The sequence below is a fragment of the Casimicrobium huifangae genome (assembly GCF_009746125.1).
GTDB lineage: Bacteria > Pseudomonadota > Gammaproteobacteria > Burkholderiales > Casimicrobiaceae > Casimicrobium > Casimicrobium huifangae.
In genome coordinates this window covers 286,525-342,475 of sequence record NZ_CP041352.1, presented here as the reverse complement: position 1 = coordinate 342,475, position 55,951 = coordinate 286,525, and the positions used below count along the sequence as shown (strand labels likewise).

The following is a 55,951-nucleotide window of genomic DNA, read 5'->3' as shown; positions in this document are numbered from 1 at the left end:
GCTTTGTCCGCCACCGCTGCGTCTAATCCGTTAACCAAGCCATCGGGACAGTTTGCCCGAACCGAACAAGGAGTTTTCTGATGAACAAGTTGATCGCTCTCGGCGCCGCAGTACTCGCGGCCGTTGCCGGCACGGCAGCCAACGCGGATGGTGGCAAGCATTTCTATCGCGGCCCGGTGGTGGTCGGTGGTGGCCACGTGCGCCCGGCCTACGTGGCTCCGGCGCACAACTATCGCCCCGGCTACGGCCACGGCTACTGGCGTCCCGGTTACTGGCACAGCGGCCGCTGGATCGCGCCGGTGTTTGTGGCGGCCGCCATCGGTGGCATCGCCTACGCAGCGACCACACCGGTTTACGCTGCACCAACCGTTACCTATGTCGCTCCGCCGGCACCGGTCGCTTATGGCTACGCCAGCCCGATGGCGGTGAACGTATCGCCGATGGCTGCCGATGGTTTTGATTACGCTGACGTCAACCGCGACGGTTTCATCACCTATCAGGAAGCCGCTGTGCACCCGCACTGGCAGCGCAATTTCGGCTTCATCGACCGCGACCACGACGGTTATCTGACGCGCGAAGAAGTCGCCGGCTGGCGCACGCACTAGACGTCTGACGGCCCGATGACGATCAAGTCAGCCTCGATCAGAACAGCGCAGGTCACTGCGCTGTTCGGCATTGCATTTGCGCTATCGGTGCCTCTGTCCAGTTCGGCGGTCGGCGCCCCTGGCGACCCGATGGCACGCAAAAGTGCAATGGCGCGTGCTGACCGTGATCGCGATGGTGCCCTGACCCGTGCGGAGGCCTGTGCCGGCAAAACGCCGCGCATCTGCAAGCGTTTCCATCTGATGGACCGCAACCACGATGGCGTGGTCACCCGCGCCGAGATTCGCGCGTATCAGCAGGCAAAGCGGGTCACGCGGCCACCGGTCGCGGTGGCCCCCAGTCGCTAGCGCCTACTTGCCCGCGCGCCGGCGGCGTACTGCGTCGGCCAGCTCTGAAAGCAATGGCCCTGTCTGCTCGAAACTGATGCAGGCGTCGGTGACTGACACGCCCCACGCCAGCGGCTGCCCGGCCACGATGTCCTGCCGCCCCTCGTGCAGATGGCTTTCAATCATTACCCCGACCACACGCTGATCGCCTGCCGCGATCTGCTTCGCCACGTCGCTGCCCACTTCGATCTGCCGGCGGTGCTGCTTGCTGCTGTTGGCGTGCGAGAGGTCAATCATCACTTGCGGCCGCAATTTGGCGGCAGTCAGTGCGTCGCAAGCAGCCTGCACTGAAGCCGCGTCGTAGTTCGGCTGCTTGCCGCCGCGCAGGATGACATGGCAATCGCGATTGCCGCGTGTCTCGAACACGGCCGCCTGCCCCATCTTGGTCATGCCCATGAAGGCGTGGCTGGCCTGTGCCGCAAGCACTGCATCGACAGCAATCTTCACGCTGCCGTCGGTGCCGTTCTTGAAACCGACCGGACACGACAAGCCACTGGCAAGCTGACGATGGCTCTGGCTCTCGGTGGTGCGGGCACCAATTGCGCCCCAGGTGACCAGGTCGCTGATGAACTGCGGGCTCAGCAGATCCAGGAACTCGGTGCCGACCGGTAGCCCCGCAGCGAGCACATCAAGCAACAGGCGGCGGGCCATCTCCAGCCCCTCGTTGATGGCGAAGCTGCCGTCGAGGTGCGGGTCGTTGATGTAACCCTTCCAGCCCACCGTAGTGCGCGGCTTCTCGAAGTAAACGCGCATCACGATCAGCAGATCGGCAGCATGGGCGTCGGCTTCGGCTTTCAGCAGGCGGGCGTATTCCATCGCTTGATCGTGGTCGTGGATCGAGCAGGGGCCGACGATCGCTAGCAGCCGGTCGTCATGGCCATGCAGGATGCGCGAGATTGCCGCGCGGCTCGTTTCGACCAGTTGTTCTGCCGCTTCTGGCACCGGCAATTTCTCGTCCAGCAGCGCGGGCGTGAGCAGCGGGCGCACGCGCGCGATGCGGGTGTCGTCGATACGGGTGGTGTCGTGAGTGGTGTGGTCGTGGGCAGAAGTCATGGCTAAGCTGCACGGCGTATCGGTGGCCGCATTGTGTTTGCGCGCTAGTGGTTGGTCAGCGCGCTGCAGGTGATGGTTTGTTGCAGCACATGCGAATCATCGGTGCCAAGTTCGATCACGTCGTTGCCACAGTTGGCGGCTTCGAGGCAGACATACTGCTTCCAGCCGTCGCCCGGCAGATCGGCGAAGGTCTTGATCCATTCGCTGCCGGGGTTCCACACCACCAGCGTTTTGCTGCCGCCAGTGGTGAGGGTGATCTTGCGCTGCGCCGCCGGGTCGATCAGCTCGAAGCGGTTGCCGGCGTTCATGTAGATGCGGTCGCTGCGACCGGGGTCGCGCGGGCCGTGCAATTGCCAGTCGCCGCTTTGCCGGTGCTCGTTGAAGTCGTCGAACTTGTCGGCGTAGGTTAGACCGTCGAGCCCGGTCACGCGGATACGCTCGGCATCGCCAACACGGAAGTAGGTGTGCAGCGCCTGCGTGAAGCGCACCGTCTGCTGGCTCAGGTTGACTGTGGTCAGCGCCTGCTCCAGCGCGCGGCCGATGCGCATGGTCAGCATCAGGTTCATCGGCACTTCGCCGAACTCCGGCGGCGCCATCGCCAGCACGATCTCACCATCCGGATTTTGCTGTGCGTGCGTCACCTGCCACTGCGCAGTGCGCGCGAAGCCGTGCATCGGCGCATCGTCGGGCTGCCCCTGCTTGGCGAAGTACGGCCAGCAGACCGGGATGCCGCCGCGAATCGGGTCTGGCGGGCGTTTGGTGATGGGCGACAGCCAGAGCACGTCGTCAAACCCCTGCGGCGTCCACGACAGCACGTGGCCGCCGAACAGGCTGATGGCGGCGCGCGAGAACGGCGTGCTCACCAGCAGCGCGGGCAGGCCCTGAAATTCGCCGAAGCGGAGGCCGGGAATGGTAGCGGTCATGAGGGTTCAGCTTTTTATGTAAAGCCGCATCCGGACACGGCTCAAGCGTTGATTTATTGGCAAGTCAACTTTTGCAGATTTGGAACGTCAAGCCCAATGCTGACGCCATTTCCACCAAAAGTTGCCTGCCAATTCTCCTGAATTTCAGGAGATTCCGCCATCAACAATAAACGCTTGCCCGGAACAGCCGCGCGAATCGTCGCTGGCGAGGAACAATGTCATCGCGGCGACGTCCTCGGCGTCAAGCCGAAATTTGAGCGCCTGAGCGTCCAGAAACTCCTGCTCGAGTTGTGGCGTGACTACCTGCGCCATTTGCTTCGGGGTGCGGATGGCGCCGGGCACCACGCAGTTGACGCGGATGTTCCGCCCGCCAAGCTCCTGCGCCAGCGTGCGGGTGAGGCCGTGGATCGCGGCCTTGCTGGTGGTGTAGCTGACGAAGCCCGGGCGCCGGCGCATCCAGCTGACGCTGCCCATCATGATGATGCTGCCGCCGCTTGCCGATGCGGTCATCGCCTGCGCGGCAGCCTGCGCGCCGAACACCTGCGGACGCAGGTTGATGGCGACGTTGTTGTCCCAGTATTCGGGCGTCAGCTCATCGAATTTGTGACGCACGTCATTGGCGGCGTTGCCGATGTAGACGTCAAGGCGGCCATCGTGCGTCTTTGCGGCGGTGGCGATGGTGCCTTGCAGGGCTGCCACGTCGCGAATGTCGCAATGCCAGTAGCGCAGTCGCTCCTTCGCGTTTAGCCGCGCGCGAAGCGCGTTGGCTGCGTCGTCGTCGATGTCGAGAAAGCTGACCAGCGCCCCCTGGGCGACAAAGCCTTCCACCAGCGCGGCGCCAATGCCGGTGGCACCGCCGGTGACAAAGACATGCTTGCCACGCAGCGAGGGGTAGAGATTGGTCTGGCGCATGAGGGTTCTCCGCAGGGGGTTGCTTGACACGCACTAGCCGGCGTAGCGTGGTTCGATGATGCCCGGTGCGTCGCCGTCCGGCAAGCGCCACGCGAACAGGCCGCCGGCATACGGGTGCGCGGCAAGCTCGGCGTCGGTCATCCGGGTGCGGGCGGTGGTGATGTAGAGCGTGCGCAGATCGTCGCCAGCAAAGGTGCAGCAGGTGATGTTCGGGATCGGCAGTTCGATCACGGCGAGCAATTCGCCCGTCGGTGAAATTTTCTCAACACGTCCGCCTGCCATGATCGCCACATAGACATTTCCTTCGGCGTCCACGCAGGCGCCATCCGGGCGGCCGCTGGCAGGCTCGTAGCTGCGCAACTCGCGGCGGCTGGACGGGATGCCGGTGACGAGATCGTAGTCGAAGGCCCAGAGCACGTGGTTGGTGGTGTCGGCCAAGGTCATGCTGCGACCGTCGGGCGCGAAGGTGATGCCATTGGCGATGATGACGGGGTTGCACTGCGCACCGAAGCGGCCATCAGCATCCAGCCGGTAGACGATGCCGCCCGCCCGGTCGCGCGGCTCCCACATGGTGCCGGCCCAGAAGCGGCCAGCACTGTCGCAACGGCCATCGTTGAAGCGGGCCTTGGCCGGGTCGTAGTCAGGGCTGGCCAGCGGCGTGAAATCGCCGCCGAAGCGATCCAGCCGTGCATAACCCGAGCGCATGCCGCAGATGAAGCCACCGCGTTCGGCAAGCGCGAAGCAGCCCATCTCCTGCGCGAGCGGCATGGCGTCGTCACGCCCGGTCGCCGGGTCGTAGCGGTGCAGCTGTCGGCCGGGAATATCGACCCAGTAAATCAGCTTTTGCCGCTCGTCCCAGCGGATGCATTCGCCCAGCGTGGCGCGGGCGTCCAGCGCCAGCGTGGCCTGGTGGCGGCGGGGTTGAGCGGTTGCTTGAGTCATATAGATGATCTAGATGATATAGATGTTTAGGTGTTTTCTGTGCTATTCTCGCAATTCGCTTGTGGAGGAGCGTCCGCGTGAGTGATCCGGGAAAACGCATCGACCAATGGCGCAGCCAGCGCTGGCTGGCCGGCGACACCATGCGCGTGTTCTCGCATCGCGCGCGCCTGGCCCAGACCGGTTGGAACCGCAGCGACTTCATGGGTCGCCCAGTAATCGGCATCATCAACACCTGGAGCGACATTTCCACCTGCCACTCGCACCTGCGCGAGCGCGCGCAGAAGGTGCGTGAGGGCGTGCTGCGCGCCGGCGGCTGGCCGATCGAGCTGCCCGCGATGAGCCTGGGTGAAGTGTGGGTGAAGCCCACCACCATGCTTTACCGCAACTTTCTGGCGATGGAGACCGAGGAGCTGATCCGTTCGCATCCCATCGACGGCGTGGTGCTGATGGGTGGCTGCGACAAGACGACGCCGGCGCTGCTGATGGGCGCTTTCTCGTGCAACCTGCCAGCGATTTTCATCCCGGCAGGCGCATCGTCCAATGCGTCGTTCAAGGGCGAGAAGGTCGGCACTGGCACCCACACCATGAAATTCTGGAACGAGCGCCGCGCCGGGCGACTGCCGGACGACGACTGGCAGGAGCTGGAAAGCTGCATGACACGCAGCCCCGGCACCTGCAACACCGCTGGCACAGCCACCACGATGACGGCGGTGGCTGAGGTGCTCGGCTTCTCGCTGCCCGGCGCCCATTCGATCCCGGCGGTGGATTCGCATCACCCGCGCATGTGCTCAAAGGCGGGCGAACGTATCGTAGCCATGGTGCTTGAGGACCTTAAGCCGCGCGACATCTGTACCGAGGCCAGCTTTCACAATGCGGTGAAGACGGTGCTCGCGATTGGCGGCTCGACCAACGCCTGTGTGCATCTGCCGGCAATGGCGGGGCGCCTCGGCATCAAGCTGCCGCTTTCGGTGTGGGAGCAATACAACCGCGAGATTCCGGTGCTGGCGAACCTGATGCCGGCAGGTACGGCCCTGATGGAAGACTTCTTCTTCGCCGGCGGTTTGCCCGCCCTGCTGAAGCAGATCGCTCCGCATCTCGACACCAGCTGCCGCAACATCACCGGCGGCACGCTGGGCGACGTCATCAGCAACGCAGAAATATTCAATGCGGACATCATCCGTCCGCTGGACAATGCGGTATCGAAGGAAGCTATCGCCGTTGTAACGGGCAATCTGGCGCCGCGTGGCGCCGTCATGAAACCGTCCGCCGCATCGCCCCACCTGCTCAAGCACAGTGGGCCTGCCGTCGTGTTCGAGAACTTTGCCGACATGCAGGCGCGTATTGACTCGCCCGATCTCGACGTCAGCAAAGACTCGGTACTGGTACTGAAGAACGTCGGGCCGGTCGGCGCACCGGGCATGCCCGAGGCCGGCAACCTGCCGATCCCGAAGAAGCTGCTGGAACAGGGTGTGCGCGACATGGTGCGCCTTTCCGACGCCCGCATGAGCGGCACCCACTATGGCACCTGTGTGCTGCATGTCTGCCCGGAGTCCGCCGTGGGCGGACCGCTGGCCTTGGTGCGAAATGGCGATCTGATTGCACTCGACGTCGCAGCCCGCAGCATCACGCTGCAAGTGCCAGTGCAGGAGCTCGACCGCCGTCATGCCGAGTGGCAACTAGCGCAGCAGGCCGCCCCGGCTGCGCGACGCTACCGTCGAAGTTATGCCGCGCTTTACCAGCAACACGTGACGCAAGCCGACGAAGGGGCTGACTTCGACTTCCTGCAAGGCGCAGAATTGCTGCCCGAGCCCACCATTTTCTAACCATCATGGCACTGCACAACACCTTCAAACATGCCCTGCTCCAGCGCGAGCGCCTGATCGGCGGCTGGTTCATGTCAGCTTCGCCGGTTGTTGCCGAGCTGATGGCGAATGCCGGCTACGACTTTCTGGTCATCGACATTGAGCACTCCACCGCCAGCACGCATGACCTGCACGGCTTGCTGCAGGCCTGCGCCGCCTCGCAGACACCAGCAGTGGTGCGCATGGCGTCGCACGACAAGACGCAGATCAAGTTCGCGCTCGACATCGGTGCGCTATCGCTCTACTTCCCGATGGTGAACACGGTAGACGAAGCGGTGGCGCTGGCCCGCGCCTGCCGTTACCCGCCGTTCGGCGATCGCGGCTTTGCGCGCATGCACCGCGGCAGCCGCTACAACACAATCGGCGACTACTTCGAGCGCATCAATCAGGAAGTGTGCGTCATCGCGCAACTGGAAACGCCGCAGGCGATGGCCGCCGCGATGCAGATTGCTGGGGTGCCGGGCATCGACGGACTATTCGTCGGGCCGGGCGATCTAGCGGTCGCGCTGGGCCACGGCGGCAACGTGATGCATCCACAGGTGCGCGAGCTGATGACCGAAGTCGGTGGCTTCTGTCGCCGCGCCGGCGTGCCATTGGGCACGGTGATGCCGACGCCGGAGACGGTATCGTGGGCGTATTCGGTGGGCTACAACTTTGTCTCGCACGCGAGCGATCTCGGACTGCTGATGGGTGGCGCAAAGGCTGGCGTGCAGCGCATCCGCGAACTCTCCGTTGATGCCCGCATGACTGATCCGCCCACGCAAACGGCGCCGACCTCGGCGCCTGCGGCCTACTGAATCCAGCTTCAACATTTGCAATCGTCGGTGATTTGCTCATTTCCCCGTTATGGACTTCACGCAGTTTGATCGCCTCATTTCCCTGACGCCGGCGTCGGCCTCTCCCAACGAGGCTATCGCCACCACACTTGATGGCCGCAAGGTCACACTGTCGGTCGCGAGCTTTGGCGAGGGTGTCGTGCGGGTGCGCATGAATGCGTCCGCGAAGCCGGACTATGGTCTGCTGCTCGCGCATGCAGACGACACCGTCGCGACAACCGATGGCTCGTCGCTATCGATCGCCGCCGGTCGCGCTGCGCTGACGCTGTCGAGCGATGCCACTCACCCGGTCGGCCTTGCTCTCAACTGGCGCGGCAAGCCGCTGCTGACCAGCCTCACCGATGAGCACTTCCGCGGCATGGCGAAGCCACTGGAAGCCACGCGCATCGCTCCGTTCGGCATCGCCGTCGGCATGACGGTCGCAGCTTTTGCGCTGGCGTCAGACACACCGGTATACGGCCTTGGCGAAAAGGGCGGCGCGCTGAACAAGCGCGGGCAGCTGGTCAGCTCCCGTGTTGAGGACGCGCTGGGTGTCAACACCGATCTGTCGTACAAGAACACGCCGTTTGCCTGGGCCATTACCCCGCACGGTTGCTGGGGTGTGCTCACGCATACAACAGTGGACGTGATGCATGGCGTCGGTTATGCGCAGTGGTCGAATCGCAGTTACGCAGTGGTCAGCAACGAGTCGGAGCTGGACCTTTTCTTCATTGCAGCGGATACACCAGTTGGCGTGCTGGCCGCCTATCACCGGCTGACCGGCAAGCCGGAGAACGTGCCCCTGTGGTCGCTCGGCGCCTGGGTCAGCCGCGCCTACTACCGCGACGAAGCCGACATCATGGCCACCGCGAACGAGGTGCGCGAGCGCCGCTTTCCAGCGGACGTGATCACCTTCGATGGCCGCGCCTGGCAGGACACGCCGACCCGCTTTCACTTCAACTTCGACCCGTCGCGCTATCCCGATCCGAAGCGTGTGATTGACCAGCTCAAGGCGCTCGACTACAAGATTTGCTGCTGGGAGTATCCGCTCGTCTCGATCAATCACCCCGAGTACGGCAACTACTTGCAGCGAGGGTATTTCCTCAAGCGCAGCGACGGCAGCGAACTCGTGTTCGAGTGGGACACTGGCAAGAAAACCACGCCGTTTGGCCCGACGCTGACGCCGCTGCCGCCGTCCGGCCTGGTGGACTTCACCAACCCTGCGGCTTACGCCTGGTGGCGCGATTCGCACCGGGCGCTGTGGGCGGTCGGGGTTGACACCATCAAGAGTGACTTCGGCGAGCAGGTGCCTGCTGATGCGCTGGCGCACAATGGCGACACCGGTGCCCGCGTGCATAACGTCAACGCACACCTTTACAACCGTTGCGTCTACGAGGCGTCGCTGGAAGCTCATGGCGACGAGGCCTGCGTGTGGGGCCGCGCCGGGTGGATTGGTTCACAACGTCATCCGCTGCAATGGGGTGGTGATCCGCAGAGTGATTGGGAAGGGTTGGCCGCCAGCCTGCGTGCCGGCATGAACCACGGGCACTCGGGATCTCCCTTCCATGCCACCGACGTCGGCGGCTTCTACGGGGCCACGCAGCCGGAACCTGCACTCTACTTGCGCTGGGTACAGGCCGCCATCTTTGCATCGCATTTCCGCATTCACGGCATCGGACCGCGCGAACCGTGGGCGTTCGGCGCTGAGGTTGAGCGTATCGCGCGCGAGTTCTTCGAGATTCGCTACAAACTGTTGCCCTATCTGCGTGGTGCCTGCGATCTGGCAGTGAAGATCGGTTTGCCCGTGATGCGCTCGATGGCGCTGTCGCATCCGGACGATCGCGTGGCGCGCGCCTTCGAGACGCAGTTTTACTGCGGGCCGCATCTGCTGGTGATGCCGGTACTCAACCGCGACGGCGACGTCGAAGGCTACCTGCCGGAACACGACGGCGGCTGGTACGACCTGTGGAGCGGCATGCATGTCGATGGCGGTGAAGTGGTCAGCCTCAACTACGATCTGGAACGCATCCCGGTCTTCGTCAAGGCCGGTGTCGCCCTGCCAATCGGCCCGGTCGTGCAGTCGACACGACCGCTCGAAGGTCTGACGCCGGTCGTCGCGGTCGCGGAGTTCGGTCATGCTGCAAAAAGTGGCTACGCCGTCTGCGCCCGTGGCGACGCACTCAAACGCGATGGCCAGTATTGGCGTAGCTATGGCCAGCGTGTGGGCCACGTGCGGCGATTCGCCGAGTGACCGACTGAGGAGCTGCAATGGCTGGCGTCTCGATCAGGCAAGTCGTCAAACGCTTCGGTGATGTTGAGGTCATTCACGGCATTGATCTCGACATTCGTGATGGCGAGTTTGTCGTTTTTGTCGGCCCATCCGGCTGCGGCAAATCGACCTTGCTGCGCATGATTGCCGGGCTCGAGAGCACCAGCGGCGGCGATATCGCAATTGGTGAAACGCGCGTCAATGATCTGCCACCGCGGGCGCGCGACATCGCTATGGTTTTTCAGGACTACGCGCTCTATCCGCACAAATCGGTGTTTGAAAACATGGCGTTTGGCCTGCGCCTGCGCAAGACGCCAGAGGCGGAAATCCAGCGCCGCGTCAACGAGGCCGCCGCGATCCTGCGCATTGAGCACCTGCTCGAGCGCAAGCCGCGTCAGCTTTCGGGCGGCCAGCGGCAGCGGGTGGCGATGGGACGCTCCATCGTGCGCGATCCGAAGTGCTTTCTTTTCGACGAGCCACTGTCGAATCTCGACGCGCAGTTGCGCAACGAGATGCGAACCGAGATCAAGAAGTTGCATGCCCGGCTGGGCAAGACCATCATCTACGTGACTCACGATCAGGTTGAGGCGATGACGCTGGCGGATCGCATTGCGGTGCTTTCCGGCGGGCGTGTCATGCAGTACGCGACGCCTGACGAGATCTACCATCGACCTGCTGCCAGGTTCGTTGCCGGCTTTACCGGATCGCCTGCGATGAATTTTCTTCGTGGTCGGCTCTCACCCGATGCCGCCACCTTTGAGGCCGGTGCAGTGCGCATCGCTCTCCCGCCAGCACTGGCCAAAGCCGCCGGCAGTCACGCAGGACAATCCGTCGATCTGGGGATTCGCCCGGAAGACCTCGCCATCGCCAGCGAGCGCGACGACTATCCCGTCGCCAGCGTCCCGGCCACCGTTGTGGTGCTGGAGCCATTGGGGGCCGAGACACTGGTCACCCTGCGGATCGGCGAGCACGAGCTGGTCTGCCGCGCCCGACCCGATGTCGGCGTGCAACCCAGCCAAACCGTTGATGCACGAATGCGCCTCGACAAGATGCACCTGTTCGATGCCGAAAGCGGCATCGCGCTTCGATAGCCATTTCCAACTTCGGCGACGTACTCGTTGCATGCCGAACCACAAAAGCAAAAGGAGGAACCATGACCATGAAACGACTCTGGAAAGCGGGCATGATTGCCGGGCTCGCGCTCGGACTAGTCGCCGCCGGCGCGGCTTCGGCACAGACGATGCGCGTGTTCTCGGGCGGCGCCAACCAGCGCCCCGATCTGATGCGCAAACTGTTCGACAACTATGAAAAGCAGAACCCCGGCGTCAAGATTGAAATTGAGACGGGTGGCGCAACGTCAGAGCTGCAGCGGCAATACCTCTCAACGGTATTGAACGCCAAGGATGCTGCCATCGACATCTACATGATCGACATCATCAACCCCATGCAGTACGCCAGAGCGGGTTGGCTGGAGCCACTCAACGGCTACCTTGGCAACGAAGCCAATACGATCATGAACACCTATCTGCCGGCCTACGGTGCTGCCAACGTCGTGGACGGCAAGATCGTTGCACTGCCAGCGTTTGCCGACGCACAGTTCCTGTACTACCGCAAGGATTTGTTCGACAAGTACGGTGTCAAGACGCCGGGGACCTGGGACGAACTCGCTGCAGGGCTCAAGAAGATCCTCGACGGCGAGAAAAACGGGGCCATGAACGGTGTCGCCACCACCGGCGCTGCGATCGAGGGTGCAGTCTGCACCTTCCTCAAGCCGTACTGGAGTCAGGGCAAGGAATTCAACGACGCCGCTGGCCGCATGACACTGGACAAGGCTGCTGCCCAGAAGGGGCTGGAAATGTGGCTGTCGCTGGTGGACCGTGGCGTGATGCAGAAGAACATCGGTGAGGTGCGGCCGGCCGATATGGTCAACGCGTTCAAGGCCGGCAATCTGGTGGCGATGGTCAACTGGGGCTTCGCATGGGACCAGCTGCAATCGCAGGCCGACTCGACCGTCAAGGGCAAGGTCGGCGTACTGCCGCTGCCGGCAATGGCGGGCGGCAAGTCGGCCACCTGCATCGGCGGCTGGCAATGGGCGGTGAGCGCGTTCTCGAAAAACAAGGCAGCATCGGCGAAGCTGGTGCGCTACATGAGCTCGCCCGAGTCAGCAAAGTTCCTCGCTATCGAGGGTTCACTGCTGCCGGTGTTCGCGCAGACTTACACCGACGCCGATGTGTTGAAGAAATTGCCGCACTACCGTGACTCGTTGCCGGTGGTGCAGGCGGCAAAGGGCCGTCCGATGTCTGATCGTTACGGCGAAGTATCCGACGCCGTGCGTACGTCGACCAACGCCGTGCTGGCCCGCACCGTGAAGCCGGCCGACGCAGTTAACGACATCGAAGGCAAGCTGCGGCGCGTGATGCGCTAGTGGCGTCGCTGGTATCAGCAGGGCGGGCATAGTGACCTCGTGGTTTGACCGGCTGCGTGACCCGAGCGAGAAAACGCTCGGCGTTATCCTGCTGGCGCCGGCGTTCGCGCTGCTCGCCCTGATCGTTGTCTATCCGATCGGCAAACTTTTCTACAACAGCTTTTTCGACATGCGCCTGTCCGGCGGACAGGGTTCGAAATGGGTCGGCTGGCAAAACTATGCCGACATGATCAAGGATGGCGCCTTCTGGGAGGCCACCTGGAATACGGTGCTGATCACCGTGGTGACGGTACCGGGCGCACTGCTGGTTGGCCTGGGCCTCGCGTTGCTTGCCAACCTGCCGTTCAAACGGCAATGGCCGGTGCGGCTGGCGCTGCTGTTGCCGTGGGCGCTGCCGCTTGCATTCGCAGGGCTCATCTGGGCGTGGTTCTTCCACACCGAATACGGATTCATCAATGATGTCTGGATGCGCTTTGGCGGTGAGCCGCGCATGTGGCTGCTGTCGCCCGTGTCGGCGTTTACGGCCATCTGCATCGCCATCATCTGGAAGTCATCCTCGTTCATGGCGCTGATCCTGCTTGCTGGTCTGCAGATGATCCCGAAGTCGCTCTATGAGGCGGCAGAAGTGGATGGCGCCAGCCGCTGGCAGCAGTTCTGGCAAATCACGATCCCGATGCTGATGCCGTCCATCGTCGTGGCATTGATCTTTCGCACCATCACGGCATTGCAGACCTTTGACATCCCCTACACCATGACCAAGGGCGGGCCGGGCAACGCGACCGAAACACTTGCGATGTACATCCACAAAACCACCATCGACTACCTTGACGTTGGCTTTGGTTCCACGCTCGCGGTGGGCATGTTCGTGCTGTCGCTGATCCTGACTGCCGTTTATTTGCGGCACATCAGCCGTCAGGAGAGTGCCTGATGGGTGATCGTCGCAGTTTGTTCAGTGCCGGTGGGCTGCGCTTTGTTGCGGCGGCGATTGTTGTCATCAACGGCTTTTTTCCGGCGATCTGGATCCTGTTCACATCCCTCAAGAGCGAGACGGAGCTGTTCCGGAAGCCGATCACTTACTTTCCGCATGAGCCGACGCTGAAAAATTACATCGCCGCCGCAGTGGATCAACCGCTGTTTCAGGTGTTCATGAAAAACAGCATTGTTGTGGCACTGCTGGCAACCGTCGTTTCACTCGTCGTGGCCGCGTTTGCGGCATACGCCATCGCACGCTTGAACTTGAAGCGCAGGCAACTGATCCTGACCGCGATCATCGCCTCGTCGATGTTCCCCCTGATCACGCTGCTGGTACCGATCTTCGAGACCATGCGGGCGCTGGGCTGGCTGAACAGTTACCTCGCGCTGGTGTTTCCGTATGTCGTGCTGAATCTGCCAGTGTGCACGCTGGTGCTGGTGAGCTTCTTCCAGAGCATCCCGCGCGACCTGGAGAACGCCGCGATGATTGACGGCTGTACGCGATTCGGCACGCTGTGGCGCGTGGTGCTACCGCTATCAGCACCCGGCGTATTTACGGCGGGCATTCTCGCCTTCGTCAACGCATGGGACGAGTTCCTGCTGGCGCTATCACTCAATTCGACTGCTACGATGCGTACATTGCCGGTTGGCATCACCCTGTATCAGGGTGAGTTCACCTTCCCGTGGCCAATCATTTCAGCAGCGCTGATTGTGGCGATTGTGCCGGTGGCAATTGTCATCGCCATCTTTCAGGAGCGGGTGGTAGGCGGCCTGACCGCAGGCGGACTGAAGGGCTGAGCCTTCCGGCGAAGCACCTACGCGCTTAGGCGCAGAAAGGCAGCCTGCTGCGTCCAGTCGCTCGTCGGTTTGCGCCGGAAGCCGGACTTGGCATACAGGTGCCAGCGTCCGATGACAAACGCGACCAAAGCGTTTGCCGCTTCGCCAGCAGGCAACGAGCCTGGCGGCGGCACCAGTTGCAGCGACTGCTTGAGTGACGCTTCGATACGATCGGTCAGCTGATTGATACGGGCCTGCAGGCGGCCATCTTCGTTGACCAGGGCGTCCCCAATCAGCACCCGCACCATGCCCGGATTCTTCTCGGCGAAGCCGAGCAGCATGTCGATGGTCTGGCTGGCCTGCGCCCGTCCGTCACGTTCGCTCTGGGCGATCTGGTTGACCAGCGTGAACACGGACTCTTCGACAAACTCGATGAGCGCCTCGAACATCTGTGCCTTGCTGGCAAAGTGACGATAAAGTGCCGCCTCCGAAACACCCACTTTCGCGGCCAGCGCTGCGGTAGTGATCTTCTCGCCCTGCGGTTGTTCGAGCATGCCTGCCAACGTCTGCAGGATTTGTGTTTTTCGCTCGCCCGGCTTCAATGCCATCGTCGTTTCCCCTTTTGTTCTGCCCGTTCCCGCCACGACACAACACTCTACATGACGCTGCATCCCCTGCGCAACGTCATGGCTTCCTCAAAAACTACTCGGCCCGAATCATCGTGCCTACCCCTTCCGAGGTGAGAATCTCCAGCAGCAGTGCGTGCTCGACGCGACCGTCAATGATGTGCGAGGTTTTAACGCCATGCTGCACGGCATCCAGCGCGCCCTGAATCTTTGGCTTCATGCCGCCGCTGATGGTGCCGTCGTCGAACAAAGCGTTGATTTCGCGATACGTAAGCCCGGTCAGCAGTTTGCCGCCCTTGTCGAGCACACCTGGCGTATTGGTCATCAGTACGAGTTTTTCGGCCTTGAGTGTCTGCGCGAGCTCGCTGGCCACGAGATCGGCGTTGATGTTGTACGCCTGTCCGTCCTCGCCGACGCCGATCGGTGCCACGACCGGAATGAAATCCGCCGCGTCGAGATGATGAATCAGCGTCGGGTCGATGTTGTAGATGTCACCGACGAAGCCGATGTCGAGCATCTTGCCCTTCTCGGTCTCGCTTTCGACCATCATCTTCTTGGCGCGGATGAAACCACCATCCTGGCCGTTGAGGCCGACCGCCTTGCCGCCCGCCTGGTTGATGAGGCCAACGATTTCCTGATTTAGCTCGCCGAGCACGGCCTCGACGACGTACAGCGTCTCGTCGTCGGTCACCCGCATGCCCTGGATAAAGGTGCCCTTCTTGCCGGTCTTGTCGAGCATGTCGTTGATCTGCGGCCCGCCGCCGTGGACGACAACCGGGTTCATGCCGACCAGCTTGAGCATTACCACGTCGAACGCGAAGCTCTTCTTGAGCAACGGGTCGGTCATGGCATTGCCGCCGTACTTGATCACCAGCGTCTTGTCGTGGAACTGGCGGATATAGGGCAGCGCGTCGGCAAGAATCTGCGCGCGATCGGACGCGGAAGCGGCGGAGAGGGGCATGGGGGAGTGCAGCGAAGTGAGTAAGTGTCTGCTCAGATTCTAAGCAAAGGCCGGCGCTGGAATCGGAAATTTTCGCTTCCAGCGCCGGCCCTTTTGGCGCCGCTATCCTGCGCGCTACACCCGCTGCGGCCCGCGAACCAGTTTGCCCGGCATCGCCCCGGTCGGCTGCCCATTCTCGAAGATGGTTTCGCCCGCCTTGATCGTGGCCAGATAGCCATCGGCCTCCTGCACGATGCGGCGCCCGCCTGCCGGAAGGTCAGCGATGAAGTGCGGTGCGCGCAGCGCCAGACGGTCGTAATCAATCAGGTTGAGATCGGCGATGTAGCCGGGTTTGATCAATCCGCGGTCATTGAGCCCATAAATGACCGCCGTGCTGCTGGTCTGCCGCTGCACGATCAGTTCCAGTGGCAGTTTGTCGCCTCGCGTGCGATCACGTGTCCAGTGCGTCAGCATGAAGGTCGGCAACGAGGCGTCACAGATGTAGCCGCAGTGGGCACCGCCGTCACCCAGCGAGAGCATGGTGCGCGGGTGTTGCAGCAGTTGCTGCGTATGCGAAAGCTTTTCGTAGGAGTAGTTGAACACCGGGAAGTAGATGATGGCGCGGCCTTCGTCCTCCAGCATCCAGTCGTAGGCGACCTCGTTTGGCTGGCGCCCCTCGCGGGCCGCCACCGCCGCCGCACTACCGGCTGGATCCGGCTCGTAATCGGGGCGCGGGCCGAGGCGGAACATCTTGTGAAAGGCCAGCGCCTTCATCTTCGTGTAGTCATCAAGGCCGTACGGCTGCTCGGACAGCAGTTTGGCGCGAACTGCCGGATCCAGCAGCGCCCGGTAACGTTCTTCCGCCGACAACTTGCGCAGCGGCTGGTAGGACGGATGGGCGATGAATGGGTGGAAGGTCCCGCCCCAGGAGAACAGCAAGCCTACTGGCCGACCGCAGAACGCGCCATACAGGGGGGTGCCGTCGCGCGCCGCATCTTCAATCTGGCTGAGCAGGGTGCGCCACAGTTCCGGGTGGGTGTCGATCTGCTGCACGTTGAACGCGACCGGCTGCCCGGTCTCGGCGGCGAGCTTGCGCATCCAGACCGTTTCCTGATCCATGCCGACGTGGTTCGAGGTCATCTGGAACACGCCGCGATGCGTGTCGCCCAGTGCCCGGCCAATGCCAAACACTTCGTCGAGTCGGGCAAAGGTGCCCGGCACATACTTGCCGTCGGCGCCTTTGTGAATCAGTGTGCGCGACGTTGAAAAGCCAAGCGCACCAGCCAGCAGCGCCTCGCGTGTGATGCGACGCATCTCTTCGATTTCTTCCGGTGTCGCATCGTTGCTCTCCACGCCGTTTTCGCCCATCACGTAGGGCCGCAACGCGCCGTGCGGCACCTGGCAGCCGATGTCGAGTGCGCGCGGCATCCGCTCCAGCGCGTCCATGTACTCGGGGAAGGTCTCCCACTGCCACTTGATGCCTTCCGACAGCGCTGCGTTGGGAATGTCTTCCACGCCTTCCATCAACTGGATCAGCCATTCGCGCATTTGCGGCTTCACCGGTGCAAAGCCGACGCCGCAGTTGCCCATCACCGCCGTCGTCACGCCGTGCCAGGAAGAAGGCGAAAGATAGGGGTCCCAGGTGCACTGACCGTCATAGTGGGTATGCACATCCACCCAACCCGGCGTCAGCAGCGCACCATTGGCGTTGATCTCTCGCTTGCCGGCACCGGCCTTGCTGCCGTTGACCTGCACGATGCGGCCATTGTCCACGGCAACGTCACCATAGACAGCGGCGGCGCCGGAGCCATCGACGATCTTTGCGTCGCGAATCACCAGATCATGCATGCTTACTGCTCCAGCTTGATGCCGGTGCGCTTGATCACCGCGCCCCAGCGTTCGTAGTCATTGCGTACGATCTTTGAGAATTCGTCGCTACCTGTGCCAGTGGGCTCATTGCCCTGGCTGCGGATCAGGTTGCTGATCTCATCGCTTTTGACGATCTTCGCCAGCGCTGCCGAGATTTTCTTCACCACGTCGGGGTGCATGCCACCTGGGCCAAAGAAGCCCTGCCAGCCGACAATGTCGATGCCGGCAACGCCGTGTTCGGCGATGGTGGGCAGATCAGGCAGCACCGGTACGCGCTTGTCGGTCGCCGTTGCCATGCCTTTGGCAGTGCCGGCCTTGATAGCGGTCACCGCACTCGCGGTGCCATCAAAGTAAAGCTGCACTTCACCCGCCATCAGCGCCTTCTGGGCGTCGGCGACGCCCTTGTACGGCACGTGCACCATGTCGATGCCAGAGGCAACTCGCAACATCTCTGCATTCAGATGCGCCGTGGAGCCGGGGCTGTACGACGCCACGTTCAGCTTGCCGGGATTGGCCTTGCCGTAAGCAAGCATGCCCTTGAAATCATTGAAGGGCGCATCCTTGTTGGCAACCAGTACGGTGGCGGAACGCGCCACCTGCGATAGTGGCGTGAAGTCCTTGAAGGGATCGTAAGGCAGCTTCGCAAACAGATGCGGATTCTGCGTGTGGGTGATGACGATCGTGTAGAGCAGCGTATGGCCGTCCGGCGAGGCTTTCGCCACCTCCTGCGCGCCGATGATGGTCGAGGCGCCAGGTTTGTTGTCGACCACGACCGGCACGCCCACGTCCTCGGATAGTTTCTTGCCAACGAGACGGGCCATCATGTCGGTGCCGGCGCCGCCGGCCGGGAACGGCAGCACGATGCGGATGGTCTTGCCGGGAATCGGCCACTGTGGCGATTGCGCGGTAGCCGAACCAGCGGCGAACAACGCAATGGTCAATGCGACCGTCGCCGCACATACTGCCTTTGCAGCGTGAATGGGACGCATGGATATCCTCCTTGCGGACGATTATCCTTTCGTGGCTCCTGCGGTCAGACCACCCACCATGTATTTCCGGAACGCGTAGTAAATGGCGGCCGGCGGAAGTGCGTAGACGAGACCGGTCGCCATCAGCAGATTCCACGGCGAATCGTCGGCGCTGAGAAAGTGCCCGAGCGCAACCGCCAGCGTGACATCGGAATCCTTCGACAGCAACAGGAAGGCATAAAGATACTCATTCCACGCCAGCAGCAGCGCGTAGGTACCAATCGCCACCAGCGAGGGTTTCATCAGCGGCAGATACACAAGCCGCAGGATTTGCAGTGGCGTGGCACCGTCCATGATGGCGGCTTCATCCAGCTCGTAAGGCAGCTTGTCACTCGCCTGCTTGAGCACCCAGATCGCGTACGGCGACGCCAGCGTGACCATCGCGAGGATCAGCGACCACTGCGAGTTGAGCAGGCCATACTGACCCATCACCTTGTACATCGGCACCGCAAGAAACGCTGCGGGAATCAGATAGGTCGCCAGCGCGAAGTTCATCACCATACTGCCTCCGCGCGTCTTCAGACGCGAGATGGAAAAGGCGGCGAAAGTGGCGATACCCAACGTGAGCAGGCCAGCAGCAACGGCGATGAACAGCGAATTGCCGAACTGCTGCCAGAAGTGATTGAGGTAGTAGTGCTTCTGGCCGGCGATGATTTCGAAGTTCTGCACCGTGAACTGGCTCGGCAGCCAGGTGCCGGCAGTCACGTCGTCCTTCGGTGAAAACGACAGCACCGTGAGATGCCAGATCGGAATCACGGTCCACAGGAACACCGGCAGACCGATCAGCCAGAGCCCGGCCTCGTTCAGATATTTGCGCATGGTCTCCAGTCCTCAGTGCGCCAACTTGGCTTCGCCGGCGGCCAGACGTCGCACCATGAAAATCACCAGTGGCAGCACCAGCGGCATCGCCATCACGATGCTGGCCATCGCCAGATCAAGCTGATCGATACGCAGATAGCGAATGCCCAACGTCGCCAGCACATGCGTCTGGTCACCCGGCCCACCGCCGGTGAGCAGGTAAACGCTGTTGAAATCGCCCAGCGTCCACACCATCGACAGCATGGTCGAGGTGAGATATAGCGTCGCCAGCGCCGGCCAGGTGATGAAGCGGAACTGCTGCCAGCGGCTGGCGCCATCAACGCTCGCGGCCTCGTAGAGCTCGGTCGGAATCGCGAGGCGCCCGGTGATCAGAATCAGCGTCCAGAACGGCAGGCTCTTCCAGATGTGTACCAGCACCGAACTGGCAAACGCCAATGCAGGCTCGGTCAACCAGCCCGGACCGTCAATGCCGAACAACCGGAATATGGTGTTGTTGATCAAACCCCACTCGGGGTTGAGCATGAAGCGGAACGACAGGATCGTCGGAATGCTCGGGATCGCCCACGGCAGCAGGAACAGCAGGAGCAGCGCCTGAATCCAGCGCTTTTGCTGCACGAAGAAGCCCGACAGACCAAGCGCGATCAGAAACTTCAGATTGACGCCGACCAGCAGAAAGATCAGCGTATTGACGACGGTGCGCGGAAACACCGGGTCCTGGAACAGCCGCACGTAGCTATCCGGGTTGCGTGCCACCCAGAGGCCGTAGACAACGGGATAGATCACGAATACGGCGAACACCAGCACGTAGGGGACGAGCAGCAGCGCGCCCCACATTTGCCATGAGTTGAAGCGTTTGTGGCCGGTGGCGGCAGCTGTATTCAAGGCGGAGTCCTAGCAATATGGGCGGGCGACGGCAGCCGTTGGCTGTCGTCACCCGTCACAGGTCACCCATCGGGCGTTGGATGAACTACCCGGCAAGCTGCTTGATGCGGGCAATCATCTCGTCGGTCGCTTGCTCAGGCTTCACCTTGTCGTTAACCACACGCTGAATCGCCTTGGCCCAAACGTTTTCCGAGTTCACGATGGTGAACTTGTAGTTGTAGACGAACTGGAACGGCTGCGTGTATTCGTTGAATTGGCCATAGACCTTGGCGCGATGGAAATCGGTGCCATCAGTCCAGAACGGGCGTGTTGCGCCGCTCTTGGTTACCGGATACCAGCGGCCGAGCGAGCCTTCGACGAACGGCGTCAGGTTTTCATCCTGCATCAGGAAGGCAAGGAATTCCTTGCCGCGACGTTTGTTCTTGCCTTCGGCAAACACGACCGCCGTCTTCACCGCCACCAGATGCGTCATGGTGCTGCCGTCGGGCTTCTTCGGAAAGCCGATGGTGCGCACGTTTTCCTTGTAGTTTTTGTCGGCCTGGGCGCGTTGTTCAGCCGTCAGCGACTGGTTCTTCGCATCGTCCAGCCACTTGGCGGCGATCGAGATCGTCGCGTTGTGCGTGGCAATCGTCTGCTTGTTGTGGAAGGCGACGTTGTTGTCAGGATCAAGCCAGTTCACCGACGACGGCGGCGTGCAGCCCTTCTCGGCAATGCTCGAATAGTCGCGCACCGCGTTGATCATCGCCTGACGATTTTTCGGCTGGTCGAGCACGATCTTGCCGTTCTCATCAACGATCTGCGCGTTGTGGGCAGCAGCAAAGGTCAGGAACGAATAGAAGGTATCGGACGCCGCCACGCCCATCGGATGGCCAATGGCGAAGATGCGCTTGCCGGTTTTCTTGCGGTAAGCCGGCTGCACCTTGTCGCACCAGAAGCCCCAGAACTCATTCCAGGTATTGGGAATCTGGTTCTCCTTGAATCCGGCTTCCTCCAGCATGTCCTTCCAGTAGTTGAAGTGCATCGTCTGGCGCTGGATCGGCATGGCGTAATACGCCTTGCGCTTGGCCTTGTCGTTGTAGAGATAGGTCGTCGACGTGGTGGTCGGCAGGAATTTGTCCGACAGCGGCGCGATGATGTCGGTCACGTCTTCCAGCTTGCCTTCGTAGGCCCACTTGCCAGTGACGCGGAAGTCATACGTCGTGCAGAAGCCAACGTCCGGCGGCGTGCCGGAATCAACCGCACCGACCGATTTGGTGTTGCAGTCCTCGGTGCCATACAGCGAGAGATCGACCTTGACTCCAGGGTTCTTCGCTTCGTACTTCTTGATGACTTCGTAGAGCGCGTCATCCTCGGCCTTGTAGAAGCCTTTGGTGAACCATACGGTGACTTTTTCCTGGGCCAGCGCGGGCGCAGCGAGTGCGCAGGCAGTGGCGATGGCGAGCGCAGTACGCGCGACGCGGGTGGTGCGGGTCATGGGGTTTCCTCCTGTGTTTTGCAACATGTGCATACGGCAACGCTCCTCATTGCCATCGCCAATGATTATCCGCTGTAGTCTCCTGTTAGCGCTGTCATCCAGCGACAGATTGAAAATATTTTGGACAAGCGCCCAATCGTGGGGACGGCGTGGCAAAGGGCGGGCACTTCCCTTTCCGCCGCTGCGTGAGCAGTGCTCAGCGCGTTGATTGCGGTGTCAGCGCCGACCGGCCACCTGTATCGCAGCCTGGACATCAAAGAATCGCCTTGGTACCAATGACGCAATTACCGAAACACTACGTCTCGTTTTTACATATTTAATGGCTTTTCTTTGAAATGACCATTTGACGAGGGCTCAGAGAGCAATTTCGACAAAGTCGCAAATTTCGTAAATCAGGCTGCAGGCCTTACGTGTATTGGATTTCAACAAAAAGTAGCCGCAAATTTCTGTTTGCGAATTAGTCCTGCCGTGTCAAAATCGCAGAATTGAAGGGGAGTAGCTCCCGCACCACAGTCGTCAGTACGAGCGATCACCCCCGGTGGTCCTCCGGTTGTGGTGGATGGTCCGCGTCCGGGCCGTCTAGCAAGACCTTCGCTATTGAACTGCACGGCATGTGCGGCTGCTGGCGAAGGCACGGGTCACCTGACCATTCCATGTGCGTTCCCCGGCGGCGGTCCTTGCCCTGCGCCGAAAGACTGTTGTTATCAGCGCAATCGCGAACCACTACTACCCATGGACATCTTTTCCACCACCTTCCTGATGGCCTTGCTGACCATCATCGTCATTGACCTGGTGCTCGCTGGCGACAATGCGCTGGTCATCGGTCTCGCCGCCCGCAACGTGCCGGCGCATTTGCAGAAACGGGTGATTCTCTGGGGCACCGCAGGTGCGATCGCGATCCGCATCGCGTTCACGCTTGGCATCGTCTGGCTGCTGAAAATCCCCGGCCTGATGCTGGCAGGTGGCCTGCTCTTGCTGCCGGTTGCATACAAACTGATGAGTCCGCCCGACGATGCCGGTGATGACCACGTCACCGCGAGCACCAATTTTTGGGGCGCGCTGAAGACCATCGTCGTCGCAGATGCGTTGATGGGCGTCGACAACGTGCTGGGCGTTGCCGGTGCGGCGCAGGGCAGCTTCCTGCTCGTTGTCCTTGGCCTGCTGATCAGTGTGCCAATCATGATCTGGGGCTCGACGCTGGTGCTCAAGCTGGTTGACCGTCATCCGTGGATCATCACCGTCGGCGCTGGCGTGCTGATCTGGACCGCGACTCAGATGATCCTCGATGAAAAATTGCTGAGCGAGTATCTGCCGTCGCATTCCTGGTTTGATGAAGTGAGCGGCGCGATCCTGACGTTCGCCATTCTCGGCGCGTTCATCCTGCGCCACCGTCGCAACCGCGCGACGCAGACCAAAGCCGTCGCCTCGATCAGCGGCGCCGCCTGACGGACGCATCCCTCAATTGCCGCTGAAGACGGCCTGCTACGTCAGGCCGGGCGGCGCACAATCTGGAACGAATATGGAAACCATTGGTACATGGTGGATGTGGACGGGCTTTGCCGTCTTTGTCGTGATTGCGATTGCGGTTGACCTGCTGGTCATGCAAAAGCAGGGGGCGCATCGGGTCAGCACCCGCGAGGCCGTCGGCTGGAGCCTGCTCTGGTTCGCGCTGGCCTTCGTTTTCGTCGCCCTGCTGTGGTGGTACCTCGACGGTACGCAGGGTCGAAGCGTTGCCAACGAGACGTCGATGCAGTTCATCACTGGCTACCTCGTCGAGAAGAGCCTGTCGGTGGACAACATCTTCGTCTTCCTGATGCTGTTCACTTACTTCGCGGTTCCTGCCGAGTTCCAGAAGCGCGCGCTGATCATCGGCATCATTGGCGCCATCGTGCTGCGCGCAATCCTGATCCTGGTGGGGGCGTGGCTGCTGGCCAAGTTTCACTGGGTGCTCTATCTGTTCGGCGCCTTCCTGGTCTTCACCGGCGCCAAAATGTGGCTCGCAGCCGGCAAGGAGCCGGACATAAACCAGAACCCGGTGCTCAAGTGGCTGCGCGGACACATGAAAATTGCACCGAACTTTGACGGCGAGAAGCTCACCACCATGGTCAATGGCGTCAAGCACTACACGCCGCTGTTTGTGGTGCTGGTGATGATCGGCACCACCGACGTGATCTTTGCGGTGGACTCCATCCCCGCCATCTTTGCCATTACCGATGACCCGTTCATCGTGCTCACCGCGAACATCTTCGCCATTCTCGGCCTGCGCGCGCTGTACTTCCTGCTGGCCGACCTCGCCGGCCGCTTCCACCTGCTGGCCTACGGTCTGGCGCTGGTGCTGGTGTTCATCGGCGGCAAGATGCTGCTGCTGGATGTCTACAAGATTCCCGTTGGCATTGCACTCGCGGTGACCGCTGCGATCATTGCATCATCGATGCTGGCGTCGCTGTGGACTTCCCGCAACGCCTCCCGTACTAAGGAGGGCTGAGCCATGCGCATCAGGCGCTGGTTGCGACAGATTGAGCCGCGGATACTGGCCGAGCTGGACCGGCCATCACTGGCCTGGGCGAAGCCGTGGCTCGACCGTCATGAGCTATTTGCCTTTACGCGACGGCCGCTTGCCCGTGGCCTCGCCATCGGCCTGCTCTGCGGACTCATTCCGGGGCCGCTGCAGGTGGCCGCAACCATCGTGCTGTGTTCGATGCTGCGGGCCAATGTGGTGATGGGGGTGGCGACGACGTTCTACACCAACCCGTTTACCATCGTGCCGCTCTACGCGCTGGCCTTCCAGATCGGCAGCGCCGTGCTACCCGGCGAACAGGTGATGCCCGTGTTCAACCACGCTGCCGCAGGCGCCAGCGGCTGGTTGCCGGCCTTGAGTGAGTGGGTAAGCGCACTCGGATGGCCCGTGGTGATTGGTCTGCCGGTGATGGGATTCTGGTTCGCACTGAATGGCTACCTGCTGTTTACGTGGTGGTGGTTGCGTCCGGCGGTGGCACGCATGCGGCGGATTCGCAGTCGTTTACCTCGCCCCGTTTGAAATGCGGCAAGCAATTGACGCCCCAATGCAAATGTCATAGTTTTGCGATGTTTCGTGGCCAAAAGCCCGCCGAAACATCACAAATACCAATGAACAAGGCATAAGGAGCAGTATTGATGAAACGCATTTGGCAACTGTGCGCCCTGACGGCGCTCGCCGCTGGTATCGCATCCGCTCACGCAGCACCGCGCGATCGCTCTCTCGACAATGTGCAGGGCGGGGACGTTGCGTCCGTGCAAACCTCCGTGCAATCGGCCAAGGCCTATCACCGCGCCGCCGATGATGTGACGGTCAGCGTGCAGTTCACCAACACTGGCTCTGCAGCAGTCACGCTGCCGCAATGGTTGCTCGATGGCGATGAAGTCGATCGCTCCTTCCTGAAAGTCACCCGCAATGGCGCCGCGGTGCCCTATACGGCCGCGCTGGTCAAACGCGCCCACCCGACGGCCGATGAGCTGGTGGTGCTGATGCCGGGGCAGTCGATCACTGCTTCCTACGAATTGTCGAGCACATTCGATCTCAGCTCCGGCGGTTCGTTTGAGGTGAGCTTTGGCACGGTCGCGCAGAATGCTGCAACCAGCAACGTGCAACCGTCGGAGAGCATCAGTATTGGCGTCGAGGCAAATCCGTTCCGCGACATCATTACTGATATCGACTACAGCAAGGCCGCAGGCGCCGGCGGCATCAGCTACACCGGCAAGTGCACCGCCAGCCAGAAGTCGTCGCTGGTCACCGCGCTCGGCAATGCGCTGGTCTATTCCGATGGCGCCAAAAACTACCTGACCAACACCACGCCGTCGGGAACGCCGCGTTACAGCACGTGGTTCGGCACCTATTCGTCGGCGAACTGGAATACGGTGAAGTCGCACTACACCAACATTTCAAGTGTCTACAACACACAGCCGATTGTGTTTGACTGCAGCTGCAAGAAGACCAACACCTACGCCTACGTCTATCCGTCGCAACCGTACAAGATTTATCTCTGCGGCGCGTTCTGGAACGCCCCGGCTACCGGCACCGATTCCAAGGCGGGAACGCTCGTTCACGAGACCTCGCACTTTACGGTGGTGGCTGGCACCCAGGACTACGCCTACGGTCAGAGTGCGGCAAAGAGCCTCGCAATCAGCAATCCGTCACAGGCGATCATGAACGCCGACAGTCACGAGTACTTCGCCGAGAACACACCGGCGCAGCAGTAAGCGGCTGATGCGGTGGTCGGTCGTGTCAGCCCCTTGCGGCAGATTGTCGCCGACTGGTGCGCACGTCCGCCGCAGCGCTGTTCGTCACGCGCTGGCGACAGCCGCGTTGCTGGTATCGGGTGTCTTGCCCGGTATCGGTGGCGCGGCGACGGTGTCGATGCCTGAGTCTCTCTCCTGCAGCGCATCGATGCCCGCCCGCTTGCGACCGGGGCAGGCCGCCATGCTGACGTTGACGTTGCGCAATGGTGGCCGGCAAACTGCATATCTGCTTCGCCGCAATACGCCGTTCGAAGGTTGGCTGGCTGATAGCGTCACCGTTGAGCGTGACGAAAAGCCCGTGTCATATATCGGTGCAATGGCAAAACGCATGCCGCCGTCGCTGTCGGAGTACCTGTTGCTGCCCGCCGGCAAGACTTACCGCTTCCGCGCCCCGTTGCAGGGCGGTTACGACGTCACCGATGCCGGAAGTTACCGGGTGCAATGGCGCGGAGATGTGCTGGATGTCGTCTTCGGTGCTCGTCCGCAAAGCGGACGCGAGCTGAATCCGGCGACGCTGAACTGCAATCCGGTGACGTTCATTCGGGCCCGTTAGGGCCTTTACCTGCGCTTCGGCGCTCTTGATCACGCCTTGCGCTTGCGAGCGCGTGGATGCGCCTGGTCGTACACCTTGGCGAGATGCTGAAAGTCCAGATGCGTGTAGACCTGAGTCGACGCAATGCTGGCGTGCCCCATCAATTCCTGCACGGCGCGCAGATCCTGCGAGCTCTGCAGCACGTGCGATGCAAACGAGTGGCGCAGGCGATGGGGATAAACGTGACTGGAAATGCCCTGCTGCAATGCGCGCAGCTTGAGTGCGCGCCGCACCACTGGCGGACTGATGCGTTCACCACGGGCACCAACAAACAGGGCAGGCAATCCCACCCCGGTCACCAGCGATGACCTGAGATCGAGCCATTTCCGGATCGCGGTGCACGCCGGTGCCCCCAACGGTACGACGCGTTCCTTTCGCCCCTTGCCAAACACGCGCATCTCACCGCGATCGAGATCGGCATCGCGAACGTCCAGCCCCACCAGTTCGCCGATGCGGATGCCGCACCCATAGAGCACTTCAAACATCGCCTGATCGCGCGCGGCGATCGCGGGTGAATGCGGCTCCGCTGCCGAGGCTGGCGCGTCAACCAGCCGCATCGCTTCGCTCTCGGTCAACGCGTTTGGCAGCCGCTTTGGCGCTCGTGGCGCCTTGATGCCGCTGAATACTGCCGGGTCGGCTTCGCCAACTTTCGCGAGGTGGCGAAACCAGGTGCGCCATGCGGAAAGCGTGACCGCCAGCGTGCGCGGCGCCAGGCCGCCGGCATGCAGACGGGCCAGCGCCCGCTGCATATCGTGTCGAGTAGCCTGCTGCAGAGGTTTGTCACCCAGTTGCTCGAGCAGGGCAACGCAAGCTCGTTCGTAGCGGGCAAGGGTTTGCTCGGAGCCGCGCGCGCGCAGGCTGGCAATGAATGAGGCAAGCGCGGCCTGATGATCCATCGCCAGGTGCTGCCGGTGGTCGCCTGTCAGCTCAGGCAGTTCAGGCGAGCTGCGGCTCGAACCCGCGCTGCGCAAAGCGGGAAAGCGCAGCGCTGGTCAATTGCGCGAGCCGAGTGACGACGTCGGTGGCCATGTCCGGCGTAAAGCGTCCGCCATCCTCGCTGGCCAGCATCAACACCCCCGTCACTCCGCCGTCAACCAGAGGCACATAAGCGAATGATCGGGTGTCGCCACTGCCCGCACCCAGCCAGGCACGCGACTCGTGCGCTGCATTTGGCCCCACATATGGACGGTCGAGACCGCCGATGTAGCTGCGCAGCTCGTCGCTGCACGCGAGCATTTCCTCAAGTCCGTGCTCACCGAGCGACGAACCCCACCAGCGCACGGCGCAAAACGGAATGGCAAAGTCGGAGCGCAAGCTCTCCTGCACGACAGCCAGCGTCAGTGCAGCATCAGGCGCACGTAGCAGCGCCAGTGTGAGGCGGTGCAGCTTTTCAATCAGTCCATCATTGTGCTGACCGTAGCCGATCAACTCCAGCAATTGCTTCTCAAGCTGGCTGTTGCGGTCACGCAGTGAAATGAGCTGGCGCTCCACCATCGAGATGGCGTGCCCACCCTGCGGATGCGGTACCCGCATTGCCGAAAACACGTCGGCGTGATCCATGAAGAAATCCGGATTCGCTTTCAGCCATGCTGCGACGTCATCACCGCTCACCATCTCTGCATCACTCATTGTGCGTCCTCCAGCATTTCTGCGGCCATGGTGCCGTCGGCGACACGCGTCACCGGACCAGTCATCGTGATGCCGTAGTTGTGGTCAATATTGATCGTGATACGTCCGCCTGGCATGTGTACGGTCACATCGGGATCGACCAGTCCAAGACGGTGCGCAACCGCAGCAGCCGCACTGGAGCTGGACCCGGATGCCAGCGTATACCCGGCGCCGCGTTCCCATATCTCGATGCCGATATTGGCGCGATCACGCACCGTCAGAAACTGCACATTGGTGCGCTCGGGAAAGTTGGCATGCCTTTCGACCAACGGCCCAAGTCGATGTACATCCGCCGTGGTCGTGCCCGGGCGTTCGACGACGCAATGCGGATTACCGACGGTTGCACTGGTGAACTGCAGCGTCTCGCCATCGACCGCCAACTGCTCACGGATCACTTCGCGCGGCACGCCCGCGACCGGTATCTTCGTCGAATCAAAACTGACCCTGCCCATCTGCACGGTCACGCTACGGCCTTGATCATGAACGGTCGCTTCAACAATGCCGCCGGGCGTATGAACGCGAAACGGCTCCGGTTTCACCAATCCACGATCAAACAGGTAACGGCAGAAGATGCGCAATCCATTCCCGCTTTTCTGTGCTTCGCTGCCATCCGGATTGAAGATGCGCAGCGCAAACGGAGCGCCATCGCGGGCCGGCAGCGGCCCCCACAAAATGCCGTCGGAGCCAACGCCATAGTTGCGATGACAGATGCGCACGATCTGCGGCACGGTGAACTGCGTCGGCCAGTCGCGCGGATCGATGACCAGATAGTCGTTGCCGAGGGCGTGATACTTGAAGAATTGCATCGCCGGATTGTCTCACCCAGTGACGACAGTGATCCCGGCCCCCAGATGGGTGGGCTGCGCAGCGACTATACGCTGGTAGAAGTCGGTCATCGTAGTCCGAGGTATCAACCGGGCCAGACCGTTGCTGAATATCGTCTCTATGATCGTACTGCCCCAGTTGGCGACACAAGGCGCAAGAGCATGGGTAGGCGCTCGCGACAGTGCCTCCTGAAGAAAACTTCCCATCATGGTGTCGACCTCTTCCCGCTTTGCCGGTCCGAGCTCCGAAATCGTATTGCGCTCGTGAAAACGGTAGCGATAGAGGACTTTGCCTATGTACTCGGGCTCGGTATGCCATAGAGCGCGCAGCACGAAGTCCCAGTCATGGTGATAGCGCAAGTCCTGAAAGCCGCCAACGCGATCAAAGAGTGCCCGGGAAAAGAACAGGTTACCCGTCGACACTGCCGGATTGGCGGCAATGAACGACAGTCCGACCGTCTCGCTGTCAGCAATATTCGACTGGCTGCAGCGAAGGGCGAACACCCGGGGGTCATCGAATTCGTCTATTCGCGAGCCTGCAGCATCGATGCAGTCGACCGCAGAGAATGCAAGCTCGGCGCCAGTTTCGGCAACGCACCGAAGCATCGCAGATAGTCGGCCCGGGCCTAGCAGGTCGTCACTGTTCAGCGGTTGAATGAAGTCTCCGCGAGCGAGCTGAACTGCCTGGTTGAGGGTTGCCGCAGCGCCGCGATTCTCGCGCGCAAGAAAGTGGCACCTGATCGTCGCGCCTTCCATGGCTTGTCGAGCGGCGCTTGCCGACTGATCCGTTGATCCATCATCAATCACGATCAGTTCCAGCGGCGGTATATCCTGCGCAAGCACGGATCGGATGGCGTCGCCGACATAGCGTTCGTGGTTGTAGACGGGCAGCACGACGCTGACCGTCGCGCCGGCGTGACCCGACACGGGATTCGATGGTGTACGGCGCGGAGAGGGTTGTTGGCGCCGGGAATGCGCCAGCGATTGCGCGGTCAACATGCGCGACAACGCCAGGCCGAGGTTATGCTGCATGCTGCCAATCTGCCAATTTGTCTCGTCGAGCGCCGTCATGATCAGGCGCGCCGCCTCCGCGTCATCACCACGTTCCATGCGAATGACACCCAGCATATGCAGGGCGTCGGCATGATTTGGCACAACCTTCAGGGCGTCCCGGTATAGCACCTCGGCACCTGCCAGATCACGGGCTTTCTGCGCTTCCAGCGCACGCAACAGAAGCGCTTCACCGCTACCGGCTGGGCTTGAATGGCCCACCGGATTGCGGGTCCCGCTAGCCGCGATTACTCCGCAACAGTCCTTGTAGCGCCTGCCGCTGCCACATGGGCAGGGTGAGTTGCGTGATACGGTGGTCATTGTCCGCCCTCGAGACGCTGCAATAGATTCGCCACCGCTTCGGCCACGCTGGCGTTGCTGTATCTCGTCAACACGGAGACGCCCGATTCGCGACGGATCGATCCGATCAAATCGCGGTCATCAAGCAGCCTTGAGATCGCTGCAACCCATGCGTCGGGGTCGTTGACACAAAGCAGGCCGGTGATCCCGTCTTCCACGCAGCTTCTGTAAAGCGCCACATCGCTATAAATACCGGGTACACCCAGTGCAGCATACTCGCGAAACTTGAGGTTGGTCTTGCAGTTTTCGAACAGGCTGTCCCCAAGCGGTGCCAGACCAACATCCCACTGTCGAGACGCAGCGAAGTTGACAAAGTCGTCATATCCGGCAATCGCAGGGAAGGTACGGACATTGGCTGCCGTGGCCACCTCGTCAGGCCACCAACCTACGAACTCGAATATCACCCGATTCCCGAATCGAGCTTCGGCCGCGCGGACAATCCCGGCAATCAGTGTCGCCAGGTGATAGCGGGGCGTTGTCGGATAGCCAACACGCAGTGTGGATGCATCCCCTTCTTTGTCGGCGGTCGTCGCGCGCTGCCTGGCTGCCTCGAAAAGGTCGGTGTCCACCCCCGCATTGATCTGGCTCACCGCAGTAGACGAAAACTGTTCGCGCAAGTAGGTGGCCAGCGGCGGCGACTGTACCCACACGACCTGCGCATTCAACAGAAATGTTGACAGGGTGTCGCGCACGCCCGCTCGCCGGAAATACGCGGCGTTGTATGGATCCTGCCTGCTATCAATCTCGAACAAGTTGTCATCCAGGAAGTACGCGTATCCGACGCCATGAGTACGCAGGTATTGGGGGAGCCAGCCGCAACGGGGCAATGCCAGCCGAGAGATGACCAGCGGGGAAAAGGGGCGATTCGACGCGAGTGTCTCTGGCGTCACCACGACTGGTTCGAATCCAGCTCGTACCAGCATTCGCCGCACAATTTCCGTCGTGGCGATCAGGCCGTCCGCCAGCAGCATCACGCGGCGCGCGCCCCGGAAGGCAGTACTGTCCAGCTCCACCGGGTCGCTCAACGTGCGAACAACGAGGAGAAGCTCGCTGGTGTCGGAACATAGCGTGTCAGCGCCTGCCGCAGGCTGGCAGTGACGTCCGCGCCAAGCCAGCGTCCGGCCGGAGTTTCCGCCTGCAGGTCGAGCGCCTTGCGAGCGTCATCCGCGATACGACCTGCGAGTGCCTGGTCAGCAAGTATGTCCTGCGCATGGCGAGCTCGCGCGAGTGCAATAGCGGCGGACAGCAGCGGATGCGGCGGAACATTCTGCTGCTGCATTGCTTCGATCAACCCCGAAAAGTGATTACCGCCACTTTCCTGCATCGCCGCGAACGCCTGCAGCAAGCCGTTGGCCGCAGTCACCGGATCGGGTACCGATGCATATGGCGAGTCGCGCCGGATCACGGCAAATGCTATTGCCATGGCTGCGCCTTGAAGTTCCTGCAGTTGCTTGCCAGCGGCGAAAGTTCTCACCAGTCCCGCTATCGCCGACCACACGAAGGCCGATGCCTCAATGTTGCCCAGCCGGCTGCCGGCAACAATCCAGCGTGTGGCTGCTTCGCAGCGACGGTACCAGCGTGCCGCAGACGCGACATCGCCTTCGCGTTCCGCAACCTGCCCCTCGACAAAGCAGAGTTGCGGCAGGTAAAGACGGGCGCCAGCCACGAATGTCTCAAAGGAGCCGTCGGCGGTTGCCAGGAACGCGTCGACAGCAGCTTCGGTCGACGATCCCGTTCGATGCTCCAGCAGCAGGTCACGGTGGGCTGCGTGCCGCCACTTACGCGCTTCCGCTACTTGCCCACGCAGCACCAGTTCCTTGTACAGACGATAGGCCGCTCCGGCGCGCAGACTGATTCGCTGTGAGTCGATGTCTTTGTCGGTACTTTGCAGCACCTGCAACCGGTTGACGATATCGGCGAGATAACCAAAATAAACCGGCAGCGCCGCGTCGGCGCCGCCGAGGAACCTGACCGGTTCGGCACTGCACCAGCACACCAGACGCTCGTTGTACCGCCGGGTTTCAACGCAGGCGAAACCGCTCTGCCGCATCAGGGCACCGAGCTGCTTTTCCGAGAAAAGCACGCCATGGAAGCCCGGCGCCAAAGCAGCCGTCACTGTGTGATCCGAGTTTTCGGGTGCGACAAATTCAGCCGCCGGAGTCGTCAGCACCAACACGCCACGCGGCGTCAGGCGCGCGGCCAGCTCATGTACAAACGCCACCGGATTGTCGACGTGTTCGATCACCTCGCTGGCATAAATCAGGTCAAACTGGCGACCACGCGCTTCCGGGACATCAGCAAGCAGGGCGTTATGGATGTGCGATCCGAGCAGCTTGCGCCCCACGGCTGAGTAGATCGCCGGATCGCAGCCGATGGCGTCTGCATTCATGCACCGGTGCCACCAGTCGACGGTGAAACCGAAGCCGCAGCCCACCTCCAGAAATGACCGATCGCGAGCATCGGCCAGCAACGCAACCGGCCACAGCATCTCCCACAGGCCACCACTGCTCTCCACATAGCTGCGCACGAACAATGCCTCGTCCGTGTCGTAGAGATGTTCGAAGGCAATCATTTGCCCACGTAGCGAGAGGCTACCGCAATTGCTGCAGCGGTCGAAAATGCAGTCGGTACCAGCGTCCGCCTGGTGCGCCGTCTTTACGTGGGCGTGCAGGGTGCCAGCGGCACCGCAGCCGTGGCAGGTGCCAGCACTGGTTGGCACGTTCTGCAGGCTCCAGGTCAACATTGGCGTGCCGTTCAGGCCCTCACACTACCATCACCCAGCACCACATACTTCTGCGTAGTGAGCCCCTCGAGCCCGACGGGCCCGCGCGCGTGCAGCTTGTCGGTCGAGATGCCGATCTCGGCGCCGAGGCCGTATTCAAAGCCATCGGCGAATTGCGTGCTGGCATTGACCATGACGCTCGCCGAATCCACCTCGCGCAGGAAGCGCTGGGCGTGGCTCCAATGCTCGGTGACGATGCTGTCGGTGTGGTGCGAGCCATATTGCTCGATGTGCGAGATGGCCGCATCGAGATCGGCCACGACCTTGATCGAGACGATTGGCGCGAGATATTCAGTTGACCAGTCTTCCTCGCTGGCTGCCTTTACATCGAACGCGGCAAGCGCGCTGCGGGTACGTTCACAGCCGCGCATCTCCACGCCCTTGTCGGCAAAAACCTTGGCAATGCGCGGCAGCACGTCATGAATGCGCGCCTCGTGCACCAGCAGTGACTCCATCGCGCCACAGACACCGTAGCGACGGGTTTTCGCGTTGTCCGCGATGCGCACCGACTTGTCGAGGTCGGCATGCTCGTCCACATACACATGGCAATTGCCGTCGAGGTGCTTGATCACCGGCACCTTGGCGTCGGCCGCGATGCGTTCAATCAGGCCTTTGCCACCGCGCGGAATGATGACGTCGATGTATTCCGGGCGGGTGATCATTTCCCCCACCGCCGCACGGTCGGTGGTTTCGATCACTTGCACCGCCGTCTCCGGCAATTTGGCGGCCTTGAGGCCGGCGTCGATGCAGCCGGCGATCGCCTGATTGGATCGCGCAGCCTCGCTACCGCCACGCAGGATGACCGCGTTGCCGCTTTTCAGGCAAAGTCCAGCGGCATCGGCCGTCACGTTCGGGCGCGATTCGTAGATGATGCCGATGACGCCGAGCGGCACCCGCATCTTGCCGACCTGAATGCCCGATGGCCGCGTACGCATTCCGTCGATGGCGCCCACCGGGTCGGGCAATTGCGCGATCTGGCGCAGGCCCTCGGCCATGGCAGCAACGGACTTCGGGGTCAGCGTCAATCGGTCGATCAGCGCCGGGGTGAGATCGGCCTTCTTGGCGTCACGCACGTCGGCAGCGTTTTCTTCCAGGATGTGGGCTTCGCGCTTCTCGATGGTGGCGGCGATCTCCAGCAGGGCGGCGTTTTTGCTGGCGGTGCTGGCGCGGGCGATCACCCGCGCGGCCGAGCGGGCGGAGCGCCCGACCAAGTGCATGTATTCGGCGACATCAAGAAGCTTGTTCATGACGTCATTCTACCGGCCATGACGAAGGCATGAATCGTCATTGGCTTTTTCAGAAAGCGCTTATTTGATGCGGGCTTGACACCTATTAATGGCTAAAGTCAACTTTCTGCAATTTCGGCGGCCATGCCGCATTCGGACGCCAATCTTCCGAAAAGCTATTGCTTGATTGTACGCTCCGGTTTCGCCGGCAGATAGCTTGCGTCGAAGATGTCTTCCGCCTTCGGTTTGTTGCTGAACTTGAAGCCCTCGCCGATCTGCTCGATTGAACGCGCCAGGCGCTTCATGTCGACGCCGCCGATGCCGTTGGCGCGCACTTCGGGTGTCAGCACGTTCTGGTCAATCGCCATCTTGAAGCGCACGAATTCCTGGCCGTCGTTCAGGATCGAGTTCCGCTTCATCAGCGAGGCAATCGCGCCCTTCGGGTCGGCAATCGCGTCCTGCCAGCCCTTGAGGGTGGCCCTGACAAAGCCCTGCACGATCTTCGGGTTCTTCGCCGCGTATTCGCTGTCAACGATGATGCCGTTGCCGTAAAGCTCCAGTCCGAGGTTGCGCATCAACATCACGTGGATATCGTCCTGAGCGATACCGCGACCGCGCAGATTCATGTACGACGAGAACGAGAAGCCGGTGATGGCGTCCACCTTGCCTTCAACAAGCATCGGCTCACGCACCGGGAAGCCGACGTTTTCGATCTTCACTTTGCTGGCGTCGATGCCGTTCTTCTTCACGAAGGCCGGCCACTGCGCGTAGGCACCGTCGGCGGCGGGCGCGCCGAGCGTCTTCCCTTCCAGGTCTTTCGGTTTGCTGATGCCAGCCTTCTTCAATGACACGATCGCGAACGGCGGCGCGTCGTAAATCATCGCCACAACCTTGAGTTTCTTGCTCTCGGGCTTGTCACGAAAGCGCACCAGCGTGTTGATGTCGCCAAACACGAACTGATACGCGCCCGATGCAGCACGATTGATGGCCTCGGTGGAACCGTTGCCAGTGTCGATAGTCACGTCCAGCCCTTCGGCCTTGTAGTAGCCCTTGTCGAGCGCCACAAAATAGGGCGCCGCCGGCCCCTCGAAGCGCCAATCGAGGGCGAACTTGATCGGTGTCTGGGCAAACGCAGTGGGCGCGAGCGTGGCGAATGACGACAGCGCACCGAGGGTGAGCGTTGCGAACAGGGCGCGACGTTTCATGAAATCTCCGTCTTGTCAGGTCTTGTTGATCGATGGCTCCGGTACGCAAATTGCGTGCCGTGGCCAAACAGACATTGCGGAGTGTGTGATGGTGAACGCGGGCGATCCGCTGGTAGTGCTCGACCACGTGAGCATGACGTATGGCCACGGCCAGCAGGCAGTGAAAGCGGTTGACGATTTGACGCTGACCATTCACAAGGGCGAATTCATCGCGGTGGTGGGGCCTTCGGGTTGCGGCAAGAGCTCGATGATGAAGCTGATCAGCGGGCTCAAGCCAACGTCCGAAGGCCGGCTCACCATCGAGGGCAAAGCGGTGACCGGGCCGATCAACAAGGTCGGCATGGCATTTCAGGCGGCCAATCTGCTGCCGTGGCGCACGGCGGTAGACAACGTGCTGCTGCCACTGGAAATCGTCGAGCCCCACCGCTCGCGCATCGGTCGCGAGAAAGCGGCCTATCGCGACAAGGCGCGCGCGCTGCTCGCGTCCGTCGGTCTCGGCGGTTTCACCGAAAAATTTCCCTGGCAACTTTCCGGTGGCATGCAGCAACGCACCAGCATCTGCCGCGCACTGATCCACGAGCCGGAAATCCTGATGCTTGACGAACCATTCGGCGCGCTTGACGCCTTCACTCGCGAGGAACTGTGGTGCATGATGCGTGACATCCACCAGTCACGCGGCGTCACCGCGATGCTGGTCACCCATGACCTGCGCGAGGCCGTGTTCCTCGCCGACACCGTGTACGTGATGAGCGACCGGCCGGGCAAGATTGTGAAGGTGCAGACGATTGATCTACCACGTCCGCGTGATCTCGAGATCACTTACGAGAAGCCGTTTCAGGACCTGGTGCATGAGCTGCGCTCACACATCGGCAAGCACTAGGAGTCAGCGATGAAACACTGGAAAGAAAACCTCCTCGCCCCGCTCGCCTTCACCGCTGCGCTGATTTTGCTGTGGGAGCTCGCCTGCGTGCTGTTCAGCCTGCCAGCGACGGTGTTGCCCACGCCCTCCGCAGTCGCGAAGGCGCTGGTGCAGTACTGGCCTGCGATCCGGGACAACAGCCTGCAGACACTGATGACTACGCTGCTCGGGTTTGGGCTCGCGATCGTGTTCGGTCTCGTGCTCGGCGTCGCGATCGGCTGGTCAAAACTGATCTACGGCGCGCTTTACCCGGTGATGATTGCCTTCAACGCGGTGCCGAAGGTGGCGGTGGTGCCCATCCTCATCATCTGGTTCGGCATCGGCACCATTCCGGCCATCTTCACGGCGTTCCTGATCTCGTTCTTCCCGATCGTGGTCAACGTCGCCACGGGGCTGGCGACCACCGAGCCGGAGCTGCAAGATGTACTGCGCGCCCTCGGCGCCAGCAAGCTCGATGTCGTGCGCAAAGTCGGCATTCCGCGCTCGATGCCGTATTTTTTCGGCTCGCTGAAAGTTGCCATCACCCTCGCCTTCGTCGGCTCGGTGGTGTCAGAAACCATCGGCGCCAACTCGGGGCTTGGCAAGATGATGCTCGACGCGCAGGCGGGCTTCAATGTGGAGCTGGTGTTCGCCGGTGTGGCGGCGCTCGCCGTGCTTGGCATTGCGCTCTATGCGATCACTGCACTTGTTGAGCGGCGCTTCACGGGTTGGGCCTTCCGTGCCGAAGGCATCGGATGACCCGCTGCTGACAACGCCGGGCCTCAGTCAGGCAGCCCGCACTGCGTTCTCGCAAACGCAAGCGCCTTTTTCGGGCTGTTGCGTGGTGCCGACAGCGTGATGCCTTGGCCGATTGCCGCGCCCGTGATGCCGAGCATCTGGCGCACGATCAGCAAGCCATCCACGGTTGCGGCAGCCGTGCCGTTACCGTCGAGGTCGTAACAGTTTGGCTTCGGTTCCTCGCCGGCATACCCGACCAATGCCACCTGCACGGTGGCCGGTGAGACCGTCGTCACTGGGGTTGATGTCAGCGGGCAATTCAGCGACGCCGTGCGTACACCGGAGCCCACCGGCCGGAACTGCACCAGCAACTGCCGCGTTTGACCGCCCGCGACGGTCACCGCGTCCGACACTACGGCAAATTGCGCCGCGTTGGCACCGGTGATGGAACAGTTCGCGGCGGTGTTGACATTGACGGCGGTCGCGCCGTTTGCGGTCGGCGCACTCAGCAACACCGGCAGCGCGGGGCCGAAACCCACGGCGGGATTGGCACCGAAGCGCAATGTCGAGGGGGCCGTTGCCAGCCGAACCGGCGGCGGCGCGGACTCCAGCGTGAGGCTCGCGGCTGTCACCGTGCCGGTATCAAAGGAGGTCCAGTCCCCAATCCGCAATTGCCAGGTGCCATTTACCTGTGCGGTCGGCAAGGCAGCAAACGCGGCGACAAGGTTGGTCAAGGCTGGCGGGTCGGTCACGCCAGCGCCTCCCACCGGAGTGGTGGCATAGGTGCCTGCAGGGATTGGATCCGCGCTACTGGTCAATGCCGCCGCGACGCTCCATAGGTTCTCGAGCGTGACCGCCGGGTCCACGAATTCGTAAGTGCCGTTAAGGTCATTGCTCTTGCCAAATGCGGTTGCGGTTGTCACGCCTACCCGCCCGAACAGCGGGAACGAGACCATGCCGCCCGGTGAAATCAGTCGCGCTTCCACATCTCCCACAAAAGTATGCGTCAGCGTCATGCTGACCCGAATATCGGTCAACGGAGCAGTGACGCCGCTGACCGCGAAACTGATGGTCAGCGGCGTCGTGGGCGCCGATGGTGTGCTGCTGGGGCCATCTGGAATTAGCCCGGTGCCAGTCCCGGGAAACGTAGTTGCGGCCAGCGAAGTCGCTGCCACCGTGACGCACGCAAGCGTGACGAACGCCCGCGTCAGCAGCCCCTGAATCCGCTCGCTGATACCGTGTGCCATGACGTAAACCTCCTGTCGAATTGGCTGCCGATGCGGCTTGATACGGAATTCGTGCCGGATGTCGGACATGAGGCCCAGGTTGGAGAAGGTGACGGCGGGACGACGTGGTCACCATGACAGGACGCTGGCTTAGACTGATCCCTGACAGACGACGGCGCAGCCACCGCGTCAGCCGACCCCACACTTCCGCCTACCGGCGACAGGAACCCGTATGCAACCGATATTGCCCCTCCGCCGCAAAACACTTCGTGGCGCACTCGCCCTGCTGGGGCTGGGCGCCGCAACATTGCTGGCGGCGTGCGCCATCGCGCCGACACCCACGCCAGCGCCCCGCAGTGCGGAAATCCGCGTCATCACCTCAGGCGCTTTCACCGAAGCCTACAAACAACTCGTGCCGCTGTTCGAGAGAGAAAGCGGGCACAAGGTCATCTCGTCGTTTGGCGCCTCGATGGGCAACGCGCCCGACGCCATCCCGACGCGGCTGGCGCGCGGCGAGCAGTTCGACGTCATCATCCTCGCCGGTCCGGCGCTCGACGGCTTCATCAAGGAAGGCAAGGCCGTGGCCGGCAGCCGCGTGGATCTGGTGCGCTCGACCATCGGTTTCGCAGTCAAGGGCGGCGCACCAAAGCCCGACATCAGCACGGTGCCGAAACTCAAGCAGGCGCTGCTCGACGCCAAATCCATCGCCTACTCAGCGAGTGCCAGCGGCACCTACTTCTCGACGCAACTGGTGCAGAAGCTGGGTATCGCCGAGCAGGTGCTGCCGAAGAGCAAGCGCATCCTGAGCGAACGGGTAGGCACCGTGGTCGCGCGTGGCGACGCCGAGCTGGGGCTGCAGCAGGTGAGCGAACTGGTACCGATCCCCGGTATCGATTACATCGGCCCGCTGCCCGACGAAGTGCAGCAGGCAACGTTCTTTTCCGCCGGCATTGTGACCGGCGCGAAGGAGCCGGAGGCGGCTCGTGCACTCATCAAGTTCTTCACCTCAGCCAAGGCCGCGCCAGTCATCGCCAAAACCGGGCTGGAGCCGGTAGGCAGCAAATAAAAAAGCCGCCCGGCGGTTGCCGCGGCGGCCCTGAATGAGCTGCTGGTTCGGTAAACGTGCCATTCGCCGCATTCATGCAGCGAATGGCATGGATTGACCTAGAACGTGTGGCGGATGCCGGCTTCGAAGCCGGTCGAATTGCCACCTGCCGTGACGGGTTTCAGGCCGTCGCCCACTGCGAAGTTTTTGCCAACGCCCTTGTTGTCCACTTGTGACGCATCGACGTAAAGCGTGGTGCGCTTGGACAGGCTGTAAAGCACGCCGCCCATGATCTGCCGGGCGCCGTCGCCGCCTTTCACGCGGGCGTCGGTGTAGCCAGCACGCACCTCAAATGCACCCAGCGGCACCGCAACACCGACGTGGAACGCCGAGTTTTCCACGGTGGCCTTTTTGTTCACGCCGTAGAGCGCATTGAGACGCGCCACGCCGAAGTCATAGCTGGCACCTGCGGTGGTTTGCGTCTGGTTACCGGCCAGATAGTTGGTACGCGCGGTGCCAACGGCGACATGCAACGGCCCCTGTTTGTAGCCGATGCGGCCCGATGCGTAGCGACCATCCGAGTTGGTCGAATTTTCGCCAAACGCATAGGTGACGTGCGCGTACACACCACCAAGCCCGCCCGGCGTGAAGTAGCTGATGCCATTCGATGCGCGAACGTGCGTCTGGCTCGAGAAGATCGGGTAGAACATGGCGCCAGCGTTGCCGGTGCCGTTGGTGCCGTACAGATTGAAGTCGGACAGGTTCAAGAACGCCGGCGTGAGATCGCGACCGAGACGAACTTCACCAAAATTGCCCGACAGGCTCACGGTGGCACGACGGCCAAAGAGCCCGGTGGCGGAGCCGGTTGACTGGTTGTTGGTGTTGGTCGAGCCGATACTGCCGCTGTCGCCGCTGAATGCGCCTTCGAGCCAGAAGCTGGCGGACAGGCCGTCACCGAGCGACTCGGTGCCACGCATGCCCCAACGGGTCGAGCTGAGCCCGTCGGTGCCCATGCGGGTCAGCGATGCCGCGCCCGACGCGCTGTAGCGTTGCAAGCCGGTATCGATCAAGCCGAACAGCGACACGTTCGACGTCTGTGCCCCAGCGGTAGTCGCAAGCAGCGCTGCTGCCACCGCCGAAAGCGCATAACAATGTCTGTGAAGTTTCATCACATATTTCCCCTTGGTTGGACTCTGGATATCCGGCGCAGTGGTGCGCCGAAACGGTTAACCGCCGTTGCTGGCGATGCAGCAGACGGCGGTAGCCGGGATCATTCCGGCTCGATCTTGGCGTCCTTGACGACCTTGCCCCACTTCGGCATTTCTGCCTTGATCAGCGCCGCGAACTGCTCCGGCGTGCCGCCTGCAATTTCGTTGCCCTGATCGAGCATCTTCTGGCGCAGATCCTTGTCCTGCAAGGCCTTGTTGCCTGCGGCATTGAGCATCTTCACGATGTCGGCCGGCAGCCCTTTGGGGCCCACAATGCCCTGCCAGTTGAGCACTTCAAAGGTGGGGAAGCCGGACTCGGCCATCGTCGGCACGTTCGGCAGAATCGGCGAGCGTGTCTTGCTGGTGACGGCGATGGCGCGGGTCTTGCCCGATTGCACACCGGGCACGGCAACGTACATCTGCTCGAACATCATCTGCACCTGGCCACCGAGCAAGTCGGTTGCAGCAGCAGAGCCGCTCTTGTACGGCGCGTGGATCATGTCGATACCGGCCACGTGCTCAAACAGCGCGCCGCTCAGGTGATGGGTGCCACCGATACCGCCCGAGCCGTAGGAGAGCTTGCCCGGCGAGGCCTTGGCCGCCTTCACGATGTCCGCCACCGTCTTGAACGGCGAATCAGCGCGAACGGTCAGGATCAGCGGCCCCTTCTCGATCAGCATGATCGGTACGATATCGTTGAGCGGGTCGAAGTTGATTTTCTTGAACAGCGCGTGGTTGACGGCCAGCGGCGCGAAGTTGCCCATGCCGATGGTGTAGCCGTCCGGTTTGGCTCGGGCAATGGCCTCGGTGCCGATGTTGCCGCCGGCGCCGACCTTGTTGTCGATGATGATCGGTTGCCCGAGGATCTGGCTCATCAGCTTGCCAACCTGGCGGGCCCGGCTGTCGGCGCTGCCGCCAGCACCATAGGGGCTGATCCAGGTGATCGGCTTGCTCGGATATTTGTCCTGCGCGAACAGCGCGCCCGGCAACAGTGCAGCGCCTGCAGTTGCCTGCAGGAAAGTACGTCGTTTCATCAGCTAAACCTCCTTCACGGACGCGTATCCGTATTCACCGGCGGCGATTATTGGTGCGTTGGCTGTCGTTTTGCTTGACCACGCACTGCTTGCGTGCATCCGTCGCACGGTTGCGACGATGCATCTTTCGCTCATGATCCTTATTCCAACTGGGCTCAATGGGCAAAAATGACGACAGTCGACTTCATGGCAAAACAGTCGATGAGCCCAGATCAAATGGGTGTTTCATACCAAAGTTGCTGCCGCCGATTGTTTGCCGGTGCCTCTTTCAATGCCAGCAATCGCCCATAAGTCCCCTCGATGAACGATCGCTCCGCCGTCCTGCAATTCATGTGGCCGTTTGTGCGGCCGTACTGGCGGCGCATCGCCGTGGCCATGCTTGGGCTGGCGGTCGCCGCTGCGGCCGTGCTGGCCATTGGCGAAGGCCTCAAGCGGGTCATCGATCAGGGCTTCGCCGCTGGCAGCAGCGCCGAGATCGACAAGATTCTGGTGGTGATGGTGGCCCTCGCGCTGGCGCAGGGCATCGGCATTTACGTGCGGTTCTCCAATATCGCCTGGGTCAACAACCGTGTCGTCAATGACATTCGGCAGCGTATCTATGCCCACCTGCTGACGCTGTCACCCGCGTTCTTCGAGCGCGAGCGGGTCGGCGATGTGTTGTCGCGCCTGACCAACGACACGCAGGTGCTCGAAGGCGTGGTCTCCAACGCGTTCTCGTGGGCGCTGCGCAATCTGGTGATGATGCTGGGCGCGCTGATCATGCTGGCGCTGACCTCACCCAAGTTGCTGGTCTACGTGCTGGTCGGCACCCCGCTGGTGATCGCGCCGGTCGTGCTGCTTGGCCGCCGGGTGCGTAACCTCGCCAAGCAGAGCCAGGATCGGCTCGCTGACGCGATGGCGCGCGGCGACGAGACGATTCACGCGGTGCGCACGGTGCAGGCATACGCCCGCGAGGGCTTCGAGCGGCAGCGCTTCTCCGAGCGCATCAACGCCGTTTTTTCCAACGCGGCGGCTCGCGAACGCACCAGCGCCATGCTCTCGGCCATCGTCGTGGTGCTGGCCTTCACTGGCGTGTCGGTGATCCTCTGGATCGGTGGTCACGACGTGCTCGCTGGCCGCATGACAGCCGGGCAGCTCTCTGCATTCATCTTCTATGCCGTGATGGTGGCGACGGCAGTGGGCGCCATCTCGGAGGTGTTCGGGCAACTCAAGCGCGCAGCAGGTGCCAGCGAACGCATCCGTGAACTGCTCGCCACGCCCACCGAAATTGCCGCGCCCGCAACTCCGCTGGCGTTGCCTGCACCGCGCGGCGAGGTCACTTTCGACAACGTGACATTCAGCTACCCGACGCGACCGCAAGTCGAGGCATTGAAAGACTTTTCGCTTGCGGTCAAGCCCGGCGAAGTTGTCGCGCTGGTCGGGCCGAGTGGCGCCGGCAAGAGCACGGTGTTTCAGCTGCTGCTGCGCTTTTATGATCCGAGGGCGGGCGTGGTGTCGGTGGACGGCGTTGACGTCAAGGCCGCTGATCTCAACGCGCTGCGCGAACGTTTTGCACTCGTCTCGCAGGAGCCGGTGATCTTCTCCGGCAGCGTCACCGACAATGTGCGCTACGGCAATCCGGATGCGAGCGACGCCGACGTGCGCGCTGCTTGCGACGCTGCCCACGTCACTGAGTTCGCTGGTGCGCTGCCGAATGGCTTCGACACCGAGCTCGGCGAGCGCGGCGTGCGGCTCTCCGGGGGCCAGCGCCAGCGCGTCGCCATCGCCCGCGCCATCCTGGCCAACCGCCCGATCCTGCTGCTCGACGAAGCCACCAGCGCACTCGACGCCGAGAGCGAAGCGCTGGTCACCGACGCCATCGAAAAGCTCGCCCGCCCAAGCGGCGGCGAGCGGGTGCGCACCACCCTCATCATCGCCCACCGCCTCTCCACAGTGCAGAACGCTGACCGGATCGTCGTCATCGACGAAGGCCGCGTGATGGCGCAGGGCACGCATGTCGAGCTGATGAATAACTCGCCGCTCTACAGCCGGCTGGCGTCGTTGCAGTTGCAGGGCTAAGATCGCGCACGCTGCGGTGGCTGCGGCGCGGCACAACCCATCGTCATACGCCGTTCCCCGAAACGTGGTAAGTTTCGTCCTAGTGACGCGACCGCGTTGCGCAAGAAGTGACCGTTGACTGCGCCAACCCGGCGCAGGGGGAGCAGCGAATCGATGTCGTTAGCGATCTTGGCACTTGATTCCGGTGGCCAGCCCAAGGGCTGGATGACGCCGGAAACCGCCGTCTGTCAGTACGCACGTGGCACCGTTGTCTGGTCTCTGGGACAAGTCATCTTCACTTTTCGTGGCGGCATCCAGCGTTGCAACGGTGAACGCAGCGTCATTGAGGTGGCGTCCATCATCGCCTGCGAAGGCGAACACAAGCACAGCACCTGGAGCCCGGTGTCGGCGCTGCCCGGCCGTGATAACCGCCTGCTGTTCTCACGTGACCGTCACATCTGCGCCTACTGCGGCGACGAATTCAGCGAAACCGAACTCACGCGCGACCACATCGTGCCGCGCTCACAGGGCGGGCGCGATACATGGGAGAACTGCGTCACCGCCTGCCGCGAATGCAATCTCGACAAGGCGGGCCGCACGCCGGAGCAGGCCGGCTTGCGGTTGCTCTACGTGCCATATCGCCCGGTCAAGAGCGAGAAGTTGATCCTCGCCAACCGTCACATCCTCGCCGACCAGATGGAATATTTGCAGGCATTGGCAAGAACGCACAAGAAGCTGATGCGCGCGGCGTAGCGGCGCCAGTTCAGCACCCGCTTTCCTTCTGCTCAAGCATTGATTGCCGGCGCTCAGTCGGACAAACGCCGCGTTTCACCGTTCTTGAACACGTGAAAGCGCTCCGGCGCTACGCCGTGGCGGGCAAGTGCCGTCGCCAGATCCTTTGGCGGCTGGTCGAGTGGCTCATCGGTCAGCACAAAGGTGCCCCAATGCACGCCGATTGCCTGCCGCGCGCCGACGTCCTTCATGATCTGCACTGACTCATCCGGGTTGACGTGCTGCGCTTTCATGAACCAGCGCGGCTCGTAGGCGCCAATTGGCACCGCCAGCCAGTCGAAGCCGCCCGCGAACCGTGCGCCAATATCGCGGAAATCCTGTGAGTAGCCGGTGTCACCGGTGTAGAGAAAGCGCCAGGGTGGCGCATCACTGCGCGGCTCGCCCGCGCCCGGTACCAGACGGTCCTCCACCGCAATGCCGCCCCACAGCATGCGGTTGGTATCGGTCAGCGTGCGCTTGCTCCAGTGCTGCACCGGCACCAGCGTGAAGTCAAGGCCGCGGACGCGGACGCGATCCCACCAGTCAAGCTCGCGCACCTGCGCCTCGGGCACCCCATGTTCAAGCAACCACGGCTTGAAGCCGAGCGGCACCAGGTACACCGCCGACGGAAAGCGCGCGCTGAACGCACGGATGGTGGCGGCGTCAAGATGGTCATAGTGGTTGTGCGAAACAAAGACCACGTCGATCACTGGCAACTCATCAATCGCGAGCATCAGTGGCACCTGCCGCTTCGGCCCGGCGAACTGCACGGGTGACGCCCGCTCAGAAAAGATGGGGTCGGTGATGATGTTGACGCCGCTGGTCTGCAGCAGCACCGTGGCATGGCCCAGCCAGGTCAGCGTACGCACACTGCGGTTCTCGCGCAGAAAGGCGGCGTCCGGCCGCACACTGGGCAGTACACTGCCCCAACCACCGGGCGGTGCCGTTGGTGGCACATTCGCCATGAAGCGCTCGTACTGCCATTTCCAGAAGTTCTGGTCGGTCGCGTGCGGATAGTTGTTGCGAAACCCAGTTGAGGTGTGATGTTGCTTGCTGCCATCAAAGTAGGGATTGCCGCCGTGCGACAGCAACGTGGCGCAGCCCACCGCGCCGGCAGCGACAGCCGCACCGAGCAGCCATTTGACGATTGCCTTCATCTGCCTAAGATACAGTCCATCACCACGGAATCAATGCAGGAACAACCCGATGCACTGGGCCGACATCATTGCCGAACAGCGTGTGAACGAGGCGGCGCGCAAGGGCGAATTGAGCGGGCTCGATGGCGAAGGTGTACCGCTCGACCTGAGTGAGGACCCGCTGGTACCGCCCGAACTGCGTGCCATTCACCGGGTGCTCAAAAACGCCGGCTACTCACCGCCGGAAATCGCCGCCATGAAGGCCATCGCTGATCTCGAAAAGGAGCTCGCCAGCTTGCCCGACAACGAACGCGTCGCCAAAGCAAAAGTGCTGTTGACGAAGATTGCGATGCTGCGCGAAGCGCGGGAAATCGCAAAGGGCGACTAGCCCAGCTTCGCCTTCACCTTGCCCGACACCGCGCTCATGTCGGCCTTGCCGGCGAGTTTGGGTTTGACGATGGCCATCACCTTGCCCATGGCTGCGTTGCCAGTGACGCCGGTAGCGGCGACTTCAGCGACGGCGGCGGCAAGCACGGCGTCCACTTCGGCGTCGCTCATCTGTGCCGGCAGATAGGGTGTGAGCACCGCGATTTCGGCGGTTTCCTTGTTGACCAGATCGTTGCGACCGCCGGCGCTGAACTGCGCGATGGCTTCCTTGCGCTGCTTGATCGCCTTCTCGACCAGCGCCACGATGTCACCATCGGTCAGCGTGATGCGCTCGTCGACCTCGCGCTGCTTCATCGCCGCCAGCAGCATGCGGATGGTGCCAAGCTTCTGGCTGTCGCCCGCCTTCATGGCGGCTTTCATGTCGTTGGTGATGGTTTCTTTCAGGGACATGATGAATCCTTGGTCAGGGTTCGTGGTTCGACAAGCTCACCACGAACGGAAGTGAGTGCTGAGCGTGACCTTTAGTCCTGAACGGAACCGAAGGGCCACCACGAACGGAAAATAGAAACGAAAACGGCCCCGAAGGGCCGCATCAAGACTCAGCGAACAAAGCTTCTTAGTAGAGCTTCGGAGGCAGTTGCATGCTGCGGATGCGCTTGAAATGGCGCTTGCAGGCAGCAGCGTGTTTACGCTTGCGCTCGGTCGTCGGCTTCTCGTAGAACTCGCGGGCGCGCAGTTCGGTCAGGAGGCCGGTTTTTTCGATGGAGCGCTTGAAGCGGCGCATTGCCACTTCAAAGGGTTCGTTTTCGCGGACTTTGATGATCATGCTGATAGTTGCCGGAGGCGGTGTTTTCGCTGAGTAGCCCGATAATATACCCCGAAATGGCTGAACTTTCAACACCGACGCCTGCTGGCCAAACCGGACTGGTGCTCGGCATCGAATCCTCCTGCGACGAAACCGGCGTGGCACTGTTTGACTGCGCGACCGGACGCGTCGTGGCCGAAGCGCTGCATTCGCAGATCGCGCTGCATGCGCCCTACGGCGGTGTGGTGCCTGAACTGGCCAGCCGCGACCACATCCGCTACGGGCTGCGCCTGACCGATCAGGCACTCCGGCAGGCTGGTGTGGCGGGGCAGGACGTGCAAGCAATCGCTTACACACAAGGCCCCGGACTGGCCGGCGCGTTGCTGGTGGGCGCGCAGCTGGCTGCCAGCCTTGCCTTTGCCTGGGGCAAGCCGGTGATCCCGGTGCACCACATGGAGGGGCATCTGCTGTCGCCGCTGCTGGCCGATCCGGCGCCGGCGTTTCCGTTCATTGCACTGCTGGTCTCCGGCGGGCACACGCAGTTGATGCGGGTCAATGGCGTCGGTCAGTACACGCTTCTCGGTGACACCATTGATGACGCTGCGGGCGAAGCCTTCGACAAATCGGCCAAACTGCTTGGCCTGGCCTATCCCGGTGGGCCGCTGCTGGCCAAACTGGCCGAAAGCGGCGACACTGCAGCGTTCGCCATCCCGCGCCCGCTGCTGCACTCGGGCGACCTCAATTTCAGCTTTGCCGGGCTCAAGACAGCCGTAGCCAACGAGGTGCGACGCCTGACCGGCACCGAATTGCCGGTCCGTGGTGCAGTGTCGGCGCCGCAACCGCTGCTGCCAGCCGACCATCTGCGGCGCGCGGATCTCGCCGCGAGCGTGCAGGCCGCGATCGTGGACTCTCTCGTGAGCAAGTCGCTGGCTGCGCTACGACAGACAGGACTCAAGCAGATCGTGGTGGCCGGTGGCGTGGGCGCCAACGCGCGGCTGCGTGAAGCGCTGACGGCCGGGGCCGCCCGAATTGGCGCAAGAGTTTTTTATCCGCCCGTCGCGCTCTGCACCGACAACGGCGCGATGATCGCGCACGTCGGCGCGCTGCGGCTCACCGAGGCGAAAGCCGACTACGCGATCAATGTGCGACCGCGCTGGCCGCTGATGGAACTGTCTCCGCCCCTTGCCCGTTGAGTGAGCCGATATGAACAAGCCCTTGCTGATCGCCGCCCTCGTTTTCGCCGCAACGCTGATCGCGGGCTGCACGCTGAAGAGCGATGCCCAGTACTCTGCCGACCAGAGCCGGCGGGCGAATGAGCGGGCGGCGGAGTCGATGAAGCTTTCGACCCAGCAAACGGCGCGCGGCACGGCGCTGACCACCGCGACGCTGACTGCGGCAATCGCTGGCAAGACGCTGGTCAACCGCTACGACAAGGCGCCACCGGGTCTGCAGGGGCCGTACGTCGTGCAGCGCCATTTCGCACCGGATGGCCAGTTCATTCTGGTTGAAGCGCCGACCCATTACGTACGACCGCCCAACATTGAGGATCGCTGGCGGGTGGACGGCGACCAGCTCTGCATCAAGGGGCCGCCGAATCCGCATCGCTGGGAGTGCTATCGCATGGCGCGTGCGGCTGACGGCGCTTTGCAGTGGTACGTCGACGATGCCACTTCGCCCGCCAACAAGTTGCTGACCATCGTCACCCGCGAGATCTTCGACGGACCGCCGAAGAAGTAGGCCGCAGCGGAGCTACGGCCGCCTCAGTCAGCGCTTCTTGAACGCCGCCTCTTCGCCCGAAGCAAGGCGGCGGATGTTCTCCTTGTGCCGCCAGAACAGCAGCGCCGCCATCACCAGCGTGGCGTAGAACACGGCGCCGTTACCGAAGAACACGTAGCCCAGCACCGGCGCGGCGGCGCTACCGATCAGCGCCGACAGCGACGACACCCGCGTCACCGCAAACACCAGCGCCCAGATGGCCGTCAGCCCAAGGCCGACGCGCCAGTCGAGCGCCCATAGCACGCCTGCTGCCGTCGCCACGCCTTTGCCACCCTTGAAGCCGAAGAACAGCGGGAACAAATGGCCAAGAAAGACGGTGACGGCGACCAGCGCAATGCCATTGACGGTGATGCCGAAATGCGCCGCGAACGCCTTCGCGAGCAGCACTGCCAGCACGCCTTTCAGCGTGTCGCCCACGAGCGTGAGCAGTGCCGCCTTCTTGCTGCCACTGCGCAGTACATTGGTGGCGCCGGGGTTGCCACTGCCGTAGCTGTGCGGATCGGGCAGGCCAAGCGCGCGGCTGACGATGACCGCGAACGACAGCGAGCCGATCAGATAAGCGAGCACCGCGGCCGCGATGTCTGCGGTTGTGAACATGCGCCAGCTCCCCGGTACCGTATCTAGAATGCTTGCCAGTGTAGCGCCGCGAAATGACAGGCGCCAGAAAGCTCTGACGTGGACATCATCTTCATTCGCGGCCTCAAATGCGAGACGGTTCTCGGCGTGTACGACTGGGAGCGCGTATCGCGGCGGCCGGTGGTCATTGACCTCGAAATCGGCGCGGCTTCGCACGAGGCCTTTGAACATGACAGCGCGAAGGGCCTGATGAACTACGACAGCATTTCGCGCCGGCTCAGCGAGACTTTGCCCGCGCTGACCTACCGTACGGTGGAACGGCTGGCCGAGCACGTCGCGCAGACCGTGCTCAGCGAATTTCACGCGCCCTGGGTGAAGGTGACAATTGGCAAGCCAGGCGCCGTACGCAATGCGGCGCTGGTTGGCGTCACCATCGAGCGCACCGCGAAATAGGCTCGCGGGCGCCCGCCTGATCGGGCTACTTGTTGTTTTTGGCCGCCATCTTTGCGGCGAGGTGACGGCGGGCGTAGAGTCCGATCGCGACCACGGTGATGGCCCCCAGCGCACCAGCCCACATGTGGGAATCGGTCAGCTTGTCGAAGAAATCCTTGTCGGCCGGGTCGGTGACAAACATTTCGCCCGCGAGGAAACCCAGCAGCGCCGCGCCGGCGGTGATGATGATCGGGAAGCGGTCCATCACCTTCATCAGCAGCGTGGAGCCAAAAACGATCAGCGGAATGCTCACCGCCAGGCCGATGATCAGCAGCGTGTTGTTGTCCTTGGCGGCGGCAGCCACCGCGATCACGTTGTCGAGGCTCATCACCAAGTCAGCGATCAGGATGGTGCGCACGGCGGCCATCATGCCTTCCTTGCCGCCATCGTGGCCATCGCCGGCATCGTCTTCATCGCCTTCCGCCATCAGTTGCACGCCGATGTAGACGAGCAGGAAGGCGCCGACGATCTTCAGGTAGGGCAGCTGCAGCAACTGCACTGCGATCAGCGTCAGGATGATCCGCATCACGATGGCAGCGGCGGACCCCCAGAACACGGCCTTCTGCCGCTGCCCGTCGGGCAGTTTGCGCGCGGCCATCGCGATCACCACGGCGTTGTCGCCGGAGAGCACGATGTTGGCCAGAATGATGGAGCCCAGCGCCGCCCACCAGGCGCCAGTGAAAAGTACGAGATCCAAAGCGCGTCCCCCTTGTTTGCTTGCGGAAATTCTAGAAATGGAGACTGTCAGTTCGCTGCTTTGGATGAAGCGGCTTTTTGCCAAAATGCCCATTTAATGTGGGCTCGGAGCGTGAAAAAAGCAAATATCGACTTCTAACCGAATCCAGCATTGAGCCCATATCGGACAAGGCTTTCGTGAAAAAGTCGTTGCGCCCGGGCCCTTACTTCTCGGTATCGGTGAGGCCCTTCACAAAGCTCTTCTGCATCAGGATGATTACCAGCACCGGCGGGATCAGCGCCAGGATGGTGGTGGACATCACGATGTGCCAGTCGGTAGGCTCGGCGCCGGTGCCAATCATCTTCTTGATCGCCACCACGATCACGTCCAGCGAGTTCGAGGTGGTGATGAGCAGCGGCCACAGATACTGGTTCCAGCCGTAGATGAAGAGGATCACGAACAGCGCCGCGATGTTGGTGCGCGACAGCGGAATCACCACATCCTTGAAAAAGCGTAGCGGGCCAGCACCATCAATTTTGGCGGCTTCGACCAGCTCGTCGGGGATGGTCAGGAAGAACTGCCGGAACAGCAGTGTTGCCGTTGCCGAGGCGATGATCGGCAGGGTGAGCCCGGCGTAGCTGTTGATCAGTTTGAGATCGGTCACCACCTGATAGGTCGGCAGGATGCGCACTTCCACCGGCAGCATCAGCGTGATGAAGATCATCCAGAAGAAGATCATGCGGCCGGGGAACTTGAAGAACACCACGGCATAGGCCGACAGCAGGCTCACGCTGATCTTGCCGAAGGTCACCACCAGCGCCACGATCAGCGAGTTGAGCAGCAGCGTCGCCGCCGGCGGCGACAGATAGGTGCCCGCCGAGCCCTTGCTCCAGGCCTCGCGATAGTTGTCCCAGCCATGCGTGCCGGGGAACAGCTGCATCGGCACCTGCGCGATGTCCTGCGGCAGCAGCGTTGAGGCAACGAAGGTGACGTAGAGCGGGAACGCCGTGATGAACACGCCAATCCAGAGCACGGCATGCGGCACCCAGTTGCTGCGACGGCCAACGGCGGCGGTGATCGGGCTGTCCAGCATCAGTAGTGCACCTTGCGCTCGACGTAGCGGAATTGCACGGCGGTGAGCACGATCACGATCGCCATCAGGATCACGCTTTGCGCCGATGATGAGCCGAGGTTCAGCGAATGCACGCCGTCGTAGTAAACCTTGTAGACCAGCACCTCGGTCGCCTTGGCAGGGCCGCCGTTGGTGACTGCGTCGATGATGCCGAAGGTATCGAAGAAGGCGTAGACGATGTTGACGACCAGCAGGAAGAATGTCGTCGGCGACAGCAGCGGGAAAGTGATCGTCCAGAACTTCTTCCATTCGCTGGCGCCGTCAATTGACGCGGCCTCCAGCAGCGCCTTCGGGATCGACTGCAACCCGGCGAGGAAGAACAGGAAGTTGTAGCTGATCTGCTTCCACGCCGCCGCCATGATCACCAGAATCATCGCGTCACTGCCGTCAAGCTTGGGGTTCCAGTCGATGCCGAGCTTCTTGAGCCCGTAGGCGACGACACCAATCGACGGCGAGAACATGAACAGCCACAACACGCCCGCCACCGCCGGCGCGATGGCGTAGGGCAGCACCAGCACCGTGCGGTAGAACGTCGCGCCGCGAATCACCCGCTCCGCCATCACCGCGAACAGCAGCGCCGGGAACAGCGCAGTCACCGCCACCGCTGACGAGAAAAGCACCGTGCGCCACAGCGTCTTCACATACTCGGCGTCGCCCAGCACTTCCTTGAAGTTGTCGAGGCCGACGAAGGTGACTGACTGGCCGAACGCGTCCTGCGACAGCACCGACATGTGGATCGCCTGTCCGGCGGGCCAGAAGAAAAAAATCAGCGTCACCGCCAGCTGCGGCGCCAGCAGCAGATAGGGCAGCAGCTTTTCGTTGAAGATGACGCGGCGTTGCATGAATCGAATCTAACAAAAAAGGGGCGTGTTGAGCGCCCCTTTTTCCGTTGTGCCGGCGGTCTTAGTTGGTCGCGGCAGTTTTCTCGAACGCACGCAGCGCAGCATTGCCGCGCTTGATGCTGTTGTCGATTGCCTCTTTGGCCGACTGTTTGCCCTGCAGCGCCTTCTCGACTTCCTCGTGGTAGTAGTCACGAATCTCGGTCCAGCGGCCAAAGCGATAGCCACCGGTGTGCTCACCCTGCTTGCCGTTGGCCAGCGTGCCAATGGCGACGGCTGTCTTCGGGTTTTGCGCGTAGTAGCCTTCGTCGGTCAGATATTTGAACGCGGCGTTGGTGGCTGGCAGGAAGCCAGTCGTCTTCGCCCAGTCAGTCATCACCGGCGTCGACTTCAGGTAGTCGAGGAACTTGGCAACGCCCTTGAACTCGGCGGCGCTGCGGTTTGGCGCATTGAACACCCAGAGCGAGGCGCCGCCCACGGTGGTCGCGTAGGGCGCGCCCTTGACCTCCGGCCAGTACGGCACCGGCGCCACGCCCCAGTCGAATTTGGCATCACGCACGTAGCCGCCGTAGGCGCCCGAGCTCTGCGTGATCATCGCGCATTCGCCGGACTGGAACGAGGCCGAGGCATCGTTGCTGCGGCCCTTGTAGTCGAAGCTCTTGTCCTTCTGCATGTCGACCAGCGTCTGCACCTGCTTGACGAACAGCGGATTGCTGAAGTTCAGCTCGGCGTTGAGACCACCGCGACCATTGGCCTGGGTGCCGATCGGCAGGTTGTGGCGGGCGCCCAGCTGCTCAAGCTGGATCCACGCCAGCCAGGTGGTGGTAAAGCCGCAGTTGGCCGCGTTGGTGCTGCGAATCTTCTTCGCCGCCGCAATCAGGTCAGGCCAGGTGGCTGGCGGTTTGTTGGCGTCGAGCCCCGCCTTCTTGAACACGTCCTTGTTGTAGAACAGCACCGAGGTGGACACGTTGAACGGCATCGACAGCAGGCTGCCATCCTTCAGGCCGTAATAGCCACGGGCCGGCGCGATGAAGTCACCGGGGTTGAACTGCATGCCGGCGCGCTTGAACACTTCCGACACCGGGACGATGGCCTTGCTGGCGCCCATCATGTCGCCCGAGCCGGCATCAAACATCTGCATGATGTGCGGCGGGTTGCCGGCACGGAACGCGGCCACGGCCGCGGCGCGCTGCTCGGGGTATTGGCCCTTGAACGAGACGACTACCTTGTACTCGTTCTGCATCTTGTTGAATTCTTCGCCGTACTTGGTCAGCGTTTCGCCGCCGAGCCCGGTCAGGCCCATCCACATCTGGATCTCGATCGGCTTGTTCTGTGCCGAGGCGGTGCCGGCCAGCAGCGCAGTCCCGGCGATGGCCACGGCCAGCGCTTTGCGAATCATTTTCATCTTGTCTCCTCAGTCGTGCTGATTGTGTGTTGTTTTGGTCAACGCGATAGCGTAGTCAACTAATGTGACACTTTTCGCATGACCGTGCAAACGCGGGTTTCCCTTGCTCATGCTGCACCGCCGCATGGATGGCCTGTCCGACGGTTGGGAAACGCTGAACAAGTCCCCGCGAAGCTGCGCGCGGCGGATCGGGATGGATGGTGAGGCGCAAAACGCAGTCGTAGCGGGGCTACGATGAGGCTATGCAACGAAGCCAGCCGCCAGAGTCCGGCGATGCGCGGCTCGTGAGGGACTTGTTCAGCGTTTCCCTTGATATAGTGTGCCGCTATGGCTCAAGTCGAATTCAAGCAGGTCAAAAAGTCCTACGGCAATGTGGACGTGATCCACGGTGTCGATCTCAGCATCGCCGATGGCGAATTCGTGGTGATCGTCGGCCCGTCGGGTTGCGGCAAATCCACGCTGCTGCGCATGGTGGCCGGGCTTGAGCCCATCACCGGCGGCGAGATTCTGATCGACGGCAAGGTGGTCAATAACCTGGAGCCCAAGGACCGCGACATCGCGATGGTGTTCCAGAACTACGCGCTGTACCCGCACATGAACGTGCGCGAGAACATGTCGTACGGGCTGAAAATCCGCAAGATGAGCGAGAGCGAGATCAGCTCGCGCATCGCCAAGGCGGCGGAAATCCTTGAGCTGTCACATCTGCTCGACCGCAAGCCGAAGCAGTTATCCGGTGGCCAGCGCCAGCGCGTGGCGATGGGCCGCGCCATCGTGCGCAATCCGAAGGTCTTTCTGTTCGATGAGCCGCTGTCGAACCTCGACGCCAAGCTGCGCGTGGACATGCGGCTCGAGATCCAGAAGCTGCATCAGGAGCTGCGCGTCACCAGCCTCTATGTCACCCACGACCAGATCGAGGCGATGACGCTATCGGACCGCATGCTGGTGATGAACAGCGGCATCATCGAGCAGGTCGGCACGCCGAAAGAGGTCTACGAACGGCCCGCCTCGCTGTTCGTGGCCAATTTCATCGGCACCCCGGCGATGAACCAGCTCTGGGGTGCGCGCGCCGGGCAGTCGCTGAAGACCGATCAGGGCGACATGTTCCACGTCGGCGAATTCCCGTCCACCATCGACAACGGCGGTCGCGTCGCGCTCGGCGTGCGCCCGGAGCACCTGCAGGTGGTGCCCAATGCGCAGGCGCGCTTCACCATCGCCGTACAGATGATCGAATGGGTCGGCGCCGACGCCTACGCCTATGGCCAGTTTGCCAACTACCGCATCATCTGCCGGCTCGACAACGCCACCAGCGTCAAGGTCGGTGACCGGCTGCCGCTGTCGTTCGACCCGATGCGCGTGCACTGGTTTGATGCGGAGACGGGGAAGCGGATTTAGTGGTAACTCGCTTGTAGTGCATCACCGTTCGTGGTGAGCTTGTCGAACCACAAGTCACGCGGAAGAGTTCATGGTTCGACAAGCTCACCACGAACGGGCCACTACCCCCGATTGATCCGCTCCGCCAGCACCACCGAGGTGGTGGTCTTGCTCACGCCTTCGGTCTCGCCAATCTCGTCGAGCAATCGGTCCAGCGCGTTGGGTGAGTCGGCGCGGATCCACGCCACGTAGTCGAATTCGCCACTGACGCTGCACACCAGCTTGATCTCCGGCATCTTCGCCAGCCGCTTGAGCACATCGCGCCCGGCGCGGGGCGCGACCGCCAGCCCGACGTAGGCCTGCAGAGACTTCTCCAGCGTGGCCTGGTTGAGGCGCACGCTGTAGCCGGTGATGACGCCGCCTTTCTGCAACCGCTCCATGCGTGCGATCACCGTTGTGCGCGCGATGCCGAGCTTCTTGCCCAGCGTCGTCACACTCTCCCGTGCGTTGGCTTGCAGCAGTGCGAGCAGCTCGCGGTCGGTGGTGTCGAGTGACGGCGCTTCGGCGGCAGAACGTGGCGCGATCTTGCGGGTGGTGGTGGCCATCGGTGACAAATCCGTCAATACGTCATTGGCTGACTACAAATTGTCTCAATGTTATTTGCATTACGTCATTTTGTGCCTATCAATCGTCAATGCCGCTTCCTAGAATTTCTGGATTCGCTCATTGCAATTCGCTCACCGCATGAAAATCGCACTCCTCGGCGCCGGTCATATCGGCCACACCATTGCCCGCCTGCTGGTTGAATCTGGCGACTACCAGCTCACCGTCGTCGATCAG

At 62.1% G+C, this 55,951-nt stretch carries 56 protein-coding genes and 1 pseudogene (1 of these 57 cut by a window edge); 25 read left to right on the top strand and 32 right to left on the bottom strand.

What is annotated here, in order from left to right; genetic code table 11:
* The first annotated feature begins 80 nt into the window (after positions 1–80).
* Positions 81–605 carry an EF-hand domain-containing protein gene (locus tag FKL89_RS01560; RefSeq protein ID WP_156860970.1) on the top strand — a complete coding sequence of 175 codons (525 nt, stop codon included), beginning with the start codon at positions 81–83 and terminating at the stop codon, positions 603–605.
* A gap of 15 nt (positions 606–620) precedes the next feature.
* Positions 621–950 (top strand): EF-hand domain-containing protein, encoded by a 330-nt coding sequence (locus tag FKL89_RS01555; RefSeq protein ID WP_156860969.1) that lies wholly within the window; start codon positions 621–623, stop codon positions 948–950.
* Between the two features lie 3 nt (positions 951–953).
* Here FKL89_RS01555 and FKL89_RS01550 read toward each other — a convergent pair whose 3' ends face one another.
* The 4 genes from FKL89_RS01550 to FKL89_RS01535 all read right to left on the bottom strand — a co-directional run bounded on the left by FKL89_RS01550 (position 954) and on the right by FKL89_RS01535 (position 4,819).
* Complete coding sequence (locus FKL89_RS01550) at positions 954–2,042, bottom strand: 3-deoxy-7-phosphoheptulonate synthase (RefSeq protein ID WP_156860968.1); 1,089 nt, start codon at positions 2,040–2,042, stop codon at positions 954–956.
* Positions 2,043–2,086: 44 nt separating this feature from the next.
* A complete protein-coding gene (locus FKL89_RS01545) occupies positions 2,087–2,965 on the bottom strand; it encodes a D-hexose-6-phosphate mutarotase (RefSeq protein ID WP_156860967.1) in 879 nt (292 codons plus the stop codon).
* 144 nt (positions 2,966–3,109) lie between these two features.
* Positions 3,110–3,877, bottom strand: a complete 768-nt coding sequence (locus FKL89_RS01540) for an SDR family NAD(P)-dependent oxidoreductase (protein WP_156860966.1) — start codon at positions 3,875–3,877, stop codon at positions 3,110–3,112.
* 33 nt (positions 3,878–3,910) lie between these two features.
* Complete coding sequence (locus FKL89_RS01535; RefSeq protein WP_156860965.1) at positions 3,911–4,819, bottom strand: SMP-30/gluconolactonase/LRE family protein; 909 nt, start codon at positions 4,817–4,819, stop codon at positions 3,911–3,913.
* A gap of 77 nt (positions 4,820–4,896) precedes the next feature.
* Here FKL89_RS01535 and FKL89_RS01530 point away from each other — a divergent pair, with 77 nt between their 5' ends.
* The 7 genes from FKL89_RS01530 to FKL89_RS01500 all read left to right on the top strand — a co-directional run bounded on the left by FKL89_RS01530 (position 4,897) and on the right by FKL89_RS01500 (position 13,960).
* Positions 4,897–6,642 carry a dihydroxy-acid dehydratase gene (locus FKL89_RS01530; RefSeq protein WP_156860964.1) on the top strand — a complete coding sequence of 582 codons (1,746 nt, stop codon included), beginning with the start codon at positions 4,897–4,899 and terminating at the stop codon, positions 6,640–6,642.
* A gap of 5 nt (positions 6,643–6,647) precedes the next feature.
* Positions 6,648–7,478 (top strand): HpcH/HpaI aldolase family protein, encoded by an 831-nt coding sequence (locus tag FKL89_RS01525; RefSeq protein WP_156860963.1) that lies wholly within the window; start codon positions 6,648–6,650, stop codon positions 7,476–7,478.
* 49 nt (positions 7,479–7,527) lie between these two features.
* Positions 7,528–9,747 (top strand): glycoside hydrolase family 31 protein, encoded by a 2,220-nt coding sequence (locus FKL89_RS01520; protein ID WP_156860962.1) that lies wholly within the window; start codon positions 7,528–7,530, stop codon positions 9,745–9,747.
* Positions 9,748–9,764: 17 nt separating this feature from the next.
* Positions 9,765–10,856, top strand: a complete 1,092-nt coding sequence (locus FKL89_RS01515; RefSeq protein ID WP_156860961.1) for an ABC transporter ATP-binding protein — start codon at positions 9,765–9,767, stop codon at positions 10,854–10,856.
* A gap of 62 nt (positions 10,857–10,918) precedes the next feature.
* Positions 10,919–12,190: an extracellular solute-binding protein gene (locus FKL89_RS01510; protein ID WP_156860960.1), complete on the top strand. Its 1,272-nt coding sequence runs from the start codon at positions 10,919–10,921 to the stop codon at positions 12,188–12,190.
* 31 nt (positions 12,191–12,221) lie between these two features.
* A complete protein-coding gene (locus tag FKL89_RS01505; RefSeq protein ID WP_238363454.1) occupies positions 12,222–13,118 on the top strand; it encodes a carbohydrate ABC transporter permease in 897 nt (298 codons plus the stop codon).
* The gene (locus FKL89_RS01500) at positions 13,118–13,960 is read left to right on the top strand and encodes a carbohydrate ABC transporter permease (RefSeq protein WP_156860958.1); all 843 of its coding nucleotides are present in this window, start codon (positions 13,118–13,120) and stop codon (positions 13,958–13,960) included. Before FKL89_RS01505 ends, FKL89_RS01500 begins: the two co-directional genes overlap by 1 nt.
* A 17-nt stretch (positions 13,961–13,977) precedes the next feature.
* Here FKL89_RS01500 and slmA read toward each other — a convergent pair whose 3' ends face one another.
* The 7 genes from slmA to FKL89_RS01465 form a co-directional block, all read right to left on the bottom strand.
* Positions 13,978–14,547 (bottom strand): nucleoid occlusion factor SlmA, encoded by a 570-nt coding sequence (gene slmA / locus FKL89_RS01495; RefSeq protein WP_156860957.1) that lies wholly within the window; start codon positions 14,545–14,547, stop codon positions 13,978–13,980.
* 94 nt (positions 14,548–14,641) lie between these two features.
* Complete coding sequence (argB, locus tag FKL89_RS01490) at positions 14,642–15,526, bottom strand: acetylglutamate kinase (RefSeq protein ID WP_156860956.1); 885 nt, start codon at positions 15,524–15,526, stop codon at positions 14,642–14,644.
* Positions 15,527–15,640: 114 nt separating this feature from the next.
* On the bottom strand, positions 15,641–17,353 hold the full coding sequence (locus tag FKL89_RS01485; protein ID WP_156860955.1) for an N-acyl-D-amino-acid deacylase family protein: 1,713 nt from the start codon (positions 17,351–17,353) through the stop codon (positions 15,641–15,643).
* A gap of 2 nt (positions 17,354–17,355) precedes the next feature.
* Positions 17,356–18,363, bottom strand: coding sequence for a Bug family tripartite tricarboxylate transporter substrate binding protein (locus tag FKL89_RS01480; RefSeq protein ID WP_156860954.1), 1,008 nt, complete (start codon positions 18,361–18,363; stop codon positions 17,356–17,358).
* A gap of 21 nt (positions 18,364–18,384) precedes the next feature.
* Complete coding sequence (locus FKL89_RS01475; RefSeq protein ID WP_156860953.1) at positions 18,385–19,221, bottom strand: carbohydrate ABC transporter permease; 837 nt, start codon at positions 19,219–19,221, stop codon at positions 18,385–18,387.
* Between the two features lie 12 nt (positions 19,222–19,233).
* Positions 19,234–20,055 (bottom strand): carbohydrate ABC transporter permease, encoded by an 822-nt coding sequence (locus tag FKL89_RS01470; RefSeq protein ID WP_156864504.1) that lies wholly within the window; start codon positions 20,053–20,055, stop codon positions 19,234–19,236.
* Between the two features lie 133 nt (positions 20,056–20,188).
* Entirely contained in the window at positions 20,189–21,577 is a 1,389-nt protein-coding gene (locus FKL89_RS01465; protein ID WP_156860952.1) for an ABC transporter substrate-binding protein, read from the bottom strand.
* A gap of 732 nt (positions 21,578–22,309) precedes the next feature.
* On the opposite strand from FKL89_RS01465, the gene FKL89_RS01460 reads away from it, so the two are divergent.
* The 5 genes from FKL89_RS01460 (at position 22,310) to FKL89_RS01435 (ending at position 26,405) form a co-directional block, all read left to right on the top strand.
* On the top strand, positions 22,310–23,023 hold the full coding sequence (locus FKL89_RS01460) for a TerC family protein (RefSeq protein ID WP_156860951.1): 714 nt from the start codon (positions 22,310–22,312) through the stop codon (positions 23,021–23,023).
* A gap of 73 nt (positions 23,024–23,096) precedes the next feature.
* The gene (locus FKL89_RS01455; RefSeq protein WP_156860950.1) at positions 23,097–24,062 is read left to right on the top strand and encodes a TerC family protein; all 966 of its coding nucleotides are present in this window, start codon (positions 23,097–23,099) and stop codon (positions 24,060–24,062) included.
* A gap of 3 nt (positions 24,063–24,065) precedes the next feature.
* On the top strand, positions 24,066–24,614 hold the full coding sequence (locus tag FKL89_RS01450) for a DUF2062 domain-containing protein (protein ID WP_156860949.1): 549 nt from the start codon (positions 24,066–24,068) through the stop codon (positions 24,612–24,614).
* 116 nt (positions 24,615–24,730) lie between these two features.
* Positions 24,731–25,813, top strand: a complete 1,083-nt coding sequence (locus FKL89_RS01445) for a M35 family metalloendopeptidase (RefSeq protein WP_156860948.1) — start codon at positions 24,731–24,733, stop codon at positions 25,811–25,813.
* A gap of 22 nt (positions 25,814–25,835) precedes the next feature.
* Positions 25,836–26,405, top strand: coding sequence for a hypothetical protein (locus FKL89_RS01435; RefSeq protein ID WP_238363453.1), 570 nt, complete (start codon positions 25,836–25,838; stop codon positions 26,403–26,405).
* 29 nt (positions 26,406–26,434) lie between these two features.
* Here FKL89_RS01435 and FKL89_RS01430 read toward each other — a convergent pair whose 3' ends face one another.
* The 9 genes and pseudogenes from FKL89_RS01430 to FKL89_RS01395 form a co-directional block, all read right to left on the bottom strand.
* Positions 26,435–27,340, bottom strand: a complete 906-nt coding sequence (locus FKL89_RS01430) for a tyrosine recombinase XerC (protein WP_156860945.1) — start codon at positions 27,338–27,340, stop codon at positions 26,435–26,437.
* A 40-nt stretch (positions 27,341–27,380) separates the two neighbouring features.
* On the bottom strand, positions 27,381–28,073 hold the full coding sequence (locus tag FKL89_RS01425) for a DUF484 family protein (RefSeq protein ID WP_156860944.1): 693 nt from the start codon (positions 28,071–28,073) through the stop codon (positions 27,381–27,383).
* Positions 28,070–28,918 carry a diaminopimelate epimerase gene (dapF, locus tag FKL89_RS01420; RefSeq protein WP_156860943.1) on the bottom strand — a complete coding sequence of 283 codons (849 nt, stop codon included), beginning with the start codon at positions 28,916–28,918 and terminating at the stop codon, positions 28,070–28,072. Before dapF ends, FKL89_RS01425 begins: the two co-directional genes overlap by 4 nt.
* Positions 28,919–28,930: 12 nt before the next feature.
* Entirely contained in the window at positions 28,931–30,166 is a 1,236-nt protein-coding gene (locus FKL89_RS01415; protein WP_162527345.1) for a glycosyltransferase family 2 protein, read from the bottom strand.
* Positions 30,167–30,238: 72 nt separating this feature from the next.
* Positions 30,239–30,307 (bottom strand): annotated as a pseudogene (locus tag FKL89_RS20530) (SEC-C metal-binding domain-containing protein); the annotation flags it as partial.
* Complete coding sequence (locus FKL89_RS01410; RefSeq protein ID WP_156860942.1) at positions 30,304–31,371, bottom strand: glycosyltransferase; 1,068 nt, start codon at positions 31,369–31,371, stop codon at positions 30,304–30,306. The gene FKL89_RS01410 and the pseudogene FKL89_RS20530, both read right to left, overlap by 4 nt.
* Positions 31,368–33,089, bottom strand: a complete 1,722-nt coding sequence (locus FKL89_RS01405) for a class I SAM-dependent methyltransferase (RefSeq protein WP_156860941.1) — start codon at positions 33,087–33,089, stop codon at positions 31,368–31,370. The genes FKL89_RS01410 and FKL89_RS01405 overlap by 4 nt, the downstream gene beginning before the upstream one ends.
* A gap of 11 nt (positions 33,090–33,100) precedes the next feature.
* The gene (locus FKL89_RS01400; protein WP_156860940.1) at positions 33,101–34,375 is read right to left on the bottom strand and encodes a glutamate-5-semialdehyde dehydrogenase; all 1,275 of its coding nucleotides are present in this window, start codon (positions 34,373–34,375) and stop codon (positions 33,101–33,103) included.
* Positions 34,376–34,530: 155 nt separating this feature from the next.
* Positions 34,531–35,559, bottom strand: a complete 1,029-nt coding sequence (locus FKL89_RS01395; protein WP_156860939.1) for an ABC transporter substrate-binding protein — start codon at positions 35,557–35,559, stop codon at positions 34,531–34,533.
* An 88-nt stretch (positions 35,560–35,647) separates the two neighbouring features.
* Here FKL89_RS01395 and FKL89_RS01390 point away from each other — a divergent pair, with 88 nt between their 5' ends.
* Together FKL89_RS01390 and FKL89_RS01385 are read left to right on the top strand one after the other, a co-directional pair.
* On the top strand, positions 35,648–36,439 hold the full coding sequence (locus FKL89_RS01390; protein WP_156860938.1) for an ABC transporter ATP-binding protein: 792 nt from the start codon (positions 35,648–35,650) through the stop codon (positions 36,437–36,439).
* 9 nt (positions 36,440–36,448) lie between these two features.
* Positions 36,449–37,216 carry an ABC transporter permease gene (locus tag FKL89_RS01385; protein WP_156860937.1) on the top strand — a complete coding sequence of 256 codons (768 nt, stop codon included), beginning with the start codon at positions 36,449–36,451 and terminating at the stop codon, positions 37,214–37,216.
* A 23-nt stretch (positions 37,217–37,239) separates the two neighbouring features.
* On the opposite strand, the gene FKL89_RS01380 is transcribed toward FKL89_RS01385, so the two are convergent.
* Positions 37,240–38,442: a hypothetical protein gene (locus FKL89_RS01380; protein WP_156860936.1), complete on the bottom strand. Its 1,203-nt coding sequence runs from the start codon at positions 38,440–38,442 to the stop codon at positions 37,240–37,242.
* A 211-nt stretch (positions 38,443–38,653) separates the two neighbouring features.
* Between FKL89_RS01380 and FKL89_RS01375 the strand changes: the two genes are divergently transcribed.
* On the top strand, positions 38,654–39,487 hold the full coding sequence (locus tag FKL89_RS01375) for a substrate-binding domain-containing protein (RefSeq protein WP_156860935.1): 834 nt from the start codon (positions 38,654–38,656) through the stop codon (positions 39,485–39,487).
* 98 nt (positions 39,488–39,585) lie between these two features.
* On the opposite strand, the gene FKL89_RS01370 is transcribed toward FKL89_RS01375, so the two are convergent.
* Together FKL89_RS01370 and FKL89_RS01365 are read right to left on the bottom strand one after the other, a co-directional pair.
* Entirely contained in the window at positions 39,586–40,635 is a 1,050-nt protein-coding gene (locus tag FKL89_RS01370) for a porin (protein WP_156860934.1), read from the bottom strand.
* Between the two features lie 101 nt (positions 40,636–40,736).
* A complete protein-coding gene (locus tag FKL89_RS01365; RefSeq protein ID WP_156860933.1) occupies positions 40,737–41,708 on the bottom strand; it encodes a Bug family tripartite tricarboxylate transporter substrate binding protein in 972 nt (323 codons plus the stop codon).
* A gap of 300 nt (positions 41,709–42,008) precedes the next feature.
* On the opposite strand from FKL89_RS01365, the gene FKL89_RS01360 reads away from it, so the two are divergent.
* Positions 42,009–43,766 (top strand): ABC transporter transmembrane domain-containing protein, encoded by a 1,758-nt coding sequence (locus FKL89_RS01360; protein WP_238363452.1) that lies wholly within the window; start codon positions 42,009–42,011, stop codon positions 43,764–43,766.
* A 153-nt stretch (positions 43,767–43,919) separates the two neighbouring features.
* Entirely contained in the window at positions 43,920–44,498 is a 579-nt protein-coding gene (locus FKL89_RS01355) for an HNH endonuclease (protein WP_156860932.1), read from the top strand.
* 53 nt (positions 44,499–44,551) lie between these two features.
* Here the strand turns inward: FKL89_RS01355 and FKL89_RS01350 are convergent, their stop codons facing one another.
* Complete coding sequence (locus FKL89_RS01350; protein WP_156860931.1) at positions 44,552–45,673, bottom strand: MBL fold metallo-hydrolase; 1,122 nt, start codon at positions 45,671–45,673, stop codon at positions 44,552–44,554.
* A gap of 49 nt (positions 45,674–45,722) precedes the next feature.
* On the opposite strand from FKL89_RS01350, the gene FKL89_RS01345 reads away from it, so the two are divergent.
* Positions 45,723–46,040: a DnaJ family domain-containing protein gene (locus tag FKL89_RS01345; protein ID WP_156860930.1), complete on the top strand. Its 318-nt coding sequence runs from the start codon at positions 45,723–45,725 to the stop codon at positions 46,038–46,040.
* Here FKL89_RS01345 and FKL89_RS01340 read toward each other — a convergent pair.
* Together FKL89_RS01340 and rpsU are read right to left on the bottom strand one after the other, a co-directional pair.
* On the bottom strand, positions 46,037–46,489 hold the full coding sequence (locus tag FKL89_RS01340; RefSeq protein WP_156860929.1) for a GatB/YqeY domain-containing protein: 453 nt from the start codon (positions 46,487–46,489) through the stop codon (positions 46,037–46,039). The two genes, FKL89_RS01345 and FKL89_RS01340, sit on opposite strands and share 4 nt — an antisense overlap.
* A gap of 166 nt (positions 46,490–46,655) precedes the next feature.
* A complete protein-coding gene (gene rpsU / locus FKL89_RS01335) occupies positions 46,656–46,865 on the bottom strand; it encodes a 30S ribosomal protein S21 (RefSeq protein WP_156860928.1) in 210 nt (69 codons plus the stop codon).
* Between the two features lie 56 nt (positions 46,866–46,921).
* On the opposite strand from rpsU, the gene tsaD reads away from it, so the two are divergent.
* Positions 46,922–48,037: a tRNA (adenosine(37)-N6)-threonylcarbamoyltransferase complex transferase subunit TsaD gene (gene tsaD / locus FKL89_RS01330; protein ID WP_156860927.1), complete on the top strand. Its 1,116-nt coding sequence runs from the start codon at positions 46,922–46,924 to the stop codon at positions 48,035–48,037.
* A 10-nt stretch (positions 48,038–48,047) separates the two neighbouring features.
* Entirely contained in the window at positions 48,048–48,581 is a 534-nt protein-coding gene (locus FKL89_RS01325; protein WP_156860926.1) for a hypothetical protein, read from the top strand.
* A 27-nt stretch (positions 48,582–48,608) separates the two neighbouring features.
* On the opposite strand, the gene plsY is transcribed toward FKL89_RS01325, so the two are convergent.
* Positions 48,609–49,217 carry a glycerol-3-phosphate 1-O-acyltransferase PlsY gene (gene plsY, locus FKL89_RS01320; RefSeq protein ID WP_156860925.1) on the bottom strand — a complete coding sequence of 203 codons (609 nt, stop codon included), beginning with the start codon at positions 49,215–49,217 and terminating at the stop codon, positions 48,609–48,611.
* Positions 49,218–49,295: 78 nt separating this feature from the next.
* On the opposite strand from plsY, the gene FKL89_RS01315 reads away from it, so the two are divergent.
* On the top strand, positions 49,296–49,649 hold the full coding sequence (locus FKL89_RS01315) for a dihydroneopterin aldolase (RefSeq protein ID WP_156860924.1): 354 nt from the start codon (positions 49,296–49,298) through the stop codon (positions 49,647–49,649).
* Positions 49,650–49,674: 25 nt separating this feature from the next.
* Here FKL89_RS01315 and FKL89_RS01310 read toward each other — a convergent pair whose 3' ends face one another.
* The 4 genes from FKL89_RS01310 to ugpB all read right to left on the bottom strand — a co-directional run bounded on the left by FKL89_RS01310 (position 49,675) and on the right by ugpB (position 53,740).
* Positions 49,675–50,385 (bottom strand): TerC family protein, encoded by a 711-nt coding sequence (locus FKL89_RS01310; RefSeq protein ID WP_156860923.1) that lies wholly within the window; start codon positions 50,383–50,385, stop codon positions 49,675–49,677.
* Between the two features lie 202 nt (positions 50,386–50,587).
* Positions 50,588–51,457: a sn-glycerol-3-phosphate ABC transporter permease UgpE gene (gene ugpE / locus FKL89_RS01305; RefSeq protein WP_156860922.1), complete on the bottom strand. Its 870-nt coding sequence runs from the start codon at positions 51,455–51,457 to the stop codon at positions 50,588–50,590.
* Positions 51,457–52,338 carry a sn-glycerol-3-phosphate ABC transporter permease UgpA gene (gene ugpA / locus FKL89_RS01300; protein WP_156860921.1) on the bottom strand — a complete coding sequence of 294 codons (882 nt, stop codon included), beginning with the start codon at positions 52,336–52,338 and terminating at the stop codon, positions 51,457–51,459. The genes ugpE and ugpA overlap by 1 nt, the downstream gene beginning before the upstream one ends.
* 61 nt (positions 52,339–52,399) lie before the next feature.
* Positions 52,400–53,740 (bottom strand): sn-glycerol-3-phosphate ABC transporter substrate-binding protein UgpB, encoded by a 1,341-nt coding sequence (gene ugpB / locus FKL89_RS01295; protein WP_156860920.1) that lies wholly within the window; start codon positions 53,738–53,740, stop codon positions 52,400–52,402.
* 327 nt (positions 53,741–54,067) lie between these two features.
* Here ugpB and FKL89_RS01290 point away from each other — a divergent pair, with 327 nt between their 5' ends.
* On the top strand, positions 54,068–55,132 hold the full coding sequence (locus FKL89_RS01290) for a sn-glycerol-3-phosphate import ATP-binding protein UgpC (RefSeq protein ID WP_156860919.1): 1,065 nt from the start codon (positions 54,068–54,070) through the stop codon (positions 55,130–55,132).
* A 101-nt stretch (positions 55,133–55,233) separates the two neighbouring features.
* On the opposite strand, the gene FKL89_RS01285 is transcribed toward FKL89_RS01290, so the two are convergent.
* Positions 55,234–55,716, bottom strand: coding sequence for an Lrp/AsnC family transcriptional regulator (locus FKL89_RS01285; RefSeq protein ID WP_156860918.1), 483 nt, complete (start codon positions 55,714–55,716; stop codon positions 55,234–55,236).
* A 139-nt stretch (positions 55,717–55,855) separates the two neighbouring features.
* Between FKL89_RS01285 and FKL89_RS01280 the strand changes: the two genes are divergently transcribed.
* Positions 55,856–55,951 carry the 5' end (the start) of a saccharopine dehydrogenase family protein gene (locus FKL89_RS01280; RefSeq protein WP_156860917.1) on the top strand. The gene runs 1,005 nt beyond the window's last position, so 96 of the gene's 1,101 nt are visible here — the first part of the coding sequence; the start codon lies at positions 55,856–55,858; its stop codon lies beyond the right edge, outside the window.

Coding starts and splice junctions, on each gene's coding strand:
- FKL89_RS01340 (WP_156860929.1), bottom strand. CDS start 46,489: ATGTCCCTGAAAGAAACCATCACCAACGACATGAAAGCCGCCATGAAG.
- plsY (WP_156860925.1), bottom strand. CDS start 49,217: ATGTTCACAACCGCAGACATCGCGGCCGCGGTGCTCGCTTATCTGATC.
- FKL89_RS01345 (WP_156860930.1), top strand. CDS start 45,723: ATGCACTGGGCCGACATCATTGCCGAACAGCGTGTGAACGAGGCGGCG.
- FKL89_RS01370 (WP_156860934.1), bottom strand. CDS start 40,635: ATGAAACTTCACAGACATTGTTATGCGCTTTCGGCGGTGGCAGCAGCG.
- FKL89_RS01430 (WP_156860945.1), bottom strand. CDS start 27,340: ATGGATCATCAGGCCGCGCTTGCCTCATTCATTGCCAGCCTGCGCGCG.
- FKL89_RS01390 (WP_156860938.1), top strand. CDS start 35,648: ATGGTGAACGCGGGCGATCCGCTGGTAGTGCTCGACCACGTGAGCATG.
- FKL89_RS01290 (WP_156860919.1), top strand. CDS start 54,068: ATGGCTCAAGTCGAATTCAAGCAGGTCAAAAAGTCCTACGGCAATGTG.
- ugpB (WP_156860920.1), bottom strand. CDS start 53,740: ATGAAAATGATTCGCAAAGCGCTGGCCGTGGCCATCGCCGGGACTGCG.
- FKL89_RS01285 (WP_156860918.1), bottom strand. CDS start 55,716: ATGGCCACCACCACCCGCAAGATCGCGCCACGTTCTGCCGCCGAAGCG.
- FKL89_RS01405 (WP_156860941.1), bottom strand. CDS start 33,089: ATGTTGACCTGGAGCCTGCAGAACGTGCCAACCAGTGCTGGCACCTGC.
- slmA (WP_156860957.1), bottom strand. CDS start 14,547: ATGGCATTGAAGCCGGGCGAGCGAAAAACACAAATCCTGCAGACGTTG.
- FKL89_RS01485 (WP_156860955.1), bottom strand. CDS start 17,353: ATGCATGATCTGGTGATTCGCGACGCAAAGATCGTCGATGGCTCCGGC.
- FKL89_RS01455 (WP_156860950.1), top strand. CDS start 23,097: ATGGAAACCATTGGTACATGGTGGATGTGGACGGGCTTTGCCGTCTTT.
- FKL89_RS01535 (WP_156860965.1), bottom strand. CDS start 4,819: ATGACTCAAGCAACCGCTCAACCCCGCCGCCACCAGGCCACGCTGGCG.
- FKL89_RS01460 (WP_156860951.1), top strand. CDS start 22,310: ATGGACATCTTTTCCACCACCTTCCTGATGGCCTTGCTGACCATCATC.
- FKL89_RS01355 (WP_156860932.1), top strand. CDS start 43,920: ATGTCGTTAGCGATCTTGGCACTTGATTCCGGTGGCCAGCCCAAGGGC.
- FKL89_RS01445 (WP_156860948.1), top strand. CDS start 24,731: ATGAAACGCATTTGGCAACTGTGCGCCCTGACGGCGCTCGCCGCTGGT.
- FKL89_RS01465 (WP_156860952.1), bottom strand. CDS start 21,577: ATGACCCGCACCACCCGCGTCGCGCGTACTGCGCTCGCCATCGCCACT.
- FKL89_RS01515 (WP_156860961.1), top strand. CDS start 9,765: ATGGCTGGCGTCTCGATCAGGCAAGTCGTCAAACGCTTCGGTGATGTT.
- argB (WP_156860956.1), bottom strand. CDS start 15,526: ATGCCCCTCTCCGCCGCTTCCGCGTCCGATCGCGCGCAGATTCTTGCC.
- FKL89_RS01400 (WP_156860940.1), bottom strand. CDS start 34,375: ATGAACAAGCTTCTTGATGTCGCCGAATACATGCACTTGGTCGGGCGC.
- ugpE (WP_156860922.1), bottom strand. CDS start 51,457: ATGCTGGACAGCCCGATCACCGCCGCCGTTGGCCGTCGCAGCAACTGG.
- FKL89_RS01380 (WP_156860936.1), bottom strand. CDS start 38,442: ATGGCACACGGTATCAGCGAGCGGATTCAGGGGCTGCTGACGCGGGCG.
- FKL89_RS01500 (WP_156860958.1), top strand. CDS start 13,118: ATGGGTGATCGTCGCAGTTTGTTCAGTGCCGGTGGGCTGCGCTTTGTT.
- ugpA (WP_156860921.1), bottom strand. CDS start 52,338: ATGCAACGCCGCGTCATCTTCAACGAAAAGCTGCTGCCCTATCTGCTG.
- FKL89_RS01525 (WP_156860963.1), top strand. CDS start 6,648: ATGGCACTGCACAACACCTTCAAACATGCCCTGCTCCAGCGCGAGCGC.
- FKL89_RS01510 (WP_156860960.1), top strand. CDS start 10,919: ATGACCATGAAACGACTCTGGAAAGCGGGCATGATTGCCGGGCTCGCG.
- dapF (WP_156860943.1), bottom strand. CDS start 28,918: ATGCAATTCTTCAAGTATCACGCCCTCGGCAACGACTATCTGGTCATC.
- FKL89_RS01360 (WP_238363452.1), top strand. CDS start 42,009: ATGAACGATCGCTCCGCCGTCCTGCAATTCATGTGGCCGTTTGTGCGG.
- FKL89_RS01545 (WP_156860967.1), bottom strand. CDS start 2,965: ATGACCGCTACCATTCCCGGCCTCCGCTTCGGCGAATTTCAGGGCCTG.
- FKL89_RS01550 (WP_156860968.1), bottom strand. CDS start 2,042: ATGACTTCTGCCCACGACCACACCACTCACGACACCACCCGTATCGAC.
- FKL89_RS01560 (WP_156860970.1), top strand. CDS start 81: ATGAACAAGTTGATCGCTCTCGGCGCCGCAGTACTCGCGGCCGTTGCC.
- FKL89_RS01365 (WP_156860933.1), bottom strand. CDS start 41,708: ATGAAACGACGTACTTTCCTGCAGGCAACTGCAGGCGCTGCACTGTTG.
- FKL89_RS01350 (WP_156860931.1), bottom strand. CDS start 45,673: ATGAAGGCAATCGTCAAATGGCTGCTCGGTGCGGCTGTCGCTGCCGGC.
- FKL89_RS01520 (WP_156860962.1), top strand. CDS start 7,528: ATGGACTTCACGCAGTTTGATCGCCTCATTTCCCTGACGCCGGCGTCG.
- FKL89_RS01325 (WP_156860926.1), top strand. CDS start 48,048: ATGAACAAGCCCTTGCTGATCGCCGCCCTCGTTTTCGCCGCAACGCTG.
- FKL89_RS01480 (WP_156860954.1), bottom strand. CDS start 18,363: ATGCGTCCCATTCACGCTGCAAAGGCAGTATGTGCGGCGACGGTCGCA.
- FKL89_RS01395 (WP_156860939.1), bottom strand. CDS start 35,559: ATGAAACGTCGCGCCCTGTTCGCAACGCTCACCCTCGGTGCGCTGTCG.
- FKL89_RS01470 (WP_156864504.1), bottom strand. CDS start 20,055: ATGTGGGGCGCGCTGCTGCTCGTCCCCTACGTGCTGGTGTTCGCCGTA.
- FKL89_RS01540 (WP_156860966.1), bottom strand. CDS start 3,877: ATGCGCCAGACCAATCTCTACCCCTCGCTGCGTGGCAAGCATGTCTTT.
- FKL89_RS01425 (WP_156860944.1), bottom strand. CDS start 28,073: ATGAGTGATGCAGAGATGGTGAGCGGTGATGACGTCGCAGCATGGCTG.
- FKL89_RS01385 (WP_156860937.1), top strand. CDS start 36,449: ATGAAACACTGGAAAGAAAACCTCCTCGCCCCGCTCGCCTTCACCGCT.
- FKL89_RS01475 (WP_156860953.1), bottom strand. CDS start 19,221: ATGCGCAAATATCTGAACGAGGCCGGGCTCTGGCTGATCGGTCTGCCG.
- tsaD (WP_156860927.1), top strand. CDS start 46,922: ATGGCTGAACTTTCAACACCGACGCCTGCTGGCCAAACCGGACTGGTG.
- rpsU (WP_156860928.1), bottom strand. CDS start 46,865: ATGATCATCAAAGTCCGCGAAAACGAACCCTTTGAAGTGGCAATGCGC.
- FKL89_RS01555 (WP_156860969.1), top strand. CDS start 621: ATGACGATCAAGTCAGCCTCGATCAGAACAGCGCAGGTCACTGCGCTG.
- FKL89_RS01375 (WP_156860935.1), top strand. CDS start 38,654: ATGCAACCGATATTGCCCCTCCGCCGCAAAACACTTCGTGGCGCACTC.
- FKL89_RS01450 (WP_156860949.1), top strand. CDS start 24,066: ATGCGCATCAGGCGCTGGTTGCGACAGATTGAGCCGCGGATACTGGCC.